Below are 57,528 nucleotides of genomic sequence, written 5' to 3'. Positions count from 1 at the left end.
GGCCAGATGATTAGCCAACGTAAGGAAAGAGTAAATAATCAACAGATCAATGATAATGAGAATGGTTTCTATCATCAATAGAATAAATGTGACGGAATGTACAATTGGATAATAATTTGCGCCAATTTTGATATTCCTCAATATTTATTCTGGTTGGGAACGAATGATTCGCGGAAATAATTAGTGAGGATCTTAATGTTTAATTAAGGTTTCATCTGTTAATGAAGTGATAAATATATGGCGGTAGAAAGCGGGAAAGAGACTAAATATGCCGGATGGCGACGCTCACGCGTGTTATCCGGCTTACAAATTAATTGCGACAAGTTAGCCGGATAAGGAGGTTACCCCCCCATCCGGCACAAAAGTTACACTAGCGTTTTTTACCCATTGCCGCCGCCAGCGCATCCATCATGGCGCTGTTACCCGCAGGCTGTGCGTCACGACCACGAGGTTTCGCGGCTTTTGGCGCCGGGCGATTGCTTTGAGTACGATCGTTATTCCCGCCGCCGCGACGCGCATTGGTTTCACCCGGCTGCTCGTCCAGACGCATGGTCAGTGCGATACGCTTACGTTGCAGGTCAACTTCCAGCACTTTCACTTTCACAATGTCGCCCGCTTTCACCACGGTGTGTGGATCTTCGACGAACTTATTCGACAATGAAGAGATATGCACCAGACCATCCTGATGAACGCCAATATCAACAAACGCGCCGAAGTTCGTGACGTTAGTGACTGCCCCTTCCAGAATCATTCCCGGCAGCAGATCGTTCATGGTTTCTACGCCATCAGCAAACTGCGCGGTTTTAAATTCAGGACGCGGGTCGCGGCCCGGTTTTTCCAGCTCTTTGATGATGTCGGTGACGGTCGGCACCCCGAAGCGTTCGTCGGTAAAATCGGCTGCTTTCAGATTGCGCAGTTCGTTGCTGTTGCCCATCAGGTCACGCAGCGATTGTTCGGTTGCGGCCAGAATGCGTTCCACAATCGGATAAGCTTCCGGGTGAACGGTAGAAGCATCCAGTGGGTTATCGCCATGGTTGATACGCAGGAAGCCCGCGCATTGTTCAAAGGCTTTTGGCCCCAGGCGGCTAACTTTTAGCAGTTGCTGACGGTTCTGAAACTGACCGTTCTCATCGCGCCAGGCGACGATGTTTTGCGCCATCATGCGCGTCAGGCCAGCAACGCGGGTCAGCAGCGGCACGGAAGCGGTATTCAGATCGACGCCGACGGCGTTCACGCAGTCTTCCACCACCGCATCCAGCTTGCGCGCCAGTTGCGTCTGGCTAACATCGTGCTGATACTGGCCCACGCCGATAGATTTCGGATCGATTTTCACCAGCTCCGCCAGCGGATCCTGCAAACGACGGGCGATAGACACCGCGCCACGCAGTGAAACGTCGAGATCCGGGAACTCCAGCGCCGCCAGCTCGGAAGCAGAGTAAACCGATGCCCCGGCTTCGCTGACGATCACCTTCTGCGCGGTCACTTTCGGGAACTGTTTCTGTACGTCGAGGAAGAAACGCTCGGTTTCTCGCGACGCCGTGCCGTTACCAATCGCGACCAGCTCAACGTTGTATTTTTCACACAACGCCGCCACGGCAACGGCGGCTTTGGCTGCCTGGCCGGTATGCGGATAAATAGTGTCGGTCGCGACCAGCTTGCCGGTACCGTCAACCACCGCCACTTTTACGCCGGTACGCAGACCCGGATCGAGACCCATTGTGGCTCGCAGCCCGGCCGGGGCGGCCATCAGCAGGTCATGCAGGTTACGGGCAAAGACGTTGATCGCTTCATCTTCCGCACGTTCACGTACGGTACCCATCAGCTCAGTTTCAAGGTGCATCAGCACTTTGATGCGCCACGTCCAGCTAACAACGCCTTTACGCCAGCTGTCAGCGGGGGCGTTGTTCAGGCGCAGTCCCAGGTGATCCTGGATAATCTGCTCGCCGTGGCTCTCTTTTGGCGGCTCATCGAATTGCGGATCGGCATTTAGTGAAAGCTGCAACACGCCTTCGTTACGACCACGGAACATGGCCAGCGCACGGTGGGATGGAACGGTAGAAATAGGTTCGTGGTGATCGAAGTAATCGCGGAACTTAGCGCCTTCCTCTTCTTTGCCACTAACCACGGCGGCAACCAGATGGGCGTTTTTCCACAAATAATCACGCACTTTTGCCAGCAGCGCAGCGTCTTCGGCGAAGCGCTCCATCAGAATGTAGCGTGCGCCATCGAGGGCGGCTTTGGTATCGGCCACGCCGTTTTCGGCGTTGAGATATTTTGCAGCTTCGGTTTCCGGGTCATGGGACGGTTCGTTCCACAGCAGATCTGCCAGCGGCTCCAGTCCGGCCTCAATGGCTATCTGCCCACGGGTGCGGCGCTTAGGTTTGTACGGCAGATAGAGATCTTCGAGTTCGGTCTTACTTAACGTGCCGTTGATCGCGTTCGCCAAATCGTCGGTCAGTTTGCCTTGCTCGCCGATAGATTTCAGGATTGCCTGACGGCGGTCTTCCAGTTCACGCAGATATCCCAGACGGGTCTCCAGATTACGCAGTTGCGTATCGTCCAGACCGCCGGTGATTTCCTTACGATAACGTGCGATAAACGGCACGGTGTTCCCTTCGTCAAGCAGGCGAACGGCAGCTTCTACCTGTTCAGCACGAGCCTGAATTTCACCTGCGATAATGCGGCAGAAAGAATCATTCATCATGGATAGCTTCGTCTATAGGATAAAAAATCAGGGGATAGTTATACGGATTGACTGGCAAAAATGCCAGTCATCTACCGGGGCTTCGGATTGTTCCGGTCTCACTTAACGTATTCAATTTCGTTCACGTACCAGCTGGCTTCACCACCAGGGGTGTTGACTATCGCGAGATCGCCGACCTCTTTTTTCAGCAGCGCCCGCGCCATCGGTGAGTCGATAGAAATGTAATCTTTACGACCGAAGATCTCATCGTAGCCGACAATACGGAATTTACGGATGTCGCCATCGTCATTTTCAATCTCGACCCACGCGCCAAAGAAGACTTTGCCCTCTTGCTGCGGGGAGTAATCGACGATTTTCAAATTCTCCATACACTTGGTCAAATAACGGACACGGCGGTCGATCTCACGCAGACGCTTTTTATTATACTGGTAGTCGGCATTTTCGCTGCGGTCACCCAGACTTGCGGCCCAGGTAACCTTTTTGGTGACTTCCGGGCGCTCTTCACGCCAGAGGTAATTCAGCTCTTGTTTGAGTTTTTCATACCCTTCGCGGGTTATCAGGGGCGTTTTCATCTTATTGTTTTACCTTCGACTCTGTGATGATGCGCACAATTAGTATTACGCGAGCATATCAACAGAATAAATAATGTATTGCGAGAAACATTGTATACTTAAGCTGCTGTTTAATATGCTTTGTAACAATTTAGCCTGGAATTCATACCAGAATTCGCTGGTGACTCACGTTAGCTTTCTTAAGAATATACACTTAATTGTTGCGAACCTTTGGGAGTAATAACAATGCAAGAGAACTATAAGATTCTGGTGGTCGATGACGACATGCGCTTGCGTGCGCTTCTGGAGCGTTATCTGACCGAGCAGGGCTTCCAGGTTCGAAGCGTCGCTAACGCTGAGCAGATGGATCGTCTGCTGACCCGTGAGTCCTTTCACCTGATGGTGCTGGATTTAATGCTGCCGGGAGAAGATGGCCTGTCTATTTGCCGTCGCCTGCGCAGTCAAAGCAACCCGATGCCGATCATTATGGTCACGGCGAAGGGTGAAGAAGTCGATCGTATCGTTGGGCTGGAAATCGGCGCTGACGATTACATTCCGAAACCGTTTAACCCGCGAGAACTGCTGGCGCGTATTCGCGCTGTACTGCGTCGTCAGGCGAACGAACTGCCGGGCGCGCCTTCTCAGGAAGAAGCGGTCATTGCTTTTGGTAAGTTTAAACTGAACCTCGGTACGCGTGAAATGTTCCGTGAAGATGAGCCAATGCCGCTCACCAGCGGGGAATTTGCAGTACTGAAAGCGCTGGTAAGCCACCCGCGCGAGCCGCTGTCCCGCGACAAGCTGATGAACCTGGCCCGTGGTCGTGAATATTCGGCGATGGAGCGTTCTATCGATGTCCAGATTTCTCGCCTGCGTCGTATGGTGGAAGAGGACCCGGCGCATCCGCGCTACATTCAGACCGTGTGGGGTCTCGGCTACGTCTTTGTTCCGGACGGTTCTAAAGCATGAGGCGAATGCGCTTCTCGCCACGAAGTTCGTTTGCCCGCACGTTATTGCTCATCGTCACCTTGCTGTTTGCCAGCCTGGTGACGACTTACCTGGTAGTGCTGAACTTCGCGATACTGCCGAGCCTCCAGCAGTTTAATAAGGTCCTGGCCTACGAAGTTCGTATGCTGATGACCGATAAACTGCAGCTGGAGGACGGTACGCAACTGGTGGTGCCGCCCGCATTCCGCCGGGAAATTTATCGTGAGCTGGGTATTTCCCTCTATTCCAACGAGGCCGCTGAAGAAGCTGGACTGCGTTGGGCGCAACACTATGAATTCTTAAGCCATCAGATGGCGCAGCAGCTGGGCGGTCCGACGGAAGTCCGCGTTGAGGTGAACAAAAGCTCGCCGGTCGTATGGCTGAAAACCTGGCTGTCGCCCAATATCTGGGTACGCGTGCCGCTGACGGAGATCCATCAGGGCGATTTCTCACCGCTGTTCCGCTACACGCTGGCGATTATGCTGTTGGCTATCGGTGGCGCGTGGCTGTTTATCCGTATCCAGAACCGACCGCTGGTGGATCTTGAACATGCAGCGCTGCAGGTGGGGAAAGGTATCATTCCGCCGCCGTTGCGTGAGTATGGCGCTTCAGAGGTGCGCTCTGTTACCCGTGCCTTTAACCATATGGCCGCGGGGGTGAAGCAGCTGGCCGATGACCGTACGCTGTTAATGGCGGGCGTGAGCCACGATTTACGTACTCCGCTGACGCGTATTCGTCTGGCGACCGAAATGATGGGCGAAGAGGATGGTTATCTCGCGGAATCCATCAATAAGGACATCGAAGAGTGTAATGCCATTATCGAGCAGTTCATCGATTATCTGCGTACCGGTCAGGAGATGCCGATGGAGATGGCGGATCTGAACTCGGTGTTAGGCGAAGTGGTCGCAGCGGAAAGCGGCTATGAACGTGAAATCGAAACTGCGCTGCTGCCGGGTAGCATTCAGGTGAAAATGCACCCGCTGTCGATCAAGCGTGCGGTTGCCAATATGGTGGTTAACGCCGCCCGTTACGGCAACGGCTGGATTAAGGTCAGCAGCGGTACGGAGACGCATCGCGCCTGGTTCCAGGTAGAAGATGATGGTCCGGGCATCAAGCCGGAGCAGCGTAAACACCTGTTCCAGCCGTTTGTCCGCGGCGACAGCGCGCGTAGTACCAGCGGCACGGGCCTGGGTCTGGCGATTGTGCAGCGTATTATCGATAACCATAACGGTATGCTGGAAATTGGCACCAGTGAACGAGGAGGGTTGTCGATCCGCGCCTGGCTTCCGGTTCCCTTCACTCGCGCGCAGGGCATCACGAAAGACGCATAAGAAAGGGAGGCGAAATGCCTCCCTTTTTGTTGCTGTAGGCCGGATAAGGCGAAACCGCCATCCGGCACTCTTCGTTACAGCTTCGGTCCGGCGCTAACCAGCGCTTCACCCGCAGGGGTATCGGTGTATTTCTCGAAGTTCTCGATAAACAGTTTCGCCAGTGCGTTGGCTTTTTCCTGCCACTGCTCCGGAGAAGCATAGGTATTACGCGGATCGAGAATGCGAGTATCTACGCCAGGCAGCTCGGTTGGGATAGCCAGGTCAAACATCGGCAGACGGAACGTTTCTGCGTCATCCAGCGAACCGTTCAGGATAGCGTCGATAATCGCGCGAGTATCTTTGATAGAGATACGCTTGCCGGTACCGTTCCAGCCGGTGTTAACCAGATATGCCTGCGCACCTGCCGCCTGCATACGTTTCACCAGTACTTCTGCGTACTGCGTTGGGTGCAGTGACAGGAATGCTGCGCCAAAGCAGGCTGAGAAGGTTGGGGTTGGTTCGGTGACGCCACGTTCGGTACCGGCCAGTTTGGCGGTGAAGCCAGACAGGAAGTGGTACTGGGTTTGGTCTGCCGTCAGACGAGAGACCGGCGGCAGCACGCCAAACGCGTCGGCGGTCAGGAAGATCACTTTGGTGGCGTGACCCGCTTTTGACACCGGCTTAACGATGTTATCGATGTGATAAATCGGGTAGGACACGCGGGTGTTTTCGGTTTTGGAACCGTCGTCGAAGTCGATGGAACCATCTGCGCGCACGGTGACGTTTTCCAGCAGCGCGTCACGACGGATTGCGTTGTAGATTTCCGGCTCGGCATCTTTAGACAGTTTGATGGTCTTCGCGTAGCAACCGCCTTCAAAGTTAAACACGCCGTCGTCATCCCAGCCGTGTTCGTCATCGCCAATCAGGCGGCGTTTCGGATCGGTGGACAGCGTTGTTTTTCCTGTGCCGGACAGGCCAAAGAAGACTGCCACATCACCTTTTTCCCCGACGTTTGCCGAGCAGTGCATGGAGGCAATGCCTTTCAGCGGCAGCAGGTAGTTCATTACGGAGAACATACCTTTCTTCATTTCGCCGCCGTACCAGGTGCCACCAATCAACTGGATACGCTCAGTCAGGTTGAAAGCCACGAAGTTTTCGGAGTTCAGACCCTGCTCTTTCCATTGCGGGTTAGTGCATTTAGCGCCATTCATCACGATGAAATCAGGTTTGAAATCAACCAGCTCTTCGTCGCTTGGGCGGATGAACATGTTTTTAACAAAATGCGCCTGCCAGGCTACTTCGGTAATGAAGCGTACGGAAAGGCGGGTATCGGCGTTAGCGCCGCAGAATGCATCAATGATAAACAGACGCTTGCCGGAAAGCTGCTGGGTGACTAATCCTTTCAGATGCTGCCAGGTTTCCGGGGAGAGCGGTTTGTTGTCGTTCTTACCTTTACCTTTGTCGGACCACCAGAGCGTGTCGCGCGTGGTGTCGTCACGGACAATATACTTATCCTTTGGCGAACGTCCGGTAAAGATACCGGTATCAACGGCAACGGCGCCCAGGTTTGTTAACACGCCACGCTCATAACCTTCCAGGTTTGGATCAAGTTCCTCCTGGAAAAGCGTGTCGTAGTCTGGATTGTAAACGATATCCTGAACGTCATTGATACCATAAGCCTTGAGATCTTGCGGGGTTAAACTGTTGTTCACACGCATTTCACTGCTCCTTAGCCAATATGTATTACCTGGAATAGTAAGGTTTTTTAGGGATTGCTAACCGCGACAAGGCTCATAGATTTACGCATCCGGGAAAATCACGGATAACCGAATGCGCTGCGACTCCTGTCACAAAGAGGCGGATATTATGGCAGGAAACCCTTTTTTGTTGTGGAAAATGTTCTTAAAACGTTAATAGAGAGTGTTTTTGGCGGGAAACTTGTGAGTGTAATCGCATTCACGTAAGAAAATAACGTAACTCATACATAAACAATATCGATTCACTTCCCGTCGCAGTGGTCCGGGATCGGCCTATCAATGCTCAAAATTGTGAAGTTGATGCGATAATTACCTTTTCTCTTCATTCTGGGTGACGACATGGATAGTGTTGAACTTTCACGTACTACTCGCTGGGGCATGATATCTATCGGCCTGTTACAGGGGATATTGTGCTACCTGCTGATGACATATCTGGTGCCGCATAATGACGGCTGGCTGTTCTATGGCATGCCCGCGACAATTGCTCTCTCCTCGGCGCTTTTACTCACCGTTGTCTCTTTCAAACAACGTGCGCTGTGGTACTGGATGGCGCTGATCTTTGTTGTCGTGCTGGCGATGAGCGTCTGGCTAAAGTGGCAAGTCGAGGGCAGCGATAAGTGGCGGCAAAATGATATTTTTATGTTGTACGGCTGGCGCTTACTGCTGATGGCGATGCTGGCATTGCCATGGATTCAGTACTCGCTCCACGCATCCCGCCAGCAGGCCCGCTATGCGCAGTTTTATACGAGTTTGTGGCTTAATGCGCTGACGTTACTGATTGTCTTTGTCGCCAACGGTCTGTTCTGGATGGTGCTCCTGCTATGGAGCGATATGTTTAAGCTCGTTGGTATTACCTTCTTCGACACGCTTTTCTTTGATACCGACTGGTTTGGCTACGTGGCCTTTGGCCTGGTTACCGCACTGGCGGTGGTACTGACCCGCACGCAGTCGCGTCTGGTTGCAGCGGTCCAAAAGTTACTGACGTTGATCGCCACCGGTCTGTTACCCCTGGTCGCGCTGCTGGCGCTGATGTTTGTGCTGACCTTGCCCTTCACCGGCCTGGAGGCTATCTCGCAGCGGGTGTCTGCGGCCGGGTTGATGTCAGCGCTGGCGCTGCTCCTGCTGTTGTTGATGGCTATCGTTCGCGAGCCGCAGAAAGAGGCGCTTCCCTATCCAGCCGCGTTACGCTACCTGATCAAATGCGCCCTGGTTGTCGCGCCCATCTATATGCTGATTGCCGGTTGGTCACTGTGGGTGCGAATTCAACAGTACGGTTGGACGCCCGAGCGTTTATATGGCGTGCTGGTGGTCTGCGTGCTGCTGCTCTGGTCGTTTGGCTATCTGGCGAGTATTTTAAGCCGTGGGCGCAATTCGCTTGAGCTTCAGGGGAAGGTGATTCTTTGCGTGTCGTTGCTGGCGTTAGGGCTGTTGATTTTGCTGTCGTCGCCGGTTATTGATGCCTGGCGCATCAGCGTCAACAGCCATATGGGGCGGTATCACAGCGGGAAAATTAAGCCGGATCAGGTCAGCCTGTATATGTTGAGTAATAGCGGAAAACCGGGACGTGCGGCGTTGGAGGCATTACAAAAAGATGCGGCGTTTAACCAAGACACTAAGCGCCGGCGCGACTTAAATTCTCTGCTGCAAGGACGTCGCGATCCCATTCAGAACCTGACAGCCACTCAACTAGCGCCGAAAGTGATGATCGCTCCGGGTAGCAGGCAACCCGATGAGACCTTCTGGGCGTTTGTCAAAGGGCAGAGCTACCGCATTACATCCTGCGTTGAGCAGGATGCTTGCGTCCTGGTCGATCAGGACCTCAATGCGGATGGTAAGCCTGAGCAGGTGCTGTATGCTTTTGGCGATGGTGAGAGTCTGGTCTTTGCCAGGAAAGAGGATAAATGGGAACTCATCGCATCAGGTCAGCTACCTGCAGAATTCAATAAGGATAAACTGCTGCAGGCGGTGGCGAATCATCAACTGAATTCAGCCCCCAGAGTTTGGCGTGATATCACCATTGATGGCACCCGATTGCCGATGAATTATTACAACGAGTGAGCGTGTTGCAGATAGCGTTTTGATGGATGGCGGTGCGAACGCCTATCCGGTCGACGATTGTGGGCCGGATAGGCAGTGGTGATTAATGTACCTGCGGGTCCGCCGGGGAAGCGTTGCTGCGGATCTCAGCAATGTCCATGGCGTTAAACAGATAGTGGCTCCCGCAGTAATCGCAGTGCATATCGATCTCGCCTTCTTCCGCCAGAATGCTGTCCACTTCTTCGTCCGGCAGCGTTTTCAGTGCGCCAGCGCAGCGTTCGCGTGAACAGGTGCATTTGAACTCAACGTCCTGCGGATCGTAGAGAGTAACCTCTTCTTCGTGGTACAAGCGCCACAGCACGTCGTTGGCCGGGAGCGTTAACAGCTCTTCAGTTTTGATGGTTTCGGTCAGGGCTGCCAGGTGATCGAAATCATCTGCCTGCGCGTTTTGCGCCGGCATTACCTGCAGAAGCATCCCGCCAGCAGCGGGTTTGCCATCGACGTCGCCAGTACGGATAAACAGACGTGTCGGCAGTTGTTCAGAACGCATGAAGTAATCTTCCAGACAGGCGGCCAGCGTGTCGCCTTCCAGACCAACCACGCCCTGATAGCGCTCGCCTTCTTCTGGGGTAATGGTGATCACCAGGTAGCCGTTGCCTACCAGCGTTTTAAGATCAGCGCCTTCAGGGATATCGCCCTGCATACGGGCCACGCCGCGCATCTGCTGATTGTTGTTGCCGTTAATGACGGCCAGGCTCAGCGGACCATCGCCCTGCAGCTGTACGGTGATATCACCGGCAAACTTCAGCGTGGCGGTGAGCAGGCTGGTGGCGACCAGCAGTTCAGCCAGCACGTTCTTGACCGGCTGCGGGTAAGTATGATTTTCGAGGATCTGTTGCAGGGTTTCCGAAACGGTCACCAGCTCGCCGCGCACGGCAAAGTTTTCAAACAGATAACGATGTAATTGGTCATGTTGCGGCATAATCATCTCTCTTGCAGGTGACAGTCACTCGCTGTCGCCATGTTTAAATCGTAACAGGTCGCGGCGCTCTTTCTTGTCCGGTCGCCTGTCCGGGTGCGGCATGGTTAACGCGTTAAGTTTACGCGCCAGCGCCACTTTTTCGCGTTTTTCTACGCTTTCCGCGGTTTCTTCATACAGCGTAACGGCTTCCGTGGCCGGGCGACGCTGCTCGGTAATAGCCTTGATAATGACCGTTCGCTCGTCATTTCCCTGGCGCAGGGTGAGGGTGGCGTTCAGCTCGACAATCTTGCTCGGTTTGCTGCGCTGGCCGTTGTAATGCACCTTACCGCCTTCAACCATTTCGCGGGCTAGCGCACGCGTTTTGTAAAAGCGTGCAGCCCACAGCCATTTATCCAGCCTGACTTCAGCAGAGGGCTTTTCTTTCATGGCGTCTCCTTCACATCAGTGAGGGGATCAGTCGGCGGTAGTCATTCAGTGACGGATGGCGTGCGTACTGTTTTTCCGCGATGCCTGAGTCGGGATTGGTCACGCCGAGGCAGTAACGAATACCGTACAGAGCAGCGGCGTCGAGAATGGGTTCGCTGTCATCAATAAACAGCGTCTTCTCTGCACTCATTCCCGTTTCTTCAGCCACAGCGTGCCATAACCGCTGATCCTCTTTGGGATAACCAAATGTGTGGGTGGAAAGTAATAAATCAAGGTGTGAGGCCAGACCGGTATGCTCCAGCTTCACCGCCAGGTTATGGGGATGCGCGTTGGTGAGCAAAATACGGCGCTTGCCGCTGGCTTTTAAGGCATCAAGAAACGGTACAGTATCTTCACGCAAAACGGCGCGCGGTCCCTGTTCCGTTGTCATGGCGCAAATATCAAGATCCAGGCATTCGCTCCAGTAATCCAGGCAGTACCAGTTTAGCGTATGCTGCACGGCATGATACTGCTGACGAATATAGTCCTGGGCTTCCTGGGGAGAGATACCCTGCTTCGCGCCATAGGTTTCCGGCACCAGTTTTTGCCAGAAATAGTTATCGAATGCCAGGTCGAGCAGCGTGCCGTCCATATCTAACAACACGGTATCGACATCCTGCCAGGCAATATTGATCTGCATGGAAACTCCCCAGAAGAAAACATGATGCGCGACAGGGTAGCATATCCTGTCGCGCGAGCGTGTTATCGAATCAGGCTTTCCGGGTTGTCAATCAGCGTTGGATTCAGGCAACTTTCGTAGTAGCTCTGAATTTCCGTGATGCGGGAGCGGTGACGCTGGTAGCGTCTGAAAGCCTGTATACTGTTGTAGACAGCGCATCCGAGCATGGAGAACATCAGCAGCGTCGTGCCAAGGTAGCGCCATAATCCTGAACGATCCGGGATACGGTGCAGGCCAATGTGCTGGGTGCCATTGGCGTCGGTCGAGATATTGGTGACGATCCCCTCCGCGCGAAACGGCGTCTGCATCAGCATCTGCGCCAGACGCTGGAAGGCGTTCCACTGTTCCTGTGGGGGATAGTCATATAGCGAGGTTGTCGGCCACGGCTGATCGACCAGATCGCTGCCTTCGTCGCTGATAATCAGGAAACCGCCAGGGGCTGGGCTATTCAGCGTCTGGGCCGCTCGCGCAGTCTCGCGTGAAATAAACGGCGCCGTAGAGGTATTCACCAGATTATCCAACGACTCCGCGCTTACCGGACGCAGCAGCACGTTCACGCCATCCAGTTTGCCTGCATTCGCCCGTTTCACCAGCGCCGTCCAGTCTTTACTGTTACCAAGGTTAACCAGTGCATTTTTTAAACGTACACATTCATCTTTGGCCGCGCACAGATCGGCCGTTTTCAGGACAATCTCGCCAAAATCGTCCAGTAACACCATTCCGGACTTTTGAATTGCCGAGCGTAACGATGCGCTGACGCGAGAGTCATCATCCGCTTTGGGGTGCAGTTGGCGGTTTACCGCCTGCGTGAGCGCGGTGGCTTTATTCACCAGATCGGACTCAGGCAGCGGTAATGCGCGCGCGTCATTCCAGATAATTTGCGTGCAATCGAAAGGCATAAACGGCGCGGAAGGCTGCGCATTCCAGCTCCCCTGGGTATGAATGTTACACATACCCGTACCGCTCAGATGCAGCGTGTCACCCACGCGAACGCCCGCGTTTTCAAGCTGTTTAACGCTGGTGGCTTCGATAGTTTGTGCGCCCTTCATCCAGGAAAGCGTAAGCTTTATCGGCATATCCAGCGGGATCCAAAACAGCAGCATCAGCAGCACCAGCAACGAGCCGCCCGCGATGACGGCGTTGCGCAGCCAGTGCTGTAACGGGAAGTTTTTGACTTCGTCATGAAGCGATAAAAAACGCCCCTGGCGTACAACGTGGCGATCGAGATAAATATCAATATCCGTTTGCTGGCCAAGATCTTGTGCGATGTAAGGCTGCCAGTGCGGTGGATAAATCAGATCAATAATACCTAGCGAGATATTATTAATTTGCTCCTGGTCGTTTTCGCCAAACAGCCCCCAGCGACGCGGCGTACCGCGCAGACAATGAATTTCCCGCAGGGCGGTTTTAGACGGTGGGGCAAACAGCCCCCACAGACCCGCAGCCAGTAGCAGCACCGCGCCACCAACTGTCCACGGAACAAACGTATCCGGGATTATCAAACAGAAAAAGAACAGCAGGAACGATGCGGCAATCAGTAACGCCTCGCGCAATCCCGATGGGCGGCTAAGCGCATATTCTTCATGGGTTTCCTGACGAATATTCAGCAGTTCAATCTGCTCGCTTTCTTCACCGCGAATGGACGCCTGGGTAGAGGCGGTGTGCTGTAACGCATAGCCACGCGCTTCCTGCATATATTCCTGCAGCGTATGGCCGTTCAGGGAGATAACCAGCGGTATCGTATTGGTGTGGATTAGCTCAACGCTGTTTTCGTCATTGATGTATTGTTCCCAGAAAGGGGGAAGATGTACCTCAACGGAATCAAGATAGTAACGCCATTTGTTAGGATCGTCGGTAGTAATGCCGTAACGTGTAATCGCGTGCGTAAGTACGATGACGCTATTACTTTGGGCATTCAGCGTTAATGACACCGGCGCGGAGCTGGCGCCCGTTGGACCAGGTACCTGCTGAATTTGACTAAGGCTTTCGAGATAGTTTTCGACTGCACTGCGCTCTTCAGGCGTGAGTTTACGCTTCGAGGCGTCTGAGAAGACGTTGCTCAAGGGTAAATTTTTCCGTCTGGATTTCGTTCTGAGTAGCCATCCTGCAAGCAATGAGCAGGCCAGCAAAGCAGCTAAAAAAATCAGAATGGTGCTCATGCTTTCCCCATCTTACTTAGTCTGTCAGGCGTGATCAGTCGCACCCTGTTCAATATTCGTGATTCTGTGGTTGGCTATCGGCAAGTGTGGAGTCGAACTTGAGCATCTTTAAGTACAGCCCAGTAAATGCGAATCATAGCAAAATCACTAAAAATGGAATATCAGCAAATTCCTGGAGTTATTTCAACCTATTGACTTTTAATTTGAAATAGGGATTAACTTTTAGTACGTTACATAAATGTAAATAAACGGCAATTCACATTGCCGAAACCGTGCGGTATATCGCACAATAACCCCAGATTTCACAGCAAAGATCCTCACAATGAGCAAATCATTACAGAAACCCACGATTTTGAAAGTGGAAACCGTCGCCCAATCCCGGCTGTTTAAAGTCGAAAGCGTGGACCTTGAGTTCAGCAATGGCGTACGCCGCGTTTATGAACGTATGCGCCCGTCCACGCGTGAAGCGGTAATGATTGTGCCGATTGTGGACGACCACCTGATCCTCATCCGCGAATACGCGGTCGGGACCGAATCTTACGAACTGGGTTTTTCCAAGGGGTTAATCGATCCTGGCGAAAGCGTGTATGAAGCGGCGAATCGGGAGCTGAAAGAAGAGGTGGGGTTTGGCGCAAAAGATCTGACGTTTTTAAAGAAACTCAGCATGGCGCCGTCCTATTTCTCCAGCAAGATGAACATCGTGGTGGCGGAGGACTTATATCCTGAATCGCTGGAAGGTGATGAGCCTGAACCATTACCACAGGTGCGCTGGCCGCTGGCGCATATGATGGACCTGCTGGAAGATCCTGATTTTCACGAAGCGCGTAATGTGAGTGCGCTGTTCCTCGTGCGTGAATGGCTGAAAGGACAGGGGCGGCTTTAATTTCTCTTCACGAATAATAAAAAAGGCGCCGAAGCGCCTTTTTTTGATCGGTCAGGAATCAGAACAGTTCGTGCGTCTCACCATTATCGATAATGGTCGTCCCCACCTCACGCACCGCCTGTTGCGTCGGCTGAGTGCCTTCAATGAAGTATTCTGCGCGGCTGTTGCCACCGCTTGCCAGTTGACCGGTGCTGCGATCGATATTGACCGTCACGATACCCGGCGGCGGCGTCAGCGGCTGCTCAGGCACGCCTTCCAGCACGGACTTCATATAGGCATCCCATGCAGGCTGTGCGCTCTTTGCGCCGCCTTCGTAGCCGGAGATCTGGTCTTTGATCGCCCCAGAAGCCGTCGTGTGCCCGAGGTTGCGGCGATGGTCATCAAACCCGATCCATACCGACGTCACCACGCCTGGCCCGTAGCCAGAGAACCATGCATCTTTAGAGCTGTTGGTGGTCCCGGTTTTCCCGCCGATATCATGGCGCTGTAAATCGCGACCTGCACGCCAACCGGTTCCCATCCAGCCCGGCTCACCAAAGATATTGGTATTCAGGGCGCTTTTAATCAGGAAGGCCAGCGGCGTGTTGATCACGTGTGGAGCGTACTCCTGCGTGCCGCTTTGCGCGACCAGCGCCTGGTTTGCCTGCTCAAGCTGAGGCATAGGCACGGCGGCATTCTGCTGTTCCTGCGAGACGGCGACATCTTCGACGTTACTGTTCTCCAGCACGTTAGATTTCTGGGTATCACCATAAATCACCGGAATATCGCATTCCGGACAGGCAATTTTCGGCTTCGCCTCGAAGATAACGCCGCCCATATCGCTTTCGATCTTACTGATGAAATACGGATCGACCAGGAAGCCGCCGTTAGACATCACTGCATAACCGCGCGCCACCTGCAACGGCGTGAATGAGGCAGAACCCAGCGCCAGCGACTCGGTGTGCACAATGTTCTGTGCCGGGAAGCCGAAACGTTGCAGATACTCTGCCGCGTAATCCACGCCCATCGCGCGCATGGCGCGTACCATCACCACGTTTTTCGACTGACCCAGCCCCTGACGTAAGCGGATAGGACCGGCGTATTGCGGCGGTGAGTTCTTCGGCTGCCAGTCGGAACCCGCGCCGGCATCCCAACGGGAGATCGGCACGTCGTTGAGCATGCTCGCCAGCGTCAGACCTTTATCCATCGCGGCGGTATACAGGAATGGTTTGATGTTGGAACCCACCTGGCGTAACGCCTGGGTTGCACGGTTAAACTTGCTCTGGTTGAAGTCAAAACCACCGACCAGCGCCAGCACCGCGCCGTTTTGCGGATTGATGGAGACCAGTGCGGAGTTGACGTCCGGTACTTGCGCCAGCCACCAGGCATTGCCAACCTGGCGTACCCAGATTTGCTGCCCGGTTTGCACCACATCAGTCACTTTGCGCGGCGTCGGGCCTTGCTGGGTATCCGAGCGGTAAGGACGCGCCCAGCGCATGCCATCCATCCGTAATGACACTGACGTACCATCCGCCAGCGCGGCAATGGCTTCCTGCGGATTGGCGCTGGTAACAACCGCCGGTAGCAGGGGACCATAAGTCGGTAGCGCTTTCAGCGTATCGGTGATTTTCTTGCTGTCCCAACTGCTTTCGCCCACTTTCCACAGCACGTTCGACGGGCCGCGGTAACCGTGGCGCATGTCGTAATCCATCACGTTGTTACGTACTGCCTGCTGAGCAGCCTGCTGTACTTTGCGCGTAATGGTGGTGGTGATGCGATACCCGTCCTCATAGGCTTTCTCGCCATAACGGTTATACATCTCCTGGCGCACCATCTCAGAGAGATACGGCGCGGAGAAGGCGATTTCCGGCGCGTGGTAGTTGGCGTCAATGGCTTCGCCGCGCGCCTGATCGTATTGGGCCTGCGTGATGTAGTTTTCGCTCAACATACGCGACAGTACGACGTTACGTCGCGCGGTTGCCCTTTCCATCGAATAGAGGGGGTTGAAGGTTGACGGCGCTTTTGGCAGACCGGCAATCACCGCAATTTCACTTAAGCTGAGCTGATCAACCGTCTTACCGAAATAGACCTGCGCGGCAGCACCTACGCCATAAGCGCGATACCCCAGGTAAATCTTGTTCAGATACAGTTCGAGGATCTCATCTTTACTCAGCAGTTGTTCAATGCGGATCGCCAGGAACACTTCTTTGATCTTACGCATCAGCGTACGTTCCGGGCTCAGAAAGAAGTTTCTCGCCAACTGTTGGGTAATGGTGCTCGCCCCTTGCGATGCATGGCCGGAGAACAGCGCGACGCTGGCAGCACGGAAGATCCCCACCGGGTCTACCCCGTGGTGTTCATAAAAGCGACTGTCTTCGGTAGCGATAAAGGCTTTAACCATTACCGGCGGCATCTGATCCAGGGTGACCGGGATTCGACGTTTCTCGCCATATTGCGCGATCAGCTCGCCATCAGCGCTGTAAACCTGCATCGGGATCTGTAAACGCACATCTTTGAGCGTCGCGACGTCAGGTAATTGCGGCTCAATATAGCGATAGAGGCCATAAATCGAGCCTGCTCCCAGCAGGATGCAACATACTGCAAGGATTAATAAATACTTTACGAACTTCACTGGAGATTTCCCATTTAGTGGCATTTGGGCAGTTTATAAACAAACGCGCGGTAGTATAAAGGCAAGCCAGACGCATTGATATACCCGTTAAAGCAACGGGTGATAAGGAGATCATCAGCAATGGCTTTCAATATTTGGAAAATTGGTCTGCATATTCAGCAACATGAAGCGCTGGCTGTCGCCGTAGTTCACGACGCATCCGGTTGGTTTCTCCAGCGCTGGTGGCGTATACCGCTGACGCCTCAGGTTATCGTCGATGGCCACATTCGCGAGCCTGAACAGCTTGTCGCAGCGCTACTGCCGTGGAGCCGGGAGCTTCCTCGCCGACACCATATTCATCTCTCTTTTCCTGCCAACAGGACGTTACAAAAAAAGTACCCTCTTCCGGAAATGATGCTGCGCGAGCCGGAGCAAGCCGCATGGTTATCCGGTTCGATGGCGCGTGAGCTGGATATGGCGCCGGATGCGCTGCATTTTGATTATAGCGAAGACACGTTAAGCCCGGCGTTTAACGTCACTGCCGCGCAAAGCAAAGAGATTTCAGCGCTTCTGACGCTTATCCAAACGTTGAAGGTACAGGTTACGGCGATTACGCCGGATGCCAGCGCGTTACAGCGATTTATACCTTACCTGCCAGAACGTCATCAGTGTCTGGTATGGCGTGATGACACCCAGTGGCTATGGGCGACCCGTTCGGCATGGGGGCGTAAATCAACGGGCGATATTGGCTGTATCGACGAGCTTGCCGCGACATTATCGCTTTCCACGACAGCCATTGCGCTATGCGATCCCAGCGGCTTCGATCCTCTAAGCGTGGTGTCCGTACGCCAGCCGCCAATTCCAACGCAAAGCCATCGCTTCACCATTGCACTGGGACTCGCTATGGGAGGCACATGTTGATGATAGCGACCATCAATCTTCTGCCCTGGCGCCAGACGCGACGTCGCGCCTGCCTACGCTTCTGGAGTGTTTTATTTGGCGCTTCGCTACTGCTTAGTAGCGGCGTGTTGTTGCGCTATTACAGCGTTTTGAGCGTAGAAAACCAGGTCGAATTGTTGTTAGCGGATGCCGAAAAGACGCGGGCCGAGGCTTTAATGGCGCTAAAGCCGCGTGTGCAGCTGCGCCAGCAACGATGGCAACAGGTTCAAGCGCGGAACAAACAGCGTGAGCAGACCCGAAGCTGGCAGCGGGTTTTGCAAGGGCTGGCGGAATTACTGCCAGAGCAGGCGTGGTTAACAAAAATAACCTGGCAGCAGGAGACACTGGAACTGACGGGAAACACGCTGAGCTTTGCCGCGCTGAAGGCGCTGGAAGCGCAATTACGCCAGCTGCCGCTGTTTAAATTGGGTAGCCCTGGCGAAACGCAGCAGGATGCGCAGGGACGCTGGCAATTCCACTATCGACTGATGCGGAGCGGTGCGCATGAAAACGCTTTGTGATAGCTGGTTAGCACAGTCGCCGCGCTTTCGGCTCATCTGCGGCGGTGGCTGGATGCTGGGACTGCTCATCGTCGTCATGTTATGCCTCAGCTCCACCGCGCAGAAACGGGTTATGCAACAAGAGGCGCTAAATCAGCAACGAGCGGCCATTCAGGCACAATGGCGAAATTTATATCTGCTGGCGGCATCGCCAGAAGAGCCTGAAGAGACGCTGATTCCGTTCTCCCCACTGCTGTTTCAGACACCTCTTGCACATCTTATCCACTGGCAACCCTCCGCACAGGGCGGAGAAATGACGCTGAAGCCAGGCTGGGATGCCATCCCGCCGATGTTTGTCCAATTAGCGGAGCAAGGGATGAACGTCAGCCGGTTTTCTCTTTACGCAGAAGGTGCGGAGCTGCTGTTAACACTACAACTGGAGCGCCTGAATGATGGTTGAACGCTGGCTGTTGGCGTGCGTAAGCGTACTGATACTCACCGGTATGCGTAATCCCTTCCTGCCGCCGGAGGACCGTTGCCAAATTGCTGAGCTGTCGGCATGGCGCTATCAGGGAATATTGAGCCAGGGCGCGCGACCCATTGGCATTGTTCAGGATAGCCAGAAAAAATGGCAGCGGGTTGAGCGAAATGATGTCCTGAAAAACGGTTGGACGGTTACGCAGATAACGGCCCAGAGCGTAACCCTCGACACAGGGAAAAACTGCGAGCCGTCGCAGTGGCAGTGGCAACGACAAGGAGCGATAAATGAAGCGATGGATGGCATGGATAGTACTCGTACTGGTGGTCGGGATTCAGAGCGTACTGGCGGCGAAATCGCAAAACGTGACGCTGGTGGTCGATGATGTGCCGGTTGTGCAGGTATTGCAGGCGCTGGCCGAACAGGAAAAGAAAAACCTGGTAGTTTCACCGGATGTCAGCGGTGTGCTGTCACTGCATTTGACGGATGTGCCCTGGAAGCAGGCATTGCAAACGGTGGTGAAAAGCGCCGGGCTGGTATTACGCCAGGAAGGCAACATTCTGCATGTGCATTCTGTTCAATGGCAGAGTGAAAATGCGGCTCGTCAGGACAATGAACAGGCACGGCTTCAGGCCAGCCTTCCGCTGGAACATCGCAGTATCATTTTGCAATATGCTGATGCCTCCGAGCTGGCAAAAGCCGGAGAAAAGCTGCTCAGCGCCAAAGGAAGCATGACGGTGGATAAACGCACCAACCGCTTACTGCTGCGTGATAATAGCGTTGCGCTTAACGCACTGGAAACGTGGGTGGCGCAAATGGATCTGCCGGTTGCACAAGTCGAACTGGCGGCGCATATCGTCACGATTAATGAAAAAAGCTTGCGTGAGCTGGGGGTGAAGTGGTCGCTGGCTGACGCACAGCAATCGGGGGCGGTGGGGAACGTCACAACGCTTGCCAGCGATCTTTCTGTATCCACAGCCACATCCCGTGTGGGATTTAACATTGGCCATATTAACGGTCGTTTACTCGAGCTGGAGCTGTCTGCGCTGGAGCAAAAACAGCAGTTGGACATCATCGCCAGTCCACGCTTACTGGCTTCTCACCTGCAACCTGCCAGTATTAAGCAGGGTAGTGAGATCCCTTATCAGGTCTCCAGCGGTGAAAGCGGCGCGACATCCGTCGAGTTCAAGGAAGCTGTATTAGGGATGGAAGTCACGCCCACCGTATTGCAGAAAGGACGAATAAGACTGAAACTGCATATCAGCCAGAATGTTCCCGGGCAGGTGCTACAGCAGGCGGATGGCGAAGTTCTGGCTATTGATAAGCAGGAGATTGAAACCCAGGTCGAGGTAAAAAGCGGCGAGACGATTGCGCTGGGCGGGATTTTTTCACATAAGAATAAATCCGCAGCCGACAGCGTGCCGCTGTTGGGCGACATCCCCTGGCTTGGCTCTCTCTTTCGTCATGATGGTAAAGAAGACGAACGGCGTGAATTAGTGGTTTTTATTACGCCCAGACTGGTTTCAACGCAATAACTTATGCATGAAAAGCCGTTGTTTTTGCACTGAACACGTTTCAGAGATTTGACGTGCGGGTGTATTTAGCATACAAGGAGTACCGATTTGAGTGTCGGTACTTTTCTTTACTTATGCGGCAGTAAATACGCTTTGCCTTTCTGGTGGTGTGTCATAGGCTTATTTGGTGTCATTTGGCTGCGCGATACGTCGCCAGGTCTGATGTTTGCAGGGTAGCATGCCTGCCACGACCAGAAATGCGTAAGGTTTGGTGATTTATTCAGTTGCCAAACCCGCTTGAGTATTGAGATAATTTTCAGTCTGACTCTCGCAATATCTTATGAGGTTTCAGTTCATGTCCTGCTGCGCTGAGTGTCTGCGAAGCGGGTTTACCATTAACGAATAGTCTTAGTAGTACCGAAAAAATGGCAGAGAAACGCAATATCTTTCTGGTTGGGCCTATGGGTGCCGGAAAAAGCACTATTGGGCGCCAGTTAGCTCAACAACTCAATATGGAATTTTACGATTCTGATCAAGAGATTGAGAAACGAACCGGAGCTGATGTGGGCTGGGTCTTCGATGTAGAAGGTGAAGACGGCTTCCGTGATCGCGAAGAAAAAGTCATCAACGAGTTGACGGAAAAACAGGGTATTGTGCTGGCAACTGGCGGTGGCTCTGTTAAATCACGTGAAACACGTAACCGTCTTTCCGCGCGTGGCGTCGTGGTCTATCTTGAAACGACAATTGAAAAACAACTTGCGCGAACTCAACGTGACAAGAAACGCCCGCTGCTGCAGGTAGAATCGCCGCCTCGTGAAGTTCTGGAAGCGTTGGCTGACGAACGCAATCCTCTGTACGAAGAGATTGCTGACGTGACCATTCGCACCGACGATCAGAGCGCAAAAGTCGTAGCAAACCAGATTATTCATATGTTGGAAAGCAACTAATTCTGGCTGAATACACACTCGTCTGCGGGTACAAGTAACTAAGGTGGATGTCGCGTAATGGAGAGGATCACAGTCACTCTCGGGGAACGTAGTTACCCTATCACCATCGCGGCTGGTTTGTTTAATGAGCCAGCTTCATTCTTACCGCTGAAATCGGGCGATCAGGTTATGTTGGTGACCAACGAAACCCTGGCTCCCCTTTATCTCGATAAGGTTCGCGGCGTACTTGAACAGGCGGGTGTTAACGTTGATAGCGTTATCCTTCCCGATGGCGAGCAGTATAAAAGCCTGACGGTTCTGGATACGGTTTTCACTGCGTTACTGCAAAAACCGCACGGTCGTGATACCACGTTAGTCGCACTTGGCGGCGGCGTGATAGGCGATCTGACCGGTTTTGCGGCAGCCAGCTATCAGCGTGGTGTTCGTTTTATTCAAGTCCCGACAACCCTGTTGTCGCAGGTCGACTCCTCTGTTGGCGGCAAAACCGCCGTAAACCATCCCCTCGGTAAAAACATGATTGGCGCGTTTTACCAACCGGCGTCCGTGGTGGTGGATCTCGATTGTCTGAAAACGCTTCCTGCGCGTGAGCTGGCATCGGGGCTGGCGGAAGTGATCAAATACGGCATCATCCTTGACGGTGAATTTTTCAGTTGGCTGGAAGAAAATCTGGATGCGTTATTGCGTCTGGATGGTCCGGCGATGGCGTACTGTATTCGTCGTTGTTGTGAGCTGAAAGCAGAAGTTGTCGCAGCGGACGAGCGTGAAATGGGCTTACGTGCTTTACTGAATCTGGGACACACGTTTGGCCATGCGATCGAAGCTGAAATGGGTTATGGCAATTGGTTACATGGTGAAGCCGTTGCAGCAGGTATGGTAATGGCTGCTCGTACGTCAGAACGTCTTGGACAGTTTACCTCCGCTGATACGCAGCGCATCATTACGCTGCTGCAGCGAGCGGGCTTGCCGGTCAATGGACCGCGTGAAATGTCCAGCGAGGCTTATCTGCCGCACATGCTGCGAGATAAAAAAGTGTTAGCGGGAGAGATTCGTTTAGTGCTTCCGCTGGCATTAGGGAAGAGTGAAGTGCGCGGCGGAGTGTCGCACGAGGTGGTTCTTAACGCTATTGCTGATTGCCAGCCGGCGTAACAACAAGAAAGGTCTGGCTTGCGTTGCGAAACGTAGGTCTTTTAGCTTCAGGTTATGTGCAAAGTCGTAAGCATTAACCTTTGAGTGGGGTGTTAAATGGATGAATTCAAACCAGAAGACGAGCTGAAACCCGATCCCAGCGATCGTCGTACTGGTCGTTCTCGTCAATCGTCTGAACGCGATAATGAGCCGCAAATCAATTTTGATGATGTTGATCTGGATGCTGACGATCGCCGTCCTGCGCGCGCACGTAAAGAGCGTGAAGAAGAACGGGACATTGAAGAAGAGTATGAATCTGATGACGATGACGTGGATGAAGAGCGTGTAGAACGCCGTCCGCGCAAGCGTAAGAAACCCGCCAGCAAGCCTGCCTCTCGTCAGTATATGATGATGGGTGTCGGTGTCCTAGTGCTGTTGCTGCTGATCATCGGTATCGGTTCTGCGCTGAAAGCCCCCTCATCATCTCCCAGTGAGCAGGCTGGATCTGGCGAGAAGAGCATCGATCTTTCTGGCAACAACGCGACGGATCAGGCGAGCACGACTACGCCTGCAGCAGGCGCTGAGCAGACCGCTGGCAATACCCAGCAGGATGTTTCCCTACCGCCGATTTCCTCTACCCCAACTCAAGGTCAGACACCTACGGCAACTGAAGGCCAGCAGCGTGTTGAAGTGCAGGGCGATCTGAACAACGCTCTGACGCAACCGCAAGGCCAGGAGCAGGTTAATAATGTAGTGGTTAACTCTACGCTGCCGACCGAACCTGCGACCGTTGCGCCAGTTCGTAATGGTAATGCTGTGCGCCAGACTGCGAAAACGGAAACGGCTGAACGCCCTGCTGCGACACACCAGGAACGTAAACAGGCTGTTATTGAGCCGAAGAGCAAACCGCAAACTACGGTGAAAGCGACGCAGACAGAGCCGAAACCTGTTGCTCAGGCAAAACCAACTGCAACTGCGCCGACGACTACAACCAAAGCACCTGTGGTTACCGCTACGCCGAAGGCGACCGTTGAGCCGAAAGCAACCGCGACTACAACGCCTGCGCCAACTGCGACGGCAACAACGTCAACACCTGTTGCTGGTGGAGCGAAAAGTGCAGGAAATGTCGGAGCGTTAAAATCTGCGCCGTCCAGCCATTACACGCTGCAGCTCAGCAGTTCTTCTAACTACGACAACCTTAACGGTTGGGCGAAGAAAGAAAACCTGAAGAACTACGTGGTGTATCAGACGACGCGTAACGGTCAACCGTGGTATGTTCTGGTAACAGGCGTGTATGCGTCTAAAGAAGATGCGAAACGTGCAGTGTCTACGCTACCCGCCGATATTCAGGCGAAAAATCCGTGGGCAAAACCGCTGCACCAGGTTCAGGCCGATTTGAAGTAAGATAGGATATGTTCTGCAATGGTTTGCTGTTTCGCCCAATTGCGGGACAAAGACTAAAGCGCAGGATGCTGTCGGAGCTTTCTCCACAGCCGGAGAAGGTGTAATTAGTTAGTCAGCATGAAAAAAAATCGCGCTTTTTTGAAATGGGCAGGGGGAAAATACCCCCTGCTTGATGATATCAAACGGCATTTACCTCAGGGTGAATGCCTGATTGAACCTTTCGTGGGTGCCGGGTCGGTGTTTCTCAACACCGACTTTTCTCGTTATATTCTTGCCGATATCAACAGCGACCTCATCAGTCTCTATAACATCGTGAAGACACGTACCGATGAGTATGTGCAGGCTTCGCGTGAGCTGTTTATGCCTGAAACCAATCAGGCTGAGGTGTACTATCGGTTCAGAGAAGAATTTAATGCCAGTCAGGATCCGTTCCGCCGTGCAGTACTGTTCTTGTATCTGAACCGCTTTGGTTACAACGGATTGTGCCGTTATAACCTGCGCGGCGAGTTTAATGTACCGTTTGGTCGTTATAAAAAACCTTACTTCCCGGAAGCCGAGTTGTACCATTTTGCTGAAAAAGCGCAGAATGCGGAGTTCCATTGTCTCTCCTATGAAGAGTGCATGGACCGTGCGGATAGCAACTCAGTGGTCTATTGTGACCCGCCTTATGCACCGCTTTCGGCGACGGCAAATTTCACCGCGTATCATACCAACAGCTTTAGCCCAAAAGAGCAGGCGCATCTGGCCGAGATGGCAGAAAAGCTGGTCAGTAAGCAGATCCCGGTGTTAATTTCGAACCATGACACGCCCGATACCCGCGAATGGTACCGATCGGCGAAACATTTTCAGGTCAAAGTGCGGCGCAGCATTAGCAGCAATGGCGGCACGCGTAAAAAGGTGAACGAACTGCTGGCACTGTATAAACCAGGAGTTGTAACGCCTGCGAAGAAATAATTCTCAAGGAGAAGCGGATGAAACAGTATTTGATCGCCCCCTCAATTCTGTCGGCTGATTTTGCCCGCCTGGGTGAGGACACCGCGAGAGCGCTGACTGCCGGTGCCGATGTCGTACACTTCGATGTCATGGACAATCACTACGTACCGAACCTGACCATCGGCCCGATGGTACTGAAATCGCTGCGTAAATATGGCATTACTGCCCCGATTGACGTTCATCTGATGGTGAAACCGGTCGATCGTATTGTCCCGGACTTCGCCGCCGCCGGCGCGAGCATCATTACCTTTCACCCGGAAGCCTCCGAGCACGTCGATCGCACTTTACAGCTGATCAAAGAGCATGGCTGTAAAGCGGGCCTGGTGTTTAACCCGGCAACACCGCTGAGCTATCTGGACTACGTCATGGATAAGCTCGATGTGATCCTGCTGATGTCCGTTAACCCAGGCTTTGGCGGGCAGTCCTTTATCCCACAAACGCTGGATAAGCTGCGCGAAGTGCGTCGTCGTATTGATGAATCTGGCTACGATATCCGCCTCGAAGTGGACGGCGGCGTCAAGGTGAACAACATTGGTGAAATCGCGGCGGCGGGTGCAGATATGTTTGTCGCAGGCTCTGCTATTTTCGACCAACCAGACTACAAAAAAGTCATTGATGAAATGCGCAATGAACTGGCGAAGGTAAGTCATGGATAAGTTTCAGGATATTCGGGGCGTTGCATTTGACCTTGACGGTACGCTGGTCGACAGCGCGCCGGGATTAACTGCAGCGGTGGATATGGCGCTGTATGCGTTGGAACTGCCGATTGCCGGTGAAGAACGCGTTATCACCTGGATTGGCAACGGTGCAGATGTACTGATGGAGCGCGCGCTGGCATGGTCGCGTCAGGAGCGCGCCACACTACGTAAGACAATGGGTAAACCGCCCGTTGATGATGATATCCCCGCCGAAGAACAGGTGCGTATTTTGCGTAAGCTGTTCGACAGATATTACGGCGATGTCGCAGAAGAGGGGACATTCCTGTTCCCTGATGTTGCCGACACGCTGGGCGCGCTGCATGCGAAAGGATTGCCGCTGGGTCTGGTGACCAACAAACCGACCCCGTTTGTCGCGCCATTGCTTGAGGCGTTAGATATCGCCAAATACTTTAGCGTGGTCATCGGTGGTGACGACGTGCAGAATAAAAAACCGCATCCGGATCCGCTACTGTTGGTAGCAAGCAAGCTTGGCATCAAGCCTGAGCAATTGCTCTTCGTAGGGGATTCACGTAATGATATTCAGGCGGCAAAAGCTGCTGGCTGTCCGTCCGTTGGTCTGACTTATGGCTACAACTACGGCGAGTCGATCGCGCTGAGCCAACCCGACGTTATTTACGACCGTATTAATGAACTACTGCCCGTTCTCGGGCTTCCGCATAGCGAAAATCAGGAATCAAAAAATGACTAAGCCCATCGTTTTTAGTGGCGCACAGCCCTCAGGTGAATTGACCATTGGCAACTATATGGGTGCGCTGCGTCAGTGGGTGAGCATGCAGGATGACTACCATTGCATCTACTGCATCGTTGACCAACATGCCATCACCGTTCGTCAGGATGCTCAGCAGCTGCGTAAAGCAACGCTCGATACGCTGGCGCTGTATCTGGCATGCGGTATCGATCCTGAAAAAAGCACCATTTTCGTCCAGTCTCATGTACCGGAACACGCACAGTTAGGTTGGGCGCTGAACTGCTACACCTATTTCGGCGAGCTGAGCCGTATGACCCAGTTCAAAGATAAATCCGCACGCTATGCGGAGAACATCAACGCCGGTCTGTTTGATTATCCGGTGCTGATGGCGGCAGACATCCTGCTGTATCAGACCAACCAGGTACCGGTTGGCGAAGATCAGAAACAGCATCTGGAACTAAGCCGCGATATCGCCCAGCGCTTCAACGCCCTGTATGGCGACATCTTCAAAGTGCCTGAGCCGTTCATTCCTAAATCCGGTGCGCGCGTGATGTCGCTACTGGAGCCGACGAAGAAAATGTCTAAGTCGGATGACAACCGCAACAACGTGATCGGCCTGCTGGAAGATCCGAAATCCGTGGTTAAGAAAATCAAACGTGCGATGACCGACTCCGAAGAGCCGCCTGTTGTACGCTACGACGTGCAGAATAAAGCGGGTGTTTCCAACCTGCTGGATATCCTTTCTGCCGTTACCGGCCAGAGCATTCCGGAGCTGGAACAGCACTTTGAAGGCAAGATGTATGGTCATCTGAAAGGTGAAGTCGCAGAGGCCGTTTCCGGCATGCTGACCGAGCTTCAGGAGCGTTATCACCGTTTCCGTAACGATGAAGCTTTCCTGCAGCAGGTGATGAAAGATGGCGCGGAAAAAGCCAGCGCACGCGCGTCTGTTACGCTGAAAGCGGTTTACGAAGCGATTGGTTTTGTCGCCAAGCCGTAATGCGCTCTGCGTTGCTGAAGAAACCGGGTTCTACCCGGTTTTTTTTCGCCTGTTCGCTGGTGAATCTCAAAAAATATGAAGCGCCTCGCCGTTTGCATATTTCCTTATATCAATCAATTTAATGAAGATATAAATATTCAATTTACTGAGAATATAAAATACGTCGGATATTTATCAAGAGAGAGGAGGGACTGACAACCCTGGCCCGCTACTTGCTCGGCGAGAAGTGCGGTAACGTGTGAATGAGCATTTAACCTATAAATATAAAAACCGGGGATTTCCCGGTTTTTTTGTATTTGCGCAATCGCTTCTGTTACAGATCTGCAGCCGGGCCACAGCCACCAATAATTTTAGAAATAGAAATTGCCGGATGCAGGAAGTAATCGTAGGTGCAGTTATCTTTTTTGTTATCGACATGACCAGTACACGCGGTCAGCGTAGCCAGAACACCAGCAACGATAGTGATTTTTGCAAATTCCAGCATGTTAAAATCCTTGTAAGATATCTATTTTTAAATGGATGAAATCCATTTCTCGGCGGTTAAGATATCAACTAAAATAAACTTAAAGTAGTCCGGATTAGGACATAACAAGTTTTATATAAAATATGCTTTCAATAAATTTAAATGTTTTAAAAATACATTTAATTAATGATTGACGGTCGGGCTACTGAGGCGAGTATATAGCGTGTATCGGTTTTTGATTTATTTCTATCGGAAGATAAATAAATGCCCTGAATATGAACTGTCCAACTTTATGGGGGCAGTCCAACATCAGGGCATTTTTCAGCGTTAAATTAATGGTTCGAGAACCAGTTCAGCCTATCGCGTAGTCCAACCACGCGGCCGACGATAATCAGCGCCGGGCTTTCAACCTGCTGCGCCAGTTCGCCGAGTTGCGAAAGCACCCCGTTAACAACGCGTTGCTTCACGGAGGTACCGTTTTCTACCAGCGCGACAGACATATCGGGTTGCATGCCAAATTCGATCAGTTTTTCCTGGATAGTCGCCGCCTGATTGAGGCCCATGTAGAACACCAGCGTCTGTTTCTCTGCCGCCAGGTTTTCCCAGTCCAGCTCGCCGCCGGTTTTCAGGTGCCCGGTGACCAGACGTACACTCTGGGCGTAATCACGATGGGTCAGTGGAATGCCGGAATAGGCGGAACAACCGGATGCTGCGGTAATACCTGGCACAACGGAGAATGGAATACCGGCATGGCACAGGGTTTCCAGCTCTTCGCCACCACGGCCAAAGATGAACGGGTCGCCACCTTTCAGGCGCACGACGCGTTTGCCCTGTTGCGCTTCACGCAGCAGGATCTGGTTAATTTCTTCCTGCGGTACACAGTGGTAGCCCGCGCGTTTACCGACGAACACCCGGTCGGCATCGCGGCGTACAAGGTTCATGATGTCGTCGGATACCAGACGGTCATAAACCACGACATCCGCTTGCTGGATCTGCTGTAGACCTTTCAGCGTCAGCAGCCCGGCATCGCCAGGACCGGCGCCAACCAGCACTACTTCGCCTCGATGGTCCAACGGTTCACTGAGCAACTGCTCGGTGGTTTCCTCGACGGCTTTCTGGTCACTGTTCGCCAGCGACTGCGCCAGGCGGTCATTCACGAACAATTTTTCCCAGAAGCGGCGACGTTCACCCATGCTGGCAAACTGTTCTTTCACTCGGGCGCGTAACTTGCCTGCATATTGCGCGACCTGGCCCAGATGCTGAGGCAGCACAGATTCAAGTCTTTCACGTAGCAGACGGGCAAGCACCGGCGATGTACCGCCGGAGGAGACCGCCACCATCAGCGGCGAGCGGTCGATAATGGAGGGCATGATAAAACTGGCTGCTTTTGGCGCATCGACCACGTTGCAGAAAATACGACGTGATTCTGCGGCGGTGCTGACGCTTTGGTTGACGGCATCGTCATCGGTGGCGGCAATAGCCAGCCAGCAGGTGTCGAGCAGGGACTCGTCGAACGGTCCCTCAACCAGCGTCAGCATGCCTTCATCTGCCCATACGGTGAACTGCGGAATAAACGCCAGCGCATTAACCGTTATACGGGCGCCCGCTTCCAGCAGTAACCGCGCTTTGCGTTCTGCGACATCACCACCGCCGACGATCAAGCAGTCGCGGTCACGTAGTTGACAAAATATAGGCAAATGATCCACGACATTACCCCTTAATTATTGGCAGTAGCCTCTGGCTGGTTGATTTTTGCCGGAACAGGACGCTCCGATTTTGGCGTAGCATACCAATAACCCAATCCCATGAATACGACACCGGACAAAGTATTACCGAGTGTCACCCACAACAGGTTATGACCAATTCCTGACAGGGTATAGGCTTCGCTGTGGTGACCGAACCAGGAGAGGGCAAACAGCGTCATGTTGGCAACCGAGTGCTCGTAACCGGAAGCGATAAACGCCAGCAGACACCACCAGATAGCGAGGAATTTTGCTGCGCCCTCGGTACGAATTGCCATCCAGATTGCCAGACAAACCAACCAGTTACACAGTGCGCCTTTAAAGAACAGCACCGTTGCAGGCGCGGTAGTTTTCGCCAACGCCACCGAATGGACGATGCTGGTATCGACCGGCAGCAGGCTACCGCCGCCCCAACTGTAAAGCAGAGCGACAAACACGGATCCGACCAGATTACCCAGCCAGGTTTGCGGCAGAATAGCCCACATCTGACCGTGACTGATGGTGCCCGCTTTGACGCCGAGCGTCAGGAACATGGTGTGACCGGTAAACAGTTCCGAACCGGCAATAATGACCAGCGTTAAAGCGATACCAAAGGTTGCACCCATTACCAGAGGACGAACGGACGGGTCGAGCAGATTACCGAGGGTGAAAATAAGAATGATGCCGAGACCGACGTAGGCCCCCGCCATTGCCGAACTGACCCAGAATCCGAGCGGGTTATTAGCCGAGAGGCGTGCGATGCGCGCAGCGTTAGCCGCACACTTATTAATAGTGTCTGTGAACATGTGTTGATTATCCTTGAAGTACAAACAATAAAAAGAAATCGTAACCGTAGGCCGGATAGCGCTACGCTTATCAGGCCTACAAATAAAAGACCTACAAATACGTCAAAAAAGGGGAGGCGTTGCGCCTCCCAAAAAGTTATTAACCGCGCAGTTGCACCGTGCCGTCTTTCACTCGGGCTTCGTAATGTTTCACGGAGAACTGTTCGTCTTCCATGCACAGACCGTCGCTTAAGCGAAAGCGTTGTTTTTTCAGCGGGCTGGCGACCCACAATTCGCCCTGATGTTCAGCAATCAGCCCACGAGAAAGCACGCTGGACTCGAAGAACGGGTCGATGTTGCTGATCGCAAACACCTGGTCGCTGTGATACGGGCGGAAAATCGCAACTTGCTCGCTACCTAACAGGGCGCAGACGCCTGTTGCAGGCAGAATGTCATCGATTTTGCAGATGTTTTTCCACTGGCTCATGCGTTTTCCTCCACCAGAGTCACCGGGATACGCTCATAGGGCGTGGCCGGACGATGTTGTTCACGTTCAGGCACAACCTGGACATTCGGATCGCGTTGATCGCTGTTGATAAAGTGTTTGAAGCGAACCTGTGCGGATGGGGTGTTAACCGTCTCTGTCCACTCGCAGACCACCGCTTCACGCAGACGGGCCATCTCTTCTTCCAGGTGCTGGTTTAGCCCCAGTTTGTCGTCGATGATGACCGATTTCAGATATTCGATACCGCCTTCCAGGTTGTCTAACCATGGTGCGGTTCGGGTCAGTTTGTCAGCGGTACGGATGTAGAACATCATGAAACGATCAAGGTATTTGAGCAGCGTTTCGCGGTCGATATCCGCTGCCAGCAGGTCTGCATGACGAGGTTTCATCCCGCCGTTACCGCAAACGTACAAGTTCCAGCCTTTCTCAGTGGCGATGATACCCACGTCTTTGCCTTGAGCTTCCGCACATTCACGGGTACAGCCGGAGACGCCGAATTTCATTTTGTGCGGGGTACGAATGCCCTTGTAGCGGTTTTCCAGCTCCACGCCGAATCCGACGCTATCGCCGACGCCATAACGGCACCAGGTACTGCCTACGCAGGTTTTCGCCATCCGCAGGGCTTTGGCGTATGCGTGACCGGTTTCAAAGCCCGCTTCAATCAGCTGACGCCAGATTTCCGGCAGGTCATCTTTTTGCGCGCCGAACAGGCCGATACGCTGAGAACCGGTGATTTTGGTATACAGGTTAAATTCACGCGCGATACGGCCCACGGCCACCAGGCCTTCAGGAGTAATTTCTCCGCCCGCGGAGCGCGGGATCACGGAGTAGGTACCGTCTTTCTGGATGTTCGCCAGGAAGTTGTCGTTAGTGTCCTGCAGCGGCGTGTGCTGTGGTTTGAGGATGTACTCATTCCAGCAGGAGGCCAGCAGGGAACCTACGGTTGGTTTACACACTTCACAGCCGTAGCCTTTCCCGTGTTTTGCCAGCAGCTCTTCGAAGGTTTTAATTCCTTCTACACGGATCAGATGGAACAGTTCCTGACGCGAGTACGGGAAGTGTTCACACAGGTTGTTGTTAACTTCGATCCCCTGTTTCGCCAGTTCTGCGTTCAGGACCTGCGTTACCAACGGGATACACCCGCCGCAGCCGGTACCAGCTTTGGTTTCAGCTTTCAGCGCCGCAACGGTGTGGCAGCCTTTGTTGATAGCGGCGATCAGCATGCCTTTGGTGACGTCGAAGCAGGAGCAAATCTGCGCGCTGTCCGGCAGTTTATCGACACCGATAGACGGCTTACCGCTGCCCGCGTGAGCTGGCAGAATCAGTGAGTCTGGGTTTTCCGGCAGTTCGATGGCGTTCAGTACCAGCTGCAGCAGGTTGCCGTAATCGCTGGTGTCACCGACTAAAACCGCCCCGAGCAGGGTTTTGTTATCTTCGCTAACGATGAGGCGTTTGTAGACTTCTTTGCTTTCGTCGAGATAGACGTAGCTACGGGCGCCCGGCGTGCGCGCATGCGCGTCGCCAATCCCGCCGACGTCAACACCGAGCAGCTTCAGCTTGGCGCTCAGATCCGCGCCTTCAAAGGCGTTTTCGGTTTCGAGAATATGGTCAACGGCAACCTGCGCCATTTTGTAGCCTGGAGCGACCAGACCATACACGCGGTTGTTCCAGCTGGCGCATTCGCCGATGGCATAAATGTCCGGATCAGAAGTCTGGCAGGTATCGTTAATCACAATACCACCGCGCGGCGCAACGTCGAGGCCGCATTGGGTGGCCAGTTTGTCGCGTGGGCGAATACCGGTAGAAAAGACGATGAAATCGACTTCCAGTTCGCTACCGTCGGCAAAACGCATAGTTTTGCGCGCTTCGGTGCCTTCCTGGACGATCTCTTTAGTGTTTTTGCTGGTGTGGACACGCACGCCCATGCTTTCAATTTTGCGACGTAACTGCTCGCCACCCATGTGATCCAGCTGTTCGGCCATCAGCATCGGGGCAAATTCAATCACGTGGGTTTCAACGCCGAGGCTTTTCAGCGCACCGGCGGCTTCCAGACCCAGGAGGCCACCGCCGACGACGGCACCGCGTTTGCTACGGCGCGCGCAAGATTCAATGGCGTTGAGGTCTTCGATGGTGCGGTAAACGAAGCAGTCTTGGGTTTCCGAACCTTTAATCGGTGGGATCCACGGATAAGAGCCTGTCGCCATGATCAGCTTATCGTAATAGACCGTACGACCCGCGCTGGAGTGGATCACCTTCTCCTGGCGGTTGATGGTGATTGCGCGCTCGCCCACTAACACCTTAACGCCATGCTTCTCGTAGAATCCTTCACGCACCAGAGAAAGTTCTTCGGCGGTGTGGTGGGAGAAGTAGGACGACAGGTGGACACGGTCGTACGCTTTGCGGGGTTCTTCACAGAAGACGGTAATATCAAAATTGGCAGCGTCGGATTTATCAAGAAGATCCTCAATAAAGCGATGGCCGACCATACCATTACCGATAATAGCGAGTCTGACTTTGCTCATTTTTGCCTCGATTTCTTTTCTATAACTGCCTACCTTAACGATTCAGCAACCCCGCTTATTGATGCAAATCAAATTCGCCTTTATATACTCCTTAAGAGGTATATAGCTGATTTAACTGCATTTTTATAAGTTACGGAATTAACAGGCTTTTCGTGTTTGTATAAATAGCGTACAAATTAAGGGGTTTTTGTAAGAATTGGCCTACAGCACCAGAGAAAGAAGAGGGTGGGGGAATAGGCCGGAGGGCGTCTGCGCCTTATCCGGCCTACGAACAGCTTGTCTTGTAGGCCGGATAAGATACGTTAGCATCGCCATCCGGCACTCAGATTAATGCGTTGCGGGTGCGTTATGCTGGCGATGACGCGTGACGAACCCAAGAATAAAGCACATCACGAATACGACCGCATACAAGCCGTTAGCCGTCTGCAATGCCGCCAGCGGACCGCTGTGCGCCACGATAGGGCCAGTGACCACGAAGGTGAGCATAGTACCGATGGTGCCACAGGTCAGAACGAAGTTAACCAGTTTAGGTGATGCGACCTTCGTCTGCTGGGAGCCGAGGGTAATGATGGTGGTATAAATCGCGCTGGAGAAGAAGCCCAACGTCAGAATGAACCACGGCATATGCTCCGGCGTACCGGTGATAAACAGATACATCAGGACGGTAGCCACACCCGCCAGTACGGTCAGGATGCGCTGCAAATCGAAGAAACGCAGGATAAAGCTAAATGCCCACATGCCAACCATGTAAGACATCCAGAAGTCGCTGACCAGTTTACCTGCGTCGTTCAGGCTCATGCCCAGACTTTTGGCGTATTCCGGCACCCAGGAGATAAAGCCCAACTGACCGAGGATGTAGCACAGCGCGGCAATCGCCAGGAACAGCACGCCAATGCCCCATTTTTCTTTTACCACTGGCGCGTCCGGTTGCTGTGCGTGTTTACCCAGCGCCGGGAATTCGCAGCCGAAGGTCAGCAGGAAAATGGCGACGTATACCAGGCCGATGCAGGCATAAACCCAATACCATTCGATGCTGCGCGCTAACAGAAATGCTGCCACCATCGGGAAAATCATGCCGGCCATGCTGAAGAAGGAGTCAGTAAACAGCAGGCGGGAACCGCGCTGGCGACCTTCGTACATCTGAGTCACCAGGAACGTACCAATCGACATGGTGATACCGCTCACCAGACCCAGTACAAACATGGCGGCTGAGAACAAGGCCAGGCTATGGCTGAGCATCAGTCCGGCGACCGCCAGAACCATCAGGATAAAGCCAAAGCGCAACTGGGTTTTCAGTGGCACAATTTCCATCAGCCATGCATTCAGAAAAATAGAGATCAGAATGCCGGCATTCAGAAAGGTGAAGGTGTTACTCATACTGGAAACGGGCAAATGGAAGTAATCTGCGATGTTTCCCATCACCATCCCGGTGACAATTACCAACGCGCCTGTCAGGGCGTAGGAGAGAAAGCTAATCCATGTGAGCTTGATGCGATTGCTGTTAGTCATGACTGGCCTGTATAGAAGTGTTAGGCGCATTGACTGCGCCGTGAGCGGGCAGATTTTAGGCGCTTTAGTGATGCATTTAAATGTTTATTGGTAATTACCTGCTACGTTACATTTTTTTATGTGATCTAGATCTCATTGAATCTTGAGGCTATAAGGTTACATTTGTTTCAAGTACGTAAAATTAAGTAAAGGGATGGCCTTGTTCTTGAAGGCTCTTTAGAATCAATTCACTTGCTTCATTTCTGCTCTTGTTAAGGAATTCTCATGCTCAAATCGACTCTGGCGGCTGTTGCAGCTGTTCTCGCTCTTTCTGCTCTTTCTCCCGCAGCACTGGCAGCAAAAGGTGACCCGCATGTCCTGCTGACAACCTCTGCCGGTAACATTGAGCTGGAGCTGAACAGTCAGAAAGCCCCGGTTTCAGTGCAAAACTTTGTCGATTATGTCAACAGCGGTTTCTATAACAACACCACGTTCCACCGCGTGATCCCTGGCTTCATGGTGCAGGGCGGCGGTTTTACCGAGCAGATGCAGCAGAAGAAACCTAACCCGCCAATCAAGAATGAAGCTGATAACGGACTGCGTAATACCCGCGGCACGATTGCCATGGCGCGTACAGCAGATAAAGACAGCGCGACCAGCCAGTTCTTTATCAATATTGCAGACAATGCGTTCCTCGATCACGGCCAGCGCGACTTTGGGTACGCGGTCTTCGGTAAAGTTGTGAAAGGTATGGATGTCGCGGATAAGATCTCTCAGGTGCAGACCCATGATGTTGGTCCTTACCAGAATGTCCCGTCAAAACCGATTGTTATCCTGTCTGCCAAAGTCCTGCCGTAAGCGCCTTTTGCGCGGGCAGTTCCTGTCCGCGTTCTTCCCCTTCTCTGCGTAACCTGAAATTGCCGCTTATACTTGTGGCAAGTGTCGGCTCATTCAGGGAGGTCACGTGAAAAAACTCACCGATAAACAAAAGTCCAGACTCTGGGAACAACGGCGAAATGCCAATTTCCAGGCCAGTCGACGGCTGGAAGGGGTAGATATTCCACGGGTGACTTTGAGCACGGAAGACGCCCTGGCGCGTCTTGAAGAGTTGAGGGGGCACTATGAGCGATAAATTCGGTGATGGACGCGATCCCTATTTGTATCCGGGCCTGAATGTCATGCGTAACCGTCTGGGGATTCATCAGGCGCAGCGCCTGGCGCAGGCGGCGTATGAACTGACGGCGCTGCGTGCGGCCACTATCGAATTAGGCCCGCTTAAACGGGGCTTGCCGCATCTGTGCGCCATTCATCGCCAACTGTATCGGGATATTTTTGACTGGGCGGGACATCTGCGAGAAGTGGATATTTACCAGGGCGATACCCGCTTTTGTCATTTCGCTTATATCGAGAAAGAGGGCAATGCGCTGATGCAGGACCTGGAAGACGAGTCCTGGTTGGTGGGGTTACCGGAAGATAAGTTTGTGGATCGTCTTGCGCACTATTATTGCGAAATCAACATGCTGCATCCGTTTCGTATTGGCAGCGGTCTGGCACAGCGAATTTTTTTCGAACAGTTAGCGATTCATGCCGGGTATATATTGAGCTGGGATGACATTCCGGTTGAGGAGTGGAACCTGGCTAATCAGAGTGGGGCTATGGGTGACCTGTCTGCGCTTCGGGCGATATTTCGTAAAGTGGTAAGCGAAGCCCCGGAAACTGAGTAGAATAGCGCGGTTCTTATGTACCGGAGCCGCCATGATCCTGCTTATCGATAACTATGATTCTTTTACCTGGAACCTGTACCAATACTTCTGCGAACTGGGCGCTGATGTCCTTGTCAGGCGCAACGACGAACTGACGCTGGCGCAAATCGACGCGCTAAGCCCGCAAAAAATCGTAATATCCCCAGGCCCCTGCACGCCGGATGACGCTGGTATCTCATTGGATGTTATTCGTCATTTCGCGGGCAAGACGCCCCTGCTGGGTGTTTGTCTGGGACATCAGGCTATGGCGCAGGCCTTTGGCGCGACAGTGGTTCGGGCAGCTAAAGTGATGCACGGTAAAACCTCGCCAATTACGCATAACGGGCAGGGTGTTTTTCAGGGGCTCGCCAACCCATTAACGGTGACGCGCTACCATTCTCTGGTGGTTGCCCCCGCGACGCTTCCTGACTGCTTTGAGGTGACGGCCTGGAGTGAAACGCAGGAGATTATGGGCATTCGTCACCGCGAGTGCGATATGGAAGGGGTGCAGTTTCACCCGGAGAGTATTCTCAGCGAGCAGGGGCATCAACTGCTGGCTAATTTCCTCAATCGGTGATTTGTGGTTGCTATTCAGTGATTTTTTATTCATATTTTGTGATTATAATTTCACTAACATTTCTGCTTAACAGGGTGGCAATGACATGGCAACTGAACAAACTGCAATTACGCGCGCGACATTCGATGAAGTGATTCTGCCGATTTATGCACCGGCTGAGTTTATCCCGGTAAAAGGAAAAGGGAGTCGAGTCTGGGATCAACAGGGCAAAGAGTATGTTGATTTCGCGGGCGGCATTGCAGTTACTGCACTAGGGCATTGCCATCCGGCCCTGGTGGAGGCGTTAAAAACCCAGGGTGAAACCCTGTGGCATACCAGCAACGTTTTCACCAACGAACCGGCGTTGCGCCTGGGCCGTAAAATCATTGATGCGACCTTCGCCGAGCGCGTGCTGTTCATGAACTCGGGTACCGAAGCTAACGAAACCGCCTTTAAGCTGGCGCGCCACTATGCCTGCGTGCGCCATAGCCCGTTCAAAACCAAAATCATTGCCTTCCATAATGCGTTTCACGGCCGTTCGCTGTTTACCGTGTCCGTCGGCGGGCAGCCGAAATACTCTGACGGCTTTGGACCAAAACCAGCGGATATCATCCATGTACCGTTTAACGATCTGCATGCGGTCAAAGCGGTGATGGACGATCACACCTGTGCGGTGGTGGTTGAGCCTATTCAGGGGGAAGGTGGCGTCACTGCGGCAACGCCGGAATTCCTGCAAGGTTTGCGTGAACTTTGCGACCAACACCAGGCGCTATTGGTATTTGATGAAGTGCAGAGCGGGATGGGCCGTACCGGCGATCTGTTTGCCTATATGCACTATGGCGTGACGCCGGATATCCTCACCAGCGCGAAGGCTCTCGGCGGCGGCTTCCCGGTGAGCGCGGTGCTGACCACCCAAGAGATTGCCTCCGCATTTCACGTGGGTTCGCACGGTTCCACTTACGGTGGCAATCCGCTGGCCTGCGCAGTTGCGGGGGCAGCGTTTGATATCATCAACACGCCGGAAGTGTTGGAAGGTATTCAGGCTAAACGTCAGACGTTTGTCCAACATTTGCACAAAATTGATCAACAGTTCGACATTTTCAGCGATATTCGCGGGATGGGGCTGCTGATTGGCGCCGAGCTGAAGCCGCAGTTTAAAGGCCGGGCGCGCGATTTCCTGTATGCTGCCGCGCACGAAGGGGTGATGGTACTCAACGCCGGACCGGACGTGATGCGTTTCGCGCCGTCGCTAGTAGTTGAGCAGGCGGATATCGATGAAGGGATGCAGCGTTTCGCACAAGCGGTAGCGAAAGTCGTTGCCTGATTACCTGTTGCCGGATAAGCACAGCGCATCCGGCAGTCGATCTTAACCTTTCATGTCCCGCAGACGGCGGCTCAGCCAGATTCCGTGGTGCGGTCGCTGACGCCATGCTACCGACGAAATGGTGTGCATGGTGTTCAGATGCCCCAGTATCCGTTGCAGATGCTGCTCAAGGGTGCTTAACGGACCGTGGGACAGCATCTCTGGCGCTTCGAGAATATTCACATCGCCTGAGCTTCCCGGTCCGTCATATTCCAGCCGCTGCTGACAGCGCTGGAGCGCAATTTCACAGGATTCCAGATACCGCTGCGCTAAATCCGGCGTCAGCATTGTGTGTTCCCTTGCCAGTGTGGTCATCGCGTTGATGTGCTCGACGATGAACTGGCTGTGCGTGACCCACAGTTTCATGTCCGCCAGGTAGTGCGAGTTGAATCCTGGCTCCTGCATCGCCTGGTTCAGTGAGTTGAACAACGTGTTATGCGCCTGATTGACCCGCATGCGTTGATACGCCAGCGGCGTGGCCTGCGGATCGTTGCTGAGGATCAGGCGAATGGCCTCCTGATCGGCTTCTAACGCATCATGGGCGTTCTTACGCAGCAGGCCGCTCTGCCACTGCGGCCACAGCCAGAGTGTACCGCCAAAGGCGATTAAGCAGCCAATAACCGTATCGACAAACCGCGGCACGATAAACTGTTCTCCGTTCAGCGTCAGCAGTTGCAGGGTGTATACCGCCGTGACCGTAAAGCCGACGGTAGCCCAGCCGTAGTTTTTGCGCATGATCAGATAGCTACCCAGGGTAATCAGCAGCATGCCTGCCAGCGTGTAACCTTCCTGAATATGAAAGTGCAGGGTGACCCCGGCAATGACCAGTCCAACGAGCGTTCCTGCTGAACGGTGTAAAATACGTACCCGGGTTGCTCCGTAGCCATTTTGCGTGACGAACAGGATCGTCATCAAAATCCAGTAAGGCTTTGGCAGGTGTAAAGCGCTGCCCATCAGGCTGGCGATACTCAGCATAACGCTGATGCGTCCGGCATTACGCAACGCCGGCGATTTCAACGACAGATAGTTTTTCAGGGCCGGGATCAGCGGCAACCGACGCTGCTTGTCCGCCATTAAATCTCGGGCGTACAGCGGTCGCTGGGTGCGTAGCACGCGGGCAATACGGCTGAAGTGCCAGTAGCAAAATTGTCCCACCGGATTGTCCGGATGCTGGTTGGCGATTTTCTCCAGCGTGCCAATCTGCTTGTCCATCGAGAAACGGGTCGGCAAGCGGTGATACAAAATATCATCGGCCAGTACCCGGAGGCGTTCGGCGACGGTGCGCGCATTCCAGCGAATCACCTGTTCGGCGTGGCTACGTTCGACCAGCTTTTGCACCTCTTCCGGCTGGTGGAGGCTGACGGAAATATGCTCCTGCAAGTCCAGTGCCTCCTGAAAGGCACGCAGCAGGCGCTTGTAATCGTTGTTGCGATGCGCCGACAGCATATGCATTTGCTGGTAGCACTGGGTAATCAGATCCACCGCTTTCTGCTGGCGAACCAGCAGGGGAGGTAGCGCTTTTTCCGGATCGGCATGCTGGGTCAGCAGGCTGTACTTGGCCTCACAGTAATCGGCTAATTCACGGTACAACAAGCTGAGCGATTCACGGAGCGGCTGCTCGCGCCACATCCAGAACCAGAACCAGTTGAACAGGCCGTACCATAACGTGCCCAGCGCATAGATCAGCAACGGTTCCCAGACGGGCATGTTCCCGACCAGGCTTAGCGTGAAAATCGCGGCGATAAGTGAGGCCGGTAACAGTCGGGCATGCAGAGGGCTTAGCTCGGCGGTTACGCCAAGAATCAGCGTCAGTCCGGTGAGGATAAGCGGCAGCGGTATGGCCTGTGCCAGCAGCAACTGCATGATCAGACTGCAACCGGCAAACAAAGACGCGCCAATAGCTAAACGTTTGAAAAAGCGCTTGTGCGGGGTATCAAGGCCGGCAATGTTGCAACAGGCAGGGACCAGGGAGAAGAGGAGTCCCAGATGAAGCTGACCGATGATCAGACCAACAGCCACAGGTAAACATAGCACCAGCGTCTGCCGTAGTGCGTAGTTGATCTCTGGATGGTATATCAGTCTTCGCCACATCGGTGTAAACAAAAGTGGCGCATCACTGAGTAACGCGCCACTTCGATGGGGTTAACGGGTGCCGTAGACGACGATGGTCTTACCGTGTGCGGAGATCAGGTTCTGATCTTCCAGCATCTTCAGAATACGACCAACGGTCTCACGGGAGCAGCCAACGATCTGGCCGATTTCCTGACGGGTGATTTTAATCTGCATGCCGTCCGGGTGGGTCATCGCATCAGGCTGTTTCGCCAGATTCAGCAGAGTCTGCGCGATACGACCCGTTACGTCGAGGAAGGCAAGGTTGCCGACTTTTTCAGACGTGACCTGCAGGCGACGAGCCATCTGTGAAGACAGGCGCATCAGAATATCCGGGTTGACCTGGATTAATTGGCGAAATTTTTTGTATGAAATTTCAGCGACTTCACATGCGGTTTTGGCACGTACCCAGGCGCTACGTTCCTGACCTTCTTCGAAGAGGCCTAATTCACCAATAAAATCGCCCTGATTCAGATAAGAAAGGATCATTTCTTTCCCTTCTTCATCTTTGATCAGCACTGCCACTGAGCCTTTAACGATGTAATACAACGTTTCCGCTTTTTCACCCTGGTGAATCAGCGTGCTCTTCGATGGGTACTTATGAATATGGCAATGAGACAAGAACCATTCGAGAGTCGGGTCTGTTTGCGGTTTGCCAAGCACCATGCGCGGTTATCCTCTGTTATAAGCTGTCTCCAGAGCCAGAAAACGACGCTGCCTCTGGGTTTGCAAAAATATGCTTCCCGCTACCTGGGAAAGGGGCTGTCAAAAATTAACTGCAGCCTGTAATGTGATGTCCTCTGCATACATGCAGTACGTCAATGTATTACTGTAGCATCCTGACTGTTTTAGCATAGCTTTCGCCGTGTGTCTCCTGGTGTCTCGCTTCAGCATGACGCAGGTCGCCTTCCGTTGCGAGAATTGTTATGTACGCGTAATCTGTCAGGAAAATTGAAACATTGGAGTTACGAAATATGCAAGCGCGTGTAAAGTGGGTTGAGGGGTTAACCTTCCTCGGTGAGTCCGCCTCTGGCCACCAAATTTTGATGGACGGTAACTCCGGTGATAAAGCGCCGAGCCCGATGGAAATGGTATTAATGGCTGCGGGTGGTTGCAGCGCAATTGATGTGGTTTCGATCCTGCAAAAAGGCCGTCAGGATGTGACCAACTGCGAAGTGAAACTGACCTCAGAGCGTCGTGATGAAGCGCCGCGCCTGTTTACCCACATTAACCTGCATTTCATCGTAACGGGTAACGATCTGAAAGATGCGTCCGTTTCGCGCGCAGTCGATCTCTCTGCGGAAAAATATTGCTCTGTGGCGCTGATGCTGGAAAAGGCGGTGAACATTACCCACTCCTATGAAGTGGTTGCTGCTTCGTGATGTGATGCCTGATGGCGTTTCACTTATCAGGCCTACAGGATATAAACGCGTAGGCCGGATAAGGCATCAGCCGCCATCCGGCAAAATAACACCTTACTCTATCTTTTTGCCTTCCATCAGTCGCTGGACCAGCGGCAGCATAATCAATTCCATTGCCAGACCCATTTTCCCGCCCGGAACAACCAACGTATTGATATGGGAAATGAATGATCCCTGCAGCATGGCCAGTAGCCACGGGAAGTCGATCCCTTCCAGGTTCCGAAAATGAATCACGACAAAGCTTTCATCCAGGGATGGAATACTTTTGGCGGCAAAGGGGTTGGAGGTATCAACGGTCGGTACGCGCTGGAAGTTAATATGCGTACGGGAAAACTGCGGCGTAATGTAATTGATGTAATCGTCCATTGAGCGCACCACCGAGTCCATCACCGCTTCGCGCGAGTGTCCCCGCTCGCTGGTATCGCGGGTCAGCTTCTGAATCCATTCCAGGTTCACGATCGGCACTACGCCAACCAGCAGATCGACATGCCGGGCCACGTTTTGCTGTGGGGTTACGACGCCGCCGTGCAGTCCTTCATAGAACAGGACATCCGTCGGTTCAGGCAGCGGCTGCCAGGGCGTAAATGTACCCGGAACCTGATTCCACGGTACGGCCTCATCGTAAGTGTGCAGATATTTTCGCGACTGACCTTTGCCCGTCTGGCCGTATTCGATGAAGGTTTGCTCCAGCAGACCGAAGTCATTAGCTTCGGGGCCGAAATAGCTGATATGCCGCCCGGCATCGCGCGCTTTGCGAATCGCCATGTCCATTTCCGGACGGGTATAACGATGAAAACTGTCACCTTCCACCTCGGCGGCGCGCAGATTTAACTGCGCGAAAATTTTACGAAACGCGAGGCTGGTGGTGGTGGTCCCCGCGCCGCTGGACCCTGTTACCGCAATCACCGGATGTTTGGCAGACATAACAACTCCATGAATAGGTTGAATTTTTATTATAGTCGGCCGTCGGTTACGGATTACTCGTGAATCTGCTTCCTCGGCATAATGTTGACCGTTTCATGCAGTTCGGACCATACCAGCACGGCTTCACCAGATTGTAGTTGGCGTTTGACGTCGGCGACTTTTTGTTCGAGCGAGCGTTCATGTTCACCATAATCGGTGCCTTCGCGCAAGACAAAGCTTTCAATCAGATTGTCCAGCGCGTCCGGGGAGATGTCTTGCCAGGGGATGATCATGATGATGCCTCCAGATACGTTGTCAGCCAGTCCGGGATTCTGGATTCCAGCCACATCTCAGGACGGCGCACCGTGCCGCCAATGAATCCGACGTGGCCGCCGTGTTGCGTCAGTTGATACTCTACCTGTGAGGGCAGATTTTCCGGTTTAGGGATCACGTGATGATCCATAAACGGATCGTCTTTGGCATGGATAATCAGTGTGGGTTTGGCGATCTGGTTGAGCAACGGCATAGCGCTACACTGACGGTAATAGTCTATAGCATCGGCGAAACCGTGGATTTTGGCGGTGATCAGATCGTCAAAATCGCGAATGCGACGCAGAGATTTCAACTGGCCCAGACTCACCGGCAGCGAGCCTGGATATGCTTCTAGCTTGCGCGAGGCATTGGCTTTCAACAGGTTTAGCAGGTAGCGCTGATAGACCCGGGAGAATCCCTTGTCCATATGGTAACTACAGGCTTCCAGCACGAAAGGCGCGGAAACGATAACCGCGGCATCAATTGGAATCTCATTACCTTCTTTTGCCAGCAGACAGGCCAGCATGTTTCCACCGAGCGAATAACCTACCGCCGCGGTCGGCACGCGACCGAACTCACGTGCCAGCCAGTGTAAAAACCAGGTGCCATCTTCTGTCTCACCGGAGTGATAAATACGGTTCAGACGATTGGGTTCGCCGCTGCAGCCGCGAAAATGCATCACCACGCCCAGCCAGCCGCGCTTTTGCGCTGCTTCAATCAAGCCATGTGCGTACGGGCTGTTCAGACTGCCTTCCAGACCGTGAAAAACCACCAGGCGCGGTTTATGTTTCGCCTGTTGCGGATCTTCACTCCATGCCAGATCGACAAAATCACCGTCGGGCAATTCCAGACGCTGCCAGTGGGCGTCGAACTTCACCTTGCGGCGAATTAAACGCGGCAGCATCGTCTGCAGATGGCGGTTACTGATACCGCGCATCGGACGGAATTCTCGAGAATCGTCGGTAGGTGGAGTTATTTCTGTGGACGTGATTTCAACCATAACACCAGAGCAATTAATAATCGGAAAGAATAACTATACCGCGCACAGCGCGTGCGGGTTAGCCAATATGTGATTTTGTCGCGAGTCAGTCAGCAGGCAATCATCGGCTATAGTGCCGGATGGCGGCTTCGCCTAATCCGGCACTCATGATTACTCGGCCAGCATCTGCTCAAGCTGTTCCTGAGCCTCCAGCCAGGCCATCTCGCACTCTTCCAGTCCGGATTTCGCACTGGCCTGCTGCTGCAAGCATGCCGTGAGTTCGGCTTTGCGGCTTTGGTCGTACAGTTCGCTATCGCCGAGTTTTTCTTCCGCCTGTGCCAGCTGTGCGTGCAGTTTCTCCATCTCTTTTTCCAGACGGGTAATCTCTTTACGTAGCGGTTGCGTCAGGGTACGCAGTTCAGCTTCGCGACGCTTCTGGTCTTTACGTGCCTGGGCGCTGTTAACGCTCTCTTTTGCCGGTTCGTCGCTCTGGTTTTCCTGTTTTTGCACATCGCTCAGCCACTGCTGATAATCCTCAAGATCGCCATCAAACGGCTCGACTTTCTTGTCGTGCACCAGATAGAGGTCATCGGTAGTGGAGCGAATCAGGTGACGGTCGTGCGAGACCACAACCAGTGCGCCTTCGAAATCGATCAGCGCTTCGGTCAGCGCCTGACGCATATCCAAATCCAGGTGGTTGGTCGGTTCATCAAGCAGCAGCAGGTTCGGGCGCTGCCAGACGATCAATGCCAGCACCAGACGCGCTTTTTCTCCACCGGAGAAGCGGCGAGTCTCTTCGCTGACTTTATCGCCCTGGAAGCCGAATCCGCCGAGGTAGTCTCGCAGTTTCTGCTCCAGCTCCTGCGGCGCCATGCGTGCCAGGTGCTGTATAGGTGATTCATCGGCGCGTAAAAACTCCAGCTGGTGCTGTGCGAAGTAACCCAGCTTGATGCCTTTTGCCAGGCCAACCTCGCCGCTGATGGGGGCCAGTTCGCCGGCCAGCAGCTTAATCAGCGTAGATTTACCCGCGCCGTTGCGTCCGAGCAGGCCGATGCGAGACCCCGGCACCAGATTCAGTTTGATCGAATCGAGAATGACGCGGTCGCCGTAGCCGGCGCTGACCTTTTCCATCTTTAACAGCGGGTTCGGCAGGCTTTCCGGCTCGCGGAAGCTGAAGTGGAACGGGTTGTCCACGTGCGCAGGGGCAATCAGCTCCATGCGTTCCAGCATTTTGATACGGCTCTGCGCCTGCTTTGCTTTGGTGGCTTTGGCGCGGAAACGATCGATATAGCTTTGCAGATGCGCCACGCGCTCCTGCTGGCTTTCGTACATTGCCTGTTGCTGTGCGAGGCGGGTCGCTCGCTGGATTTCAAACGCGCTGTAGTTGCCGGTGTACTCGAACATCGTTTGCTGTTCGATATGAATAATTTTATCCACCACCGGGTCGAGGAAGTCGCGGTCGTGGGAGATCAAAATCAGCGTGCCCTGATAGCTTTTCAGCCATCTTTCCAGCCAGATCACCGCGTCGAGATCGAGGTGGTTGGTCGGTTCATCGAGCAGCAGCAGGTCTGAACGGCAAATCAGCGCCTGAGCCAGGTTGAGACGCATACGCCAGCCACCGGAGAAATCGCTGACGGGACGTTCAAGCTGTTCGTTGGAGAAGCCGAGGCCATGCAGCAGGCTGGCGGCGCGTGAGCGCACAGTCCAGGCGTCGATGGCATCCAGCTTGCCATGGACGGTGGCAATGGCGTGTCCATCGTTACGTTCGTTGGCATCGTTCAACTGTGCTTCCAGTTGACGATACTCGCGGTCGCCGTCAATCACATACTCCAACGCCGGCTGTGGCAACGCAGGCGTTTCCTGATTAACCCACGCGAGCTGCCAGTTTCCCGGATAGGTAAATCCTCCGGCGTCGGCGCTGAGTTCATTTTTCAGCAATGCCAGCAGGGTAGATTTACCGCAGCCATTTTTACCTACCAGGCCAACTTTCTGCCCTGGATTAATGGTGGCCGTGGCATTTTCCAGCAAGACGCGCACGCCGCGACGAATTTGTAACGATGAGAAAACAATCATAAGGCGCCGTATGTTCAGACTATGTTAATTTATCATTATGATAATGTAATGTGTGGGCCATTTGCCGCACCGAGGCGCAATGGTAGCCCAAAACGTCGAAAATAGACAAAAGACAAAACCGGGAGGGGGATGATGTTCCAGCCAGCGAAAGTCTTGCTGCTGTATGCCCATCCGGAATCTCAGGACTCGGTCGCGAACCGGGTACTGCTTAAACCGGCCATGCAGCTCAGCAATGTTACCGTGCACGACCTGTACGCGCACTATCCTGACTTTTTTATCGACATTCCGCATGAGCAGGCGCTGCTGCGCGAGCATGATGTGATTGTTTTTCAGCATCCGCTCTACACCTATAGCTGCCCGGCATTGTTAAAGGAGTGGCTTGACCGCGTACTGAGTCGAGGATTTGCCAGCGGCCCCGGGGGGAATCAACTGGCGGGAAAGTACTGGCGGAGCGTTATCACTACCGGAGAGCCGGAAAGCGCCTACCGCTATGACGCGCTAAACCGTTATCCAATGAGCGATGTACTGCGCCCTTTTGAGCTAACGGCCGGTATGTGCCGCATGCACTGGATGAGCCCTATCATTGTCTACTGGGCCAGACGGCAAACGAAACAGGAGCTGGACAGCCATGCGAAAGCGTATGGTGACTGGCTGGCGAATCCGATCCCTGTGGGAGGCCGCTGATGGAAGGTTCTGATTTATTGACTGCCGGCGTGTTGTTCCTCTTCGCGGCGGTGGCTGCAGTTCCGCTGGCCTCAAAGCTGGGTATCGGTCCGGTGCTGGGTTACTTGCTGGCGGGGATTGCTATCGGCCCATGGGGATTAGGGTTCATCAGCGATGTGGATGAAATCTTACACTTTTCCGAACTGGGCGTAGTTTTTCTGATGTTCATCATTGGGCTGGAACTTAATCCGGCCAAACTGTGGCAATTGCGGCGTTCAATTTTTGGCGTCGGTGCCGCGCAGGTGATGCTAAGCGCGGTCGTGCTGGCAGGGCTACTGATGCTTACAGCGTTCTCCTGGCAGGCGGCAGTGGTTGGCGGCATTGGTCTGGCGATGTCATCGACCGCTATGGCGCTACAGTTGATGCGCGAAAAAGGCATGAATCGCAGTGAATCCGGACAACTGGGCTTTTCGGTGCTGCTATTTCAGGATCTGGCGGTGATCCCCGCATTGGCGCTGGTTCCGCTGCTGGCGGGGTCTGCTGACGAACATTTTGACTGGATCAAAGTGGGGATGAAGGTGCTGGCCTTTGCCGGCATGCTGATAGGTGGGCGTTATTTGCTGCGTCCGGTTTTCCGCTTTATTGCGGATTCTGGCGTGCGGGAAGTGTTCACCGCCGCCACGCTGCTGTTAGTGCTGGGTTCTGCTTTATTTATGGATGCGCTGGGTCTGTCGATGGCGCTGGGGACCTTTATCGCAGGTGTGCTGCTGGCGGAAAGCGAATACCGACATGAGCTGGAAACGGCAATCGATCCGTTTAAAGGCCTGTTGCTTGGCCTGTTTTTTATCTCCGTAGGTATGTCGCTTAACCTTGGCGTGCTCTATACCCATATTTTGTGGGTGGCGGCGAGCGTGATGGTGCTGGTGGTCGTAAAAATGCTGGTGCTGTATGTACTGGCGCGTCTTAACGGCATGAGAAGCTCAGAACGGATGCAGTTTGCCGGGGTTTTAAGTCAGGGCGGTGAATTCGCTTTCGTGCTGTTTTCAACGGCCTCTTCCCAACGGCTGTTTCAGGGTGACCAAATGGCGCTGTTGTTGGTGACCGTCACGCTATCGATGATGACCACGCCGCTGGTGATGAAGTTGATTGATAAATGGCTCTCCCGCCAGTTTAACGGCACGGATGAAGAAGATGAAAAACCCTGGGTGGAAGATGATAAACCGCAGGTGATTGTGGTGGGTTTTGGGCGCTTTGGTCAGGTTATTGGTCGTCTGTTGATGGCCAATAAAATGCGTATTACCGTCCTGGAAAGAGATATTAGCGCAGTGAATCTAATGCGCAAATATGGCTATAAGGTCTATTACGGTGATGCCACGCAGGTGGATCTGTTGCGTTCCGCGGGTGCAGAAGCCGCACAGTCTATTGTTATTACCTGTAATGAACCTGAAGACACTATGAAGCTGGTGGAGCTGTGCCAACAGTATTTTCCGCATTTGCATATTCTTGCGCGTGCGCGCGGACGTGTAGAGGCGCATGAGTTATTACAGGCTGGTGTGACGCAGTTTTCCCGCGAAACGTTTTCCAGTGCGCTGGAGTTAGGGCGAAAAACGCTGGTTACGCTAGGGATGCATCCGCACCAGGCTCAGCGCGCTCAGCTGCATTTTCGGCGGCTGGATATGCGCATGTTGCGGGAACTGATCCCCATGCACACGGATACGGTACAAATCTCCCGAGCCAGGGAAGCCCGGCGCGAGCTTGAGGAGATTTTCCAACGAGAGATGCAGCAAGAGCGACGTCAGCTGGATGGCTGGGATGAATTTGAGTAGAGGTAACCATGGCAATTCGTAAACGTTTTATCGCAGGCGCAAAATGTCCGTCCTGCCAGGCGCAGGATACGCTGGCGATGTGGCGAGAAAATAATATCTATATTGTTGAGTGTGTTAAGTGCGGTCATCAGATGCGGGAAGCCGATAAAGAGGTGCGCGAGCACGTTCGCAAAGAAGAGCAAGTGATCGGGATTTTTCATCCGGACTAGCGATATGGCGCAGCTTTTTTTAAGCTAGAGGGTACACGGGTGCAGAATTCCGCTACAATCTGCGCCACTATTCTTTCCATGCTCAGGAGATATCATGAAAGTAGCAAAGGACCTGGTGGTCAGCCTGGCCTATCAGGTACGTACAGAAGACGGTGTGTTGGTTGATGAGTCTCCGGTGAGTGCACCGCTGGACTACCTGCATGGTCACGGTTCCCTGATTTCTGGCCTGGAAACAGCGCTGGACGGTCATGAAGTTGGCGACAAATTCGATGTTGCTGTTGGCGCAAACGACGCATACGGTCAGTACGACGAAAACCTGGTGCAGCGCGTTCCTAAAGACGTCTTCATGGGCGTTGACGAACTGCAGGTTGGCATGCGTTTCCTGGCTGAAACTGACCAGGGTCCAGTACCGGTAGAAATTACCGAAGTGGAAGACGACCACGTTGTGGTTGACGGTAACCACATGCTGGCTGGCCAGAACCTGAAATTCAACGTAGAAGTTGTCGCTATCCGCGAAGCGACCGAAGAAGAACTGGCTCACGGCCACGTTCACGGTGCGCACGGTCACGACCACGATCATGACCACGGTCATGACGGTTGCTGCGGTGGTCACGGTCACGACCATGGTCACGAGCACGGTGGCGAAGGCTGCTGCGGCGGTGGCGGTAAAGGTAACGGCGGCGGTTGCGGTTGCCACTAATCGTTATACGGCATAAAAAAAAAGCGGGAATATCCCGCTTTTTTTATGTCTCAATAATGTGGCGGCGGGGTCTCTTCAGACTGCGACGCGATGTGGGACGGCTGCGTTGCCTTGAGCTTCTCCGTCAATAAACGCAGATGGTCGCGGAGTTTTGCCATTTCCAGTTCATGCGCGGTCACCGTCACGTTGAGCTCTTCAATGGTTATCTCCTGAAATGCCAGGCGACTTTCCAGTTCAGCCAGGCGAGTTTCCATTGTTGTATCCTGCATGATTCACCTCTTTCTTTTTTCTCCGGCAGATCGCGGACTGCGGCGAATTCTACTTAACTTTGCCTGTTTGCACAGCACTCAATCTTCGGTCACGAAACTAATTTAAACAAAAAGAGTCTGAAAAGTGGTGATAATAGGGCGTGCCCGTATGTTGATTTGTTCTGCAACGCTTTATAGTACATTTTTATGTTAGCTAACCTTGGGGTGAGATGCCCCGGCCCTGGAGATATGGATGAAATCACTGTTTAAAGTAACGCTGCTGGCGACCACAATGGCTGTTGCTCTGCATGCCCCGATCACCTTCGCTGCTGACGCTGCGAAACCAGCCGCTACTGCTGACAGCAAAGCAGCATTCAAGAATGACGACCAAAAAGCCGCTTACGCGCTGGGCGCGTCCCTGGGTCGTTATATGGAAAACTCTCTGAAAGAGCAGGAAAAACTGGGTATCAAACTAGATAAAGATCAGCTGATCGCTGGCGTTCAGGATGCGTTTGCAGACAAGAGCAAACTGTCTGACCAGGAAATCGAACAAACTCTGCAGGCGTTTGAAGCACGCGTGAAGAGCTCCGCTCAGGCGAAAATGGAAAAAGACGCGGCTGACAATGAAGCCAAAGGTAAAGTTTACCGCGAGAAATTTGCTAAAGAGAAGGGCGTTAAAACCTCTTCTACTGGCCTGGTCTATAAAGTAGAGAAAGAAGGTACCGGCGCTGCACCGAAAGATAGCGATACCGTGGTAGTCAACTACAAAGGTACGCTGATTGACGGTAAAGAGTTTGATAACTCTTATACCCGCGGTGAGCCGCTCTCTTTCCGTCTTGACGGTGTTATCCCTGGCTGGACCGAAGGCCTGAAAAACATCAAGAAAGGCGGCAAAATCCAGCTGGTTATCCCGCCGGATCTGGCTTACGGCAAAACCGGCGTACCGGGCATTCCGGCTAACTCTACGCTGGTCTTTGATGTTGAACTGTTAGACATCAAACCGGCACCGAAAGCCGATGCGCAGCCAGATGCTGCACCGGCAGCTAAAGCTGCGGACAGCAGCAAAAAGTAAGTAACCAGATACCGCCGCCCACAGGGCGGCGGTTTTTTATTATCGACAGGATATAATTAATACTGGAAAGCGCCTTGTGCGCTGTATTACTTTAGATGCCCCTATAATAGTGATGAGCCTGCCCTGACAACATAACGACAGGCTCCTGAAAAGGAGTGCTTTTTTTCATGTCCAGGTCGCTTTTAACCAACGAAACCAGTGAGCTAGATTTACTGGATCAACGTCCTTTCGATCAAACCGATTTCGATATCCTCAAATCCTACGAAGCGGTTGTGGACGGGTTGGCGATGCTCATTGGTTCCCATTGTGAAATCGTATTGCACTCTTTGCAGGATTTGAAATGCTCGGCCATCCGCATTGCTAACGGTGAACACACGGGCCGCAAAATTGGCTCGCCGATTACTGACCTTGCGTTGCGTATGCTGCATGATATGACGGGTGCGGATAGCAGCGTGTCGAAGTGTTACTTCACACGTGCGAAAAGCGGTGTCTTGATGAAGTCGGTGACGATTGCCATTCGCAACCGTGAGCATCGCGTGATTGGTCTGCTGTGCATCAACATGAACCTTGATGTTCCATTCTCGCAGATAATGAATACCTTTATCCCACCGGAAACCCCGGAAGTGGGTTCTGCCGTTAACTTCGCTTCTTCGGTGGAAGACCTGGTTACCCAAACGTTGGAATTCACGATTGAAGAAGTGAATGCCGATCGTAATGTTTCCAACAATGCCAAGAATCGCCAGATTGTCCTGAATCTGTATGAGAAAGGTATCTTCGATATTAAAGATGCCATTAACCAGGTCGCCGATCGGCTGAACATCTCCAAGCACACGGTTTACCTCTATATTCGTCAGTTCAAAAGCGGCGATTTCCAGGGGCAAGACAAGTAATGCGTTTTGCCATTATGGTGACGGGGCCAGCTTATGGCACGCAGCAGGCGAGCAGCGCGTTGCAATTTGCTCATGCGTTACTCAAAGAAGGGCATGAGCTCTGCAGCGTCTTTTTCTATCGTGAAGGTGTGTATAACGCCAACTTCCTGACTTCACCTGCCAGTGATGAATATGATCTGGTGCGGGCCTGGCAACAGCTGAACCAGCAGCATGGCGTGACGCTGAATATCTGCGTAGCTGCGGCGTTGCGTCGCGGCGTCGTTGATGAAACAGAAGCGAAGCGACTGGGACTGGCAGGGGCTAATTTACAATCAGGTTTTAACCTCAGCGGGCTGGGTTCGCTGGCTGAGGCATCCCTGACCTGCGATCGCGTGGTGCAGTTTTAATGAAACGTGTTGCTTTTGTCTTTTCTACCGTGCCGCATGGCAGTTCGTCTGGCCGCGAAGGGTTAGATGCCTTACTGGCGACATCGGCATTAACGGAAGACCTCGGCGTATTCTTTATCGGCGATGGCGTTTTTCAAATCCTCCAGGGACAACAACCGGATGTCGTGCTGGCTCGCGACTATATCGCAACCTTCAAGCTGTTAGGGTTGTACGATATCGATCAATGTTGGCTTTGTGCCGCCTCATTACGCGAGCGGGGCCTCCAGCAGGGGGTTAATTTTGTGGTCGATGCGACAGCGTTAGAACCGGAAGATTTACGCCGTGAGCTAGGCAACTATGACGTCATTTTAAGGTTTTGAGATACTCATGCTGCACACATTACATCGTTCCGCGTGGCTTACCGATTTCTCCTCTCTTCTTCGCCTGATTGATAAAGACGATGAACTTTTATTGCTTCAGGATGGCGTGACCGCGGCAATAGAAGGAAGCCGTTTCCTTGAAAGTCTGCAAAATGCCTCCATTAAGGTCTATGTACTGGAAGAAGACATTAAAGCTCGCGGCTTAGGTGGTCAAATTTCAGACAGTGTCGTCAGGGTTAGCTATACTGACTTCGTCAGACTTACGGTGAAGCATCCCAGCCAGATGTCCTGGTAATTGTGGGATCGTTGTATATTTCTTGACACCTTTTCGACACCGACCTAAAATTCTGCGTCCTCATATTGTATGAGGTCGTTTTATTACGTGTTTACGAAGCGAAAGCTACAACCAGGAGCTATTTAATGGCAACAGTTAACCAGCTGGTACGCAAACCACGCGCACGCAAAGTTGCAAAGAGCAACGTGCCTGCACTGGAAGCATGCCCGCAGAAACGTGGCGTATGTACTCGTGTATATACTACCACTCCTAAAAAACCAAACTCCGCACTGCGTAAAGTATGCCGTGTGCGTTTGACTAACGGTTTTGAAGTGACTTCCTACATCGGTGGTGAAGGTCACAACCTGCAGGAGCACTCCGTGATCCTAATCCGTGGCGGTCGTGTAAAAGACCTCCCGGGTGTTCGTTACCACACCGTTCGCGGTGCGCTTGACTGCTCCGGCGTTAAAGACCGTAAGCAATCACGCTCCAAGTATGGCGTGAAACGTCCTAAGGCTTAATGGTTCTCCGTTAAGTAAGGCCAAACGTTTTATATTAATGTCAAACTAAACTCGTAGAGTTTTGGACAATCCTGAATTAACAACGGAGTATTCCCATGCCACGTCGTCGCGTCATTGGTCAGCGTAAAATTCTGCCGGATCCTAAGTTCGGATCAGAGCTGCTGGCTAAATTTGTAAATATCCTGATGGTAGATGGTAAAAAATCTACTGCAGAAACCATCGTATACAGCGCGCTGGAGACCCTGGCTCAGCGTTCTGGTAAAGATGGCCTGGAAGCTTTTGAAGTAGCCCTTGAAAACGTGCGTCCGACTGTCGAAGTTAAGTCTCGCCGCGTTGGTGGTTCTACTTATCAGGTTCCAGTTGAAGTCCGTCCGGTTCGCCGTAATGCCCTGGCAATGCGTTGGATCGTTGAAGCTGCTCGTAAACGCGGTGATAAATCCATGGCTCTGCGCCTGGCGAACGAACTTTCTGATGCTGCAGAAAACAAAGGTACTGCAGTTAAGAAACGTGAAGACGTTCACCGTATGGCAGAAGCCAACAAGGCGTTCGCACACTACCGTTGGTAATCCCTTCGGAGTTTTAGTCACCAGGCGGGCGCTTCTAGTAAGCAGCCCGCTTTGGGCTACTTAAATTGAACGCCTAAAAGATAAACGAGGAATCAAATGGCTCGTACAACACCCATCGCGCGCTACCGTAACATCGGTATCAGTGCGCACATCGACGCCGGTAAAACCACTACTACCGAACGTATTCTGTTCTACACCGGTGTAAACCATAAAATCGGTGAAGTTCATGACGGCGCAGCCACCATGGACTGGATGGAACAGGAGCAGGAGCGTGGTATTACTATCACCTCCGCAGCGACTACTGCATTCTGGTCTGGTATGGCTAAGCAGTATGAACCGCATCGCGTAAACATCATCGACACCCCGGGGCACGTTGACTTCACTATCGAAGTAGAACGTTCCATGCGTGTGCTTGATGGTGCAGTAATGGTTTACTGCGCAGTTGGTGGTGTTCAGCCTCAGTCTGAAACCGTATGGCGTCAGGCAAACAAATATAAAGTTCCACGCATTGCGTTCGTTAACAAAATGGACCGTATGGGTGCGAACTTCCTGAAAGTTGTTGGTCAGATCAAAACCCGTCTGGGCGCGAACCCTGTTCCGCTGCAGTTGGCGATTGGCGCTGAAGAAGCGTTCACCGGTGTTGTTGACCTGGTGAAAATGAAAGCTATCAACTGGAACGAAGAAGATGCAGGCGTAACCTTCACTTATGAAGATATCCCGGCTGACATGCAGGAACTGGCTGAAGAATGGCACCAGAACCTGATCGAGTCCGCTGCGGAAGCTTCAGAAGAGCTGATGGAGAAATACCTGGGTGGTGAAGAACTGACTGAAGAAGAGATCAAAAAAGCTCTGCGTCAGCGCGTTCTGAACAACGAAATCATCCTGGTAACCTGTGGTTCTGCGTTCAAGAACAAAGGTGTTCAGGCGATGCTGGATGCGGTAATTGATTACCTGCCATCCCCAGTCGACGTACCTGCGATCAACGGTATTCTGGACGACGGTAAAGATACTCCGGCTGAGCGTCATGCTAGCGATGAAGAGCCGTTTGCTGCTCTGGCATTCAAAATCGCTACCGACCCGTTCGTGGGTAACCTGACCTTCTTCCGCGTGTACTCTGGTGTGGTTAACTCCGGTGACACCATCCTGAACTCAGTGAAAACTGCACGCGAGCGTTTTGGCCGTATCGTACAGATGCACGCTAACAAACGTGAAGAGATCAAAGAAGTTCGCGCGGGCGATATCGCTGCTGCTATCGGTCTGAAAGACGTGACCACTGGTGACACTCTGTGTGACCCGGATCACCCGATCATTCTGGAGCGTATGGAATTCCCTGAGCCGGTAATCTCCATCGCGGTAGAACCGAAAACCAAAGCTGACCAGGAAAAAATGGGTCTGGCTCTGGGCCGTCTGGCTAAAGAAGACCCGTCATTCCGCGTTTGGACTGACGAAGAATCTAACCAGACCATTATCGCCGGTATGGGTGAGCTGCACCTCGACATCATCGTTGACCGTATGAAGCGTGAATTCAACGTTGAAGCGAACGTCGGTAAACCTCAGGTTGCTTACCGTGAAGCGATTCGCGCGAAAGTTACCGATATCGAAGGTAAACACGCTAAGCAGTCTGGTGGTCGCGGTCAGTACGGTCATGTTGTTATCGACATGTACCCGCTGGAGCCGGGTTCAAACCCGAAAGGCTACGAGTTCATCAACGACATCAAAGGTGGTGTAATTCCTGGCGAATACATCCCGGCCGTTGATAAAGGCATCCAGGAACAGCTGAAATCTGGCCCGCTGGCTGGTTACCCGGTTGTTGATCTGGGCGTGCGTCTGCACTTCGGTTCTTACCATGACGTTGACTCCTCTGAGCTGGCGTTTAAACTGGCCGCTTCTATCGCCTTCAAAGATGGCTTTAAGAAAGCGAAACCAGTTCTGCTTGAGCCTATCATGAAGGTTGAAGTAGAGACTCCGGAAGAGAACACCGGTGACGTAATCGGTGACTTGAGCCGCCGTCGTGGTATGCTTCGTGGTCAGGAATCCAACGTCACTGGCGTTGTTATCCATGCTGAAGTTCCGCTGTCTGAAATGTTCGGATATGCAACCCAGCTGCGTTCTCTGACCAAAGGCCGTGCTTCTTACTCCATGGAGTTCCTGAAGTACGACGATGCGCCGAACAACGTTGCTCAGGCCGTTATTGAAGCCCGTGGTAAATAAGCCACAGGATTAAAACCTAAGTCCCGTGCTCTCTCCCCAGGGGAGAGCACTATAGTAAGGAATATAGCCGTGTCTAAAGAAAAATTTGAACGTACAAAACCGCACGTTAACGTCGGCACCATCGGCCACGTTGACCACGGTAAAACTACCCTGACCGCTGCAATCACCACCGTACTGGCTAAAACCTACGGCGGTGCTGCTCGTGCATTCGACCAGATCGATAACGCGCCGGAAGAAAAAGCTCGTGGTATCACCATCAACACTTCTCACGTTGAATATGACACCCCGACTCGCCACTACGCACACGTAGACTGCCCGGGCCACGCCGACTATGTTAAAAACATGATCACCGGTGCTGCGCAGATGGACGGCGCGATCCTGGTTGTTGCTGCGACTGACGGCCCGATGCCGCAGACTCGTGAGCACATCCTGCTGGGTCGTCAGGTAGGCGTTCCGTACATCATCGTGTTCCTGAACAAATGCGACATGGTTGATGACGAAGAGCTGCTGGAACTGGTAGAAATGGAAGTTCGTGAACTTCTGTCTCAGTACGATTTCCCGGGCGACGACACTCCGATCGTTCGTGGTTCTGCTCTGAAAGCGCTGGAAGGCGAAGCAGAGTGGGAAGCGAAAATCATCGAACTGGCTGGCTTCCTGGATTCTTACATCCCAGAACCAGAGCGTGCGATTGACAAGCCGTTCCTGCTGCCTATCGAAGACGTATTCTCCATCTCCGGTCGTGGTACCGTTGTTACCGGTCGTGTAGAGCGCGGTATCATCAAAGTTGGTGAAGAAGTTGAAATCGTTGGTATCAAAGAGACTGCTAAGTCTACCTGTACTGGCGTTGAAATGTTCCGCAAACTGCTGGACGAAGGCCGTGCTGGTGAGAACGTTGGTGTTCTGCTGCGTGGTATCAAACGTGAAGAAATCGAACGTGGTCAGGTACTGGCTAAGCCGGGCTCTATCAAGCCGCACACCAAGTTCGAATCTGAAGTGTACATTCTGTCCAAAGATGAAGGCGGCCGTCATACTCCGTTCTTCAAAGGCTACCGTCCGCAGTTCTACTTCCGTACTACTGACGTGACTGGTACCATCGAACTGCCGGAAGGCGTTGAGATGGTAATGCCGGGCGACAACATCAAAATGGTTGTTACCCTGATCCACCCAATCGCGATGGACGACGGTCTGCGTTTCGCAATCCGTGAAGGCGGCCGTACTGTTGGTGCGGGCGTTGTTGCTAAAGTAATGAGCTAATT

At 53.1% G+C, this 57,528-nt stretch carries 55 protein-coding genes and 2 pseudogenes; 36 read left to right on the top strand and 21 right to left on the bottom strand.

What is annotated here, in order from left to right:
* Positions 1-370 precede the first annotated feature (370 nt).
* Together OGV75_RS22375 and greB are read right to left on the bottom strand one after the other, a co-directional pair.
* Positions 371-2,704 carry a Tex family protein gene (locus OGV75_RS22375; RefSeq protein ID WP_016154803.1) on the bottom strand — a complete coding sequence of 778 codons (2,334 nt, stop codon included), beginning with the start codon at positions 2,702-2,704 and terminating at the stop codon, positions 371-373.
* Positions 2,705-2,802: 98 nt separating this feature from the next.
* Entirely contained in the window at positions 2,803-3,276 is a 474-nt protein-coding gene (gene greB / locus OGV75_RS22370) for a transcription elongation factor GreB (RefSeq protein ID WP_016154802.1), read from the bottom strand.
* A gap of 225 nt (positions 3,277-3,501) precedes the next feature.
* Here greB and ompR point away from each other — a divergent pair, with 225 nt between their 5' ends.
* Both ompR and envZ read left to right on the top strand, forming a co-directional pair.
* Complete coding sequence (gene ompR / locus OGV75_RS22365; protein WP_001157751.1) at positions 3,502-4,221, top strand: osmolarity response regulator transcription factor OmpR; 720 nt, start codon at positions 3,502-3,504, stop codon at positions 4,219-4,221.
* Positions 4,218-5,570 (top strand): two-component system sensor histidine kinase EnvZ, encoded by a 1,353-nt coding sequence (gene envZ, locus OGV75_RS22360; RefSeq protein ID WP_029139732.1) that lies wholly within the window; start codon positions 4,218-4,220, stop codon positions 5,568-5,570. Before ompR ends, envZ begins: the two co-directional genes overlap by 4 nt.
* A 74-nt stretch (positions 5,571-5,644) precedes the next feature.
* On the opposite strand, the gene pckA is transcribed toward envZ, so the two are convergent.
* Positions 5,645-7,267, bottom strand: coding sequence for a phosphoenolpyruvate carboxykinase (ATP) (gene pckA, locus OGV75_RS22355; RefSeq protein WP_016154801.1), 1,623 nt, complete (start codon positions 7,265-7,267; stop codon positions 5,645-5,647).
* Positions 7,268-7,645: 378 nt separating this feature from the next.
* Between pckA and OGV75_RS22350 the strand changes: the two genes are divergently transcribed.
* The gene (locus OGV75_RS22350; protein ID WP_286481261.1) at positions 7,646-9,364 is read left to right on the top strand and encodes a DUF4153 domain-containing protein; all 1,719 of its coding nucleotides are present in this window, start codon (positions 7,646-7,648) and stop codon (positions 9,362-9,364) included.
* Positions 9,365-9,446: 82 nt separating this feature from the next.
* On the opposite strand, the gene hslO is transcribed toward OGV75_RS22350, so the two are convergent.
* The 4 genes from hslO to igaA all read right to left on the bottom strand — a co-directional run bounded on the left by hslO (position 9,447) and on the right by igaA (position 13,628).
* Complete coding sequence (gene hslO / locus OGV75_RS22345) at positions 9,447-10,325, bottom strand: Hsp33 family molecular chaperone HslO (RefSeq protein ID WP_200014181.1); 879 nt, start codon at positions 10,323-10,325, stop codon at positions 9,447-9,449.
* Between the two features lie 24 nt (positions 10,326-10,349).
* Complete coding sequence (gene hslR / locus OGV75_RS22340; protein WP_016157639.1) at positions 10,350-10,751, bottom strand: ribosome-associated heat shock protein Hsp15; 402 nt, start codon at positions 10,749-10,751, stop codon at positions 10,350-10,352.
* A gap of 10 nt (positions 10,752-10,761) precedes the next feature.
* Positions 10,762-11,430 (bottom strand): GMP/IMP nucleotidase, encoded by a 669-nt coding sequence (gene yrfG / locus OGV75_RS22335; protein WP_016157638.1) that lies wholly within the window; start codon positions 11,428-11,430, stop codon positions 10,762-10,764.
* A gap of 62 nt (positions 11,431-11,492) precedes the next feature.
* Positions 11,493-13,628 (bottom strand): intracellular growth attenuator protein IgaA, encoded by a 2,136-nt coding sequence (gene igaA / locus OGV75_RS22330; RefSeq protein ID WP_019078148.1) that lies wholly within the window; start codon positions 13,626-13,628, stop codon positions 11,493-11,495.
* Between the two features lie 322 nt (positions 13,629-13,950).
* On the opposite strand from igaA, the gene nudE reads away from it, so the two are divergent.
* Positions 13,951-14,511, top strand: coding sequence for an ADP compounds hydrolase NudE (gene nudE, locus OGV75_RS22325; protein WP_016157636.1), 561 nt, complete (start codon positions 13,951-13,953; stop codon positions 14,509-14,511).
* A 58-nt stretch (positions 14,512-14,569) separates the two neighbouring features.
* On the opposite strand, the gene mrcA is transcribed toward nudE, so the two are convergent.
* Positions 14,570-17,122 (bottom strand): peptidoglycan glycosyltransferase/peptidoglycan DD-transpeptidase MrcA, encoded by a 2,553-nt coding sequence (gene mrcA, locus OGV75_RS22320; protein ID WP_286481260.1) that lies wholly within the window; start codon positions 17,120-17,122, stop codon positions 14,570-14,572.
* Positions 17,123-17,242: 120 nt separating this feature from the next.
* On the opposite strand from mrcA, the gene OGV75_RS22315 reads away from it, so the two are divergent.
* The 13 genes and pseudogenes from OGV75_RS22315 to OGV75_RS22255 form a co-directional block, all read left to right on the top strand.
* Positions 17,243-18,022 carry a type IV pilus biogenesis protein PilM gene (locus OGV75_RS22315; RefSeq protein ID WP_286481258.1) on the top strand — a complete coding sequence of 260 codons (780 nt, stop codon included), beginning with the start codon at positions 17,243-17,245 and terminating at the stop codon, positions 18,020-18,022.
* Entirely contained in the window at positions 18,022-18,561 is a 540-nt protein-coding gene (locus OGV75_RS22310; protein ID WP_103928782.1) for a PilN domain-containing protein, read from the top strand. Before OGV75_RS22315 ends, OGV75_RS22310 begins: the two co-directional genes overlap by 1 nt.
* The gene (locus OGV75_RS22305; protein ID WP_131347061.1) at positions 18,545-19,000 is read left to right on the top strand and encodes a HofO family protein; all 456 of its coding nucleotides are present in this window, start codon (positions 18,545-18,547) and stop codon (positions 18,998-19,000) included. The genes OGV75_RS22310 and OGV75_RS22305 overlap by 17 nt, the downstream gene beginning before the upstream one ends.
* On the top strand, positions 18,990-19,403 hold the full coding sequence (locus OGV75_RS22300; protein WP_141875804.1) for a HofP DNA utilization family protein: 414 nt from the start codon (positions 18,990-18,992) through the stop codon (positions 19,401-19,403). The genes OGV75_RS22305 and OGV75_RS22300 overlap by 11 nt, the downstream gene beginning before the upstream one ends.
* A complete protein-coding gene (gene hofQ / locus OGV75_RS22295; protein WP_131347059.1) occupies positions 19,306-20,553 on the top strand; it encodes a DNA uptake porin HofQ in 1,248 nt (415 codons plus the stop codon). The genes OGV75_RS22300 and hofQ overlap by 98 nt, the downstream gene beginning before the upstream one ends.
* Before the next feature lie 404 nt (positions 20,554-20,957).
* Positions 20,958-21,479: a shikimate kinase AroK gene (gene aroK / locus OGV75_RS22290; protein ID WP_003023552.1), complete on the top strand. Its 522-nt coding sequence runs from the start codon at positions 20,958-20,960 to the stop codon at positions 21,477-21,479.
* A gap of 57 nt (positions 21,480-21,536) precedes the next feature.
* The gene (gene aroB / locus OGV75_RS22285; protein WP_016154788.1) at positions 21,537-22,625 is read left to right on the top strand and encodes a 3-dehydroquinate synthase; all 1,089 of its coding nucleotides are present in this window, start codon (positions 21,537-21,539) and stop codon (positions 22,623-22,625) included.
* Positions 22,626-22,721: 96 nt separating this feature from the next.
* Positions 22,722-24,008 carry a cell division protein DamX gene (gene damX, locus OGV75_RS22280; RefSeq protein WP_286481254.1) on the top strand — a complete coding sequence of 429 codons (1,287 nt, stop codon included), beginning with the start codon at positions 22,722-22,724 and terminating at the stop codon, positions 24,006-24,008.
* Positions 24,009-24,125: 117 nt separating this feature from the next.
* Positions 24,126-24,962: an adenine-specific DNA-methyltransferase gene (gene dam / locus OGV75_RS22275; RefSeq protein WP_016154786.1), complete on the top strand. Its 837-nt coding sequence runs from the start codon at positions 24,126-24,128 to the stop codon at positions 24,960-24,962.
* Between the two features lie 17 nt (positions 24,963-24,979).
* Positions 24,980-25,657 carry a ribulose-phosphate 3-epimerase gene (gene rpe, locus OGV75_RS22270; protein ID WP_003023561.1) on the top strand — a complete coding sequence of 226 codons (678 nt, stop codon included), beginning with the start codon at positions 24,980-24,982 and terminating at the stop codon, positions 25,655-25,657.
* Positions 25,650-26,408, top strand: a complete 759-nt coding sequence (gene gph / locus OGV75_RS22265; RefSeq protein WP_101700383.1) for a phosphoglycolate phosphatase — start codon at positions 25,650-25,652, stop codon at positions 26,406-26,408. The genes rpe and gph overlap by 8 nt, the downstream gene beginning before the upstream one ends.
* Positions 26,401-27,405, top strand: coding sequence for a tryptophan--tRNA ligase (gene trpS, locus OGV75_RS22260; RefSeq protein ID WP_016154784.1), 1,005 nt, complete (start codon positions 26,401-26,403; stop codon positions 27,403-27,405). Before gph ends, trpS begins: the two co-directional genes overlap by 8 nt.
* A 158-nt stretch (positions 27,406-27,563) precedes the next feature.
* Positions 27,564-27,641, top strand: a pseudogene (locus OGV75_RS22255) (hypothetical protein); the annotation flags it as partial.
* 77 nt (positions 27,642-27,718) lie between these two features.
* Here the strand turns inward: OGV75_RS22255 and OGV75_RS22250 are convergent.
* The 6 genes from OGV75_RS22250 to tsgA all read right to left on the bottom strand — a co-directional run bounded on the left by OGV75_RS22250 (position 27,719) and on the right by tsgA (position 34,910).
* Entirely contained in the window at positions 27,719-27,889 is a 171-nt protein-coding gene (locus OGV75_RS22250; RefSeq protein ID WP_286481252.1) for a YhfL family protein, read from the bottom strand.
* 311 nt (positions 27,890-28,200) lie between these two features.
* Positions 28,201-29,574, bottom strand: coding sequence for a siroheme synthase CysG (gene cysG, locus OGV75_RS22245; RefSeq protein WP_053388951.1), 1,374 nt, complete (start codon positions 29,572-29,574; stop codon positions 28,201-28,203).
* Between the two features lie 11 nt (positions 29,575-29,585).
* Complete coding sequence (gene nirC, locus OGV75_RS22240) at positions 29,586-30,395, bottom strand: nitrite transporter NirC (protein ID WP_016154781.1); 810 nt, start codon at positions 30,393-30,395, stop codon at positions 29,586-29,588.
* 139 nt (positions 30,396-30,534) lie between these two features.
* On the bottom strand, positions 30,535-30,861 hold the full coding sequence (gene nirD / locus OGV75_RS22235) for a nitrite reductase small subunit NirD (protein ID WP_016154780.1): 327 nt from the start codon (positions 30,859-30,861) through the stop codon (positions 30,535-30,537).
* Positions 30,858-33,401, bottom strand: coding sequence for an NADPH-nitrite reductase large subunit (gene nirB / locus OGV75_RS22230; protein WP_016154779.1), 2,544 nt, complete (start codon positions 33,399-33,401; stop codon positions 30,858-30,860). Before nirB ends, nirD begins: the two co-directional genes overlap by 4 nt.
* A 327-nt stretch (positions 33,402-33,728) precedes the next feature.
* On the bottom strand, positions 33,729-34,910 hold the full coding sequence (tsgA, locus tag OGV75_RS22225) for an MFS transporter TsgA (protein WP_016154778.1): 1,182 nt from the start codon (positions 34,908-34,910) through the stop codon (positions 33,729-33,731).
* A 264-nt stretch (positions 34,911-35,174) separates the two neighbouring features.
* On the opposite strand from tsgA, the gene ppiA reads away from it, so the two are divergent.
* From ppiA to argD, 5 genes are all read left to right on the top strand, one after another.
* Entirely contained in the window at positions 35,175-35,747 is a 573-nt protein-coding gene (ppiA, locus tag OGV75_RS22220; RefSeq protein ID WP_003023595.1) for a peptidylprolyl isomerase A, read from the top strand.
* Between the two features lie 106 nt (positions 35,748-35,853).
* Positions 35,854-36,021, top strand: coding sequence for a FicA/YhfG family antitoxin (ficA, locus tag OGV75_RS22215; protein WP_016157626.1), 168 nt, complete (start codon positions 35,854-35,856; stop codon positions 36,019-36,021).
* Entirely contained in the window at positions 36,011-36,613 is a 603-nt protein-coding gene (locus OGV75_RS22210) for a putative adenosine monophosphate-protein transferase Fic (protein WP_019078159.1), read from the top strand. The genes ficA and OGV75_RS22210 overlap by 11 nt, the downstream gene beginning before the upstream one ends.
* Before the next feature lie 31 nt (positions 36,614-36,644).
* A complete protein-coding gene (gene pabA / locus OGV75_RS22205) occupies positions 36,645-37,208 on the top strand; it encodes an aminodeoxychorismate synthase component 2 (RefSeq protein ID WP_169329712.1) in 564 nt (187 codons plus the stop codon).
* Between the two features lie 85 nt (positions 37,209-37,293).
* Positions 37,294-38,511 (top strand): bifunctional acetylornithine/succinyldiaminopimelate transaminase, encoded by a 1,218-nt coding sequence (gene argD / locus OGV75_RS22200; RefSeq protein ID WP_268537453.1) that lies wholly within the window; start codon positions 37,294-37,296, stop codon positions 38,509-38,511.
* 42 nt (positions 38,512-38,553) lie between these two features.
* Here the strand turns inward: argD and OGV75_RS22195 are convergent, their stop codons facing one another.
* Both OGV75_RS22195 and crp read right to left on the bottom strand, forming a co-directional pair.
* On the bottom strand, positions 38,554-40,641 hold the full coding sequence (locus OGV75_RS22195) for a YccS/YhfK family putative transporter (RefSeq protein WP_016154774.1): 2,088 nt from the start codon (positions 40,639-40,641) through the stop codon (positions 38,554-38,556).
* Between the two features lie 51 nt (positions 40,642-40,692).
* The gene (gene crp, locus OGV75_RS22190; protein WP_000242758.1) at positions 40,693-41,325 is read right to left on the bottom strand and encodes a cAMP-activated global transcriptional regulator CRP; all 633 of its coding nucleotides are present in this window, start codon (positions 41,323-41,325) and stop codon (positions 40,693-40,695) included.
* A gap of 308 nt (positions 41,326-41,633) precedes the next feature.
* Between crp and OGV75_RS22185 the strand changes: the two genes are divergently transcribed.
* The gene (locus OGV75_RS22185; protein WP_016154773.1) at positions 41,634-42,041 is read left to right on the top strand and encodes an OsmC family protein; all 408 of its coding nucleotides are present in this window, start codon (positions 41,634-41,636) and stop codon (positions 42,039-42,041) included.
* 93 nt (positions 42,042-42,134) lie between these two features.
* Here OGV75_RS22185 and OGV75_RS22180 read toward each other — a convergent pair whose 3' ends face one another.
* The 4 genes and pseudogenes from OGV75_RS22180 to OGV75_RS22165 all read right to left on the bottom strand — a co-directional run bounded on the left by OGV75_RS22180 (position 42,135) and on the right by OGV75_RS22165 (position 46,347).
* Positions 42,135-43,004, bottom strand: coding sequence for a phosphoribulokinase (locus OGV75_RS22180; protein ID WP_003827751.1), 870 nt, complete (start codon positions 43,002-43,004; stop codon positions 42,135-42,137).
* A gap of 53 nt (positions 43,005-43,057) precedes the next feature.
* A complete protein-coding gene (locus OGV75_RS22175; RefSeq protein ID WP_003023615.1) occupies positions 43,058-43,276 on the bottom strand; it encodes a YheU family protein in 219 nt (72 codons plus the stop codon).
* Positions 43,273-44,341 (bottom strand): annotated as a pseudogene (locus tag OGV75_RS22170) (hydrolase). Before OGV75_RS22170 ends, OGV75_RS22175 begins: the two are co-directional and overlap by 4 nt.
* Positions 44,342-44,445: 104 nt before the next feature.
* A complete protein-coding gene (locus OGV75_RS22165) occupies positions 44,446-46,347 on the bottom strand; it encodes an ABC transporter ATP-binding protein (protein ID WP_286481246.1) in 1,902 nt (633 codons plus the stop codon).
* A 132-nt stretch (positions 46,348-46,479) separates the two neighbouring features.
* Between OGV75_RS22165 and kefG the strand changes: the two genes are divergently transcribed.
* The 4 genes from kefG to slyD all read left to right on the top strand — a co-directional run bounded on the left by kefG (position 46,480) and on the right by slyD (position 49,745).
* Positions 46,480-47,031, top strand: coding sequence for a glutathione-regulated potassium-efflux system ancillary protein KefG (kefG, locus tag OGV75_RS22160; protein ID WP_003023629.1), 552 nt, complete (start codon positions 46,480-46,482; stop codon positions 47,029-47,031).
* On the top strand, positions 47,031-48,836 hold the full coding sequence (gene kefB, locus OGV75_RS22155; protein ID WP_016154769.1) for a glutathione-regulated potassium-efflux system protein KefB: 1,806 nt from the start codon (positions 47,031-47,033) through the stop codon (positions 48,834-48,836). The genes kefG and kefB overlap by 1 nt, the downstream gene beginning before the upstream one ends.
* 8 nt (positions 48,837-48,844) lie before the next feature.
* Positions 48,845-49,045 (top strand): YheV family putative zinc ribbon protein, encoded by a 201-nt coding sequence (locus OGV75_RS22150; RefSeq protein WP_286481245.1) that lies wholly within the window; start codon positions 48,845-48,847, stop codon positions 49,043-49,045.
* Between the two features lie 94 nt (positions 49,046-49,139).
* Positions 49,140-49,745 carry a peptidylprolyl isomerase gene (gene slyD, locus OGV75_RS22145; RefSeq protein WP_003023634.1) on the top strand — a complete coding sequence of 202 codons (606 nt, stop codon included), beginning with the start codon at positions 49,140-49,142 and terminating at the stop codon, positions 49,743-49,745.
* A 50-nt stretch (positions 49,746-49,795) separates the two neighbouring features.
* Here the strand turns inward: slyD and OGV75_RS22140 are convergent, their stop codons facing one another.
* The gene (locus OGV75_RS22140; protein ID WP_003023639.1) at positions 49,796-50,014 is read right to left on the bottom strand and encodes a protein SlyX; all 219 of its coding nucleotides are present in this window, start codon (positions 50,012-50,014) and stop codon (positions 49,796-49,798) included.
* 232 nt (positions 50,015-50,246) lie between these two features.
* Between OGV75_RS22140 and fkpA the strand changes: the two genes are divergently transcribed.
* The 9 genes from fkpA (at position 50,247) to tuf (ending at position 57,526) form a co-directional block, all read left to right on the top strand.
* Positions 50,247-51,065 carry an FKBP-type peptidyl-prolyl cis-trans isomerase gene (gene fkpA, locus OGV75_RS22135; RefSeq protein WP_016154767.1) on the top strand — a complete coding sequence of 273 codons (819 nt, stop codon included), beginning with the start codon at positions 50,247-50,249 and terminating at the stop codon, positions 51,063-51,065.
* Positions 51,066-51,232: 167 nt separating this feature from the next.
* A complete protein-coding gene (locus OGV75_RS22130) occupies positions 51,233-51,955 on the top strand; it encodes a helix-turn-helix transcriptional regulator (protein WP_003023643.1) in 723 nt (240 codons plus the stop codon).
* Positions 51,955-52,341, top strand: coding sequence for a sulfurtransferase complex subunit TusD (gene tusD, locus OGV75_RS22125; RefSeq protein ID WP_016154766.1), 387 nt, complete (start codon positions 51,955-51,957; stop codon positions 52,339-52,341). Before OGV75_RS22130 ends, tusD begins: the two co-directional genes overlap by 1 nt.
* Positions 52,341-52,700 carry a sulfurtransferase complex subunit TusC gene (tusC, locus tag OGV75_RS22120; RefSeq protein WP_049041316.1) on the top strand — a complete coding sequence of 120 codons (360 nt, stop codon included), beginning with the start codon at positions 52,341-52,343 and terminating at the stop codon, positions 52,698-52,700. The genes tusD and tusC overlap by 1 nt, the downstream gene beginning before the upstream one ends.
* Positions 52,701-52,707: 7 nt before the next feature.
* The gene (gene tusB / locus OGV75_RS22115) at positions 52,708-52,995 is read left to right on the top strand and encodes a sulfurtransferase complex subunit TusB (protein ID WP_016157620.1); all 288 of its coding nucleotides are present in this window, start codon (positions 52,708-52,710) and stop codon (positions 52,993-52,995) included.
* A 125-nt stretch (positions 52,996-53,120) separates the two neighbouring features.
* Complete coding sequence (gene rpsL, locus OGV75_RS22110) at positions 53,121-53,495, top strand: 30S ribosomal protein S12 (protein WP_003023654.1); 375 nt, start codon at positions 53,121-53,123, stop codon at positions 53,493-53,495.
* Between the two features lie 95 nt (positions 53,496-53,590).
* Positions 53,591-54,061 (top strand): 30S ribosomal protein S7, encoded by a 471-nt coding sequence (gene rpsG / locus OGV75_RS22105; RefSeq protein WP_016154763.1) that lies wholly within the window; start codon positions 53,591-53,593, stop codon positions 54,059-54,061.
* 96 nt (positions 54,062-54,157) lie between these two features.
* The gene (fusA, locus tag OGV75_RS22100; RefSeq protein ID WP_016154762.1) at positions 54,158-56,272 is read left to right on the top strand and encodes an elongation factor G; all 2,115 of its coding nucleotides are present in this window, start codon (positions 54,158-54,160) and stop codon (positions 56,270-56,272) included.
* A 69-nt stretch (positions 56,273-56,341) separates the two neighbouring features.
* Positions 56,342-57,526: an elongation factor Tu gene (gene tuf / locus OGV75_RS22095; protein WP_003031109.1), complete on the top strand. Its 1,185-nt coding sequence runs from the start codon at positions 56,342-56,344 to the stop codon at positions 57,524-57,526.
* Positions 57,527-57,528 lie beyond the last annotated feature (2 nt).

Origin of the sequence: Citrobacter sp. Cb028 (genome assembly GCF_030336705.1) — a bacterium.
Lineage (GTDB): Bacteria > Pseudomonadota > Gammaproteobacteria > Enterobacterales > Enterobacteriaceae > Citrobacter > Citrobacter braakii.
The sequence above is the reverse complement of the archived record's forward strand: the minus strand, read 5'-3'. Positions and strand labels throughout refer to the sequence as shown.

Coding starts and splice junctions, on each gene's coding strand:
- OGV75_RS22375 (WP_016154803.1), bottom strand. CDS start 2,704: ATGATGAATGATTCTTTCTGCCGCATTATCGCAGGTGAAATTCAGGCT.
- greB (WP_016154802.1), bottom strand. CDS start 3,276: ATGAAAACGCCCCTGATAACCCGCGAAGGGTATGAAAAACTCAAACAA.
- ompR (WP_001157751.1), top strand. CDS start 3,502: ATGCAAGAGAACTATAAGATTCTGGTGGTCGATGACGACATGCGCTTG.
- envZ (WP_029139732.1), top strand. CDS start 4,218: ATGAGGCGAATGCGCTTCTCGCCACGAAGTTCGTTTGCCCGCACGTTA.
- pckA (WP_016154801.1), bottom strand. CDS start 7,267: ATGCGTGTGAACAACAGTTTAACCCCGCAAGATCTCAAGGCTTATGGT.
- OGV75_RS22350 (WP_286481261.1), top strand. CDS start 7,646: ATGGATAGTGTTGAACTTTCACGTACTACTCGCTGGGGCATGATATCT.
- hslO (WP_200014181.1), bottom strand. CDS start 10,325: ATGCCGCAACATGACCAATTACATCGTTATCTGTTTGAAAACTTTGCC.
- hslR (WP_016157639.1), bottom strand. CDS start 10,751: ATGAAAGAAAAGCCCTCTGCTGAAGTCAGGCTGGATAAATGGCTGTGG.
- yrfG (WP_016157638.1), bottom strand. CDS start 11,430: ATGCAGATCAATATTGCCTGGCAGGATGTCGATACCGTGTTGTTAGAT.
- igaA (WP_019078148.1), bottom strand. CDS start 13,628: ATGAGCACCATTCTGATTTTTTTAGCTGCTTTGCTGGCCTGCTCATTG.
- nudE (WP_016157636.1), top strand. CDS start 13,951: ATGAGCAAATCATTACAGAAACCCACGATTTTGAAAGTGGAAACCGTC.
- OGV75_RS22315 (WP_286481258.1), top strand. CDS start 17,243: ATGGCTTTCAATATTTGGAAAATTGGTCTGCATATTCAGCAACATGAA.
- OGV75_RS22310 (WP_103928782.1), top strand. CDS start 18,022: ATGATAGCGACCATCAATCTTCTGCCCTGGCGCCAGACGCGACGTCGC.
- OGV75_RS22305 (WP_131347061.1), top strand. CDS start 18,545: ATGAAAACGCTTTGTGATAGCTGGTTAGCACAGTCGCCGCGCTTTCGG.
- OGV75_RS22300 (WP_141875804.1), top strand. CDS start 18,990: ATGATGGTTGAACGCTGGCTGTTGGCGTGCGTAAGCGTACTGATACTC.
- hofQ (WP_131347059.1), top strand. CDS start 19,306: ATGAAGCGATGGATGGCATGGATAGTACTCGTACTGGTGGTCGGGATT.
- aroK (WP_003023552.1), top strand. CDS start 20,958: ATGGCAGAGAAACGCAATATCTTTCTGGTTGGGCCTATGGGTGCCGGA.
- aroB (WP_016154788.1), top strand. CDS start 21,537: ATGGAGAGGATCACAGTCACTCTCGGGGAACGTAGTTACCCTATCACC.
- damX (WP_286481254.1), top strand. CDS start 22,722: ATGGATGAATTCAAACCAGAAGACGAGCTGAAACCCGATCCCAGCGAT.
- dam (WP_016154786.1), top strand. CDS start 24,126: ATGAAAAAAAATCGCGCTTTTTTGAAATGGGCAGGGGGAAAATACCCC.
- rpe (WP_003023561.1), top strand. CDS start 24,980: ATGAAACAGTATTTGATCGCCCCCTCAATTCTGTCGGCTGATTTTGCC.
- gph (WP_101700383.1), top strand. CDS start 25,650: ATGGATAAGTTTCAGGATATTCGGGGCGTTGCATTTGACCTTGACGGT.
- trpS (WP_016154784.1), top strand. CDS start 26,401: ATGACTAAGCCCATCGTTTTTAGTGGCGCACAGCCCTCAGGTGAATTG.
- OGV75_RS22250 (WP_286481252.1), bottom strand. CDS start 27,889: ATGCTGGAATTTGCAAAAATCACTATCGTTGCTGGTGTTCTGGCTACG.
- nirC (WP_016154781.1), bottom strand. CDS start 30,395: ATGTTCACAGACACTATTAATAAGTGTGCGGCTAACGCTGCGCGCATC.
- nirD (WP_016154780.1), bottom strand. CDS start 30,861: ATGAGCCAGTGGAAAAACATCTGCAAAATCGATGACATTCTGCCTGCA.
- nirB (WP_016154779.1), bottom strand. CDS start 33,401: ATGAGCAAAGTCAGACTCGCTATTATCGGTAATGGTATGGTCGGCCAT.
- tsgA (WP_016154778.1), bottom strand. CDS start 34,910: ATGACTAACAGCAATCGCATCAAGCTCACATGGATTAGCTTTCTCTCC.
- ppiA (WP_003023595.1), top strand. CDS start 35,175: ATGCTCAAATCGACTCTGGCGGCTGTTGCAGCTGTTCTCGCTCTTTCT.
- OGV75_RS22210 (WP_019078159.1), top strand. CDS start 36,011: ATGAGCGATAAATTCGGTGATGGACGCGATCCCTATTTGTATCCGGGC.
- pabA (WP_169329712.1), top strand. CDS start 36,645: ATGATCCTGCTTATCGATAACTATGATTCTTTTACCTGGAACCTGTAC.
- argD (WP_268537453.1), top strand. CDS start 37,294: ATGGCAACTGAACAAACTGCAATTACGCGCGCGACATTCGATGAAGTG.
- OGV75_RS22195 (WP_016154774.1), bottom strand. CDS start 40,641: ATGTGGCGAAGACTGATATACCATCCAGAGATCAACTACGCACTACGG.
- crp (WP_000242758.1), bottom strand. CDS start 41,325: ATGGTGCTTGGCAAACCGCAAACAGACCCGACTCTCGAATGGTTCTTG.
- OGV75_RS22185 (WP_016154773.1), top strand. CDS start 41,634: ATGCAAGCGCGTGTAAAGTGGGTTGAGGGGTTAACCTTCCTCGGTGAG.
- OGV75_RS22180 (WP_003827751.1), bottom strand. CDS start 43,004: ATGTCTGCCAAACATCCGGTGATTGCGGTAACAGGGTCCAGCGGCGCG.
- OGV75_RS22175 (WP_003023615.1), bottom strand. CDS start 43,276: ATGATCATCCCCTGGCAAGACATCTCCCCGGACGCGCTGGACAATCTG.
- OGV75_RS22165 (WP_286481246.1), bottom strand. CDS start 46,347: ATGATTGTTTTCTCATCGTTACAAATTCGTCGCGGCGTGCGCGTCTTG.
- kefG (WP_003023629.1), top strand. CDS start 46,480: ATGTTCCAGCCAGCGAAAGTCTTGCTGCTGTATGCCCATCCGGAATCT.
- kefB (WP_016154769.1), top strand. CDS start 47,031: ATGGAAGGTTCTGATTTATTGACTGCCGGCGTGTTGTTCCTCTTCGCG.
- OGV75_RS22150 (WP_286481245.1), top strand. CDS start 48,845: ATGGCAATTCGTAAACGTTTTATCGCAGGCGCAAAATGTCCGTCCTGC.
- slyD (WP_003023634.1), top strand. CDS start 49,140: ATGAAAGTAGCAAAGGACCTGGTGGTCAGCCTGGCCTATCAGGTACGT.
- OGV75_RS22140 (WP_003023639.1), bottom strand. CDS start 50,014: ATGCAGGATACAACAATGGAAACTCGCCTGGCTGAACTGGAAAGTCGC.
- fkpA (WP_016154767.1), top strand. CDS start 50,247: ATGAAATCACTGTTTAAAGTAACGCTGCTGGCGACCACAATGGCTGTT.
- OGV75_RS22130 (WP_003023643.1), top strand. CDS start 51,233: ATGTCCAGGTCGCTTTTAACCAACGAAACCAGTGAGCTAGATTTACTG.
- tusD (WP_016154766.1), top strand. CDS start 51,955: ATGCGTTTTGCCATTATGGTGACGGGGCCAGCTTATGGCACGCAGCAG.
- tusC (WP_049041316.1), top strand. CDS start 52,341: ATGAAACGTGTTGCTTTTGTCTTTTCTACCGTGCCGCATGGCAGTTCG.
- tusB (WP_016157620.1), top strand. CDS start 52,708: ATGCTGCACACATTACATCGTTCCGCGTGGCTTACCGATTTCTCCTCT.
- rpsL (WP_003023654.1), top strand. CDS start 53,121: ATGGCAACAGTTAACCAGCTGGTACGCAAACCACGCGCACGCAAAGTT.
- rpsG (WP_016154763.1), top strand. CDS start 53,591: ATGCCACGTCGTCGCGTCATTGGTCAGCGTAAAATTCTGCCGGATCCT.
- fusA (WP_016154762.1), top strand. CDS start 54,158: ATGGCTCGTACAACACCCATCGCGCGCTACCGTAACATCGGTATCAGT.